Origin of the sequence: Clostridium sp. LS (assembly GCF_002760435.1) — a bacterium.
In the GTDB taxonomy this organism is placed as follows: Bacteria; Bacillota; Clostridia; order Clostridiales; family Clostridiaceae; genus Clostridium.
Genome location: NZ_AUUU01000066.1, coordinates 1 through 57671, shown reverse-complemented (window position 1 = coordinate 57671; position 57671 = coordinate 1). Strand labels below are relative to the sequence as shown.

General features: G+C 29.5%; 51 protein-coding genes and 1 pseudogene (1 of these 52 running past the window's edge). 7 read left to right on the top strand and 45 right to left on the bottom strand.

The annotated features are described in order from the left end of the window. The 13 genes and pseudogenes from COL3_RS15730 to nifH (COL3_RS15670) form a co-directional block, all read right to left on the bottom strand. A protein-coding gene (locus COL3_RS15730; protein ID WP_008426428.1) for an ABC transporter substrate-binding protein crosses the window boundary here: on the bottom strand, window positions 1–687 show its 5' portion. It extends 447 nt beyond the left edge of the window; only the first 687 of its 1134 coding nucleotides appear in the window; the start codon lies at window positions 685–687; its stop codon lies off the left edge, out of view. Window positions 688–784: 97 nt separating this feature from the next. After that, a complete protein-coding gene (locus COL3_RS15725) occupies window positions 785–1567 on the bottom strand; it encodes an isopropylmalate/homocitrate/citramalate synthase (RefSeq protein WP_008426425.1) in 783 nt (260 codons plus the stop codon). Window positions 1568–1616: 49 nt separating this feature from the next. Beyond that, window positions 1617–2531, bottom strand: a complete 915-nt coding sequence (locus tag COL3_RS15720; RefSeq protein ID WP_008426422.1) for a hypothetical protein — start codon at window positions 2529–2531, stop codon at window positions 1617–1619. A gap of 275 nt (window positions 2532–2806) precedes the next feature. After that, a pseudogene (gene nifB / locus COL3_RS15715) lies at window positions 2807–4039 on the bottom strand (nitrogenase cofactor biosynthesis protein NifB); the annotation flags it as partial. A 215-nt stretch (window positions 4040–4254) separates the two neighbouring features. Continuing rightward, window positions 4255–4638 carry a P-II family nitrogen regulator gene (locus COL3_RS15710; protein WP_008426418.1) on the bottom strand — a complete coding sequence of 128 codons (384 nt, stop codon included), beginning with the start codon at window positions 4636–4638 and terminating at the stop codon, window positions 4255–4257. Between the two features lie 20 nt (window positions 4639–4658). After that, window positions 4659–4985, bottom strand: coding sequence for a P-II family nitrogen regulator (locus COL3_RS15705; RefSeq protein ID WP_008426416.1), 327 nt, complete (start codon window positions 4983–4985; stop codon window positions 4659–4661). Window positions 4986–5140: 155 nt separating this feature from the next. After that, complete coding sequence (locus tag COL3_RS15700) at window positions 5141–6112, bottom strand: helix-turn-helix transcriptional regulator (protein WP_008426415.1); 972 nt, start codon at window positions 6110–6112, stop codon at window positions 5141–5143. Between the two features lie 159 nt (window positions 6113–6271). Then, entirely contained in the window at window positions 6272–7615 is a 1344-nt protein-coding gene (locus COL3_RS15695) for a nitrogenase component 1 (protein ID WP_008426414.1), read from the bottom strand. Continuing rightward, the gene (locus COL3_RS15690; protein ID WP_008426413.1) at window positions 7600–9135 is read right to left on the bottom strand and encodes a nitrogenase component 1; all 1536 of its coding nucleotides are present in this window, start codon (window positions 9133–9135) and stop codon (window positions 7600–7602) included. Before COL3_RS15690 ends, COL3_RS15695 begins: the two co-directional genes overlap by 16 nt. A 136-nt stretch (window positions 9136–9271) precedes the next feature. Further along, window positions 9272–10657: a nitrogenase component 1 gene (locus COL3_RS15685; RefSeq protein ID WP_008426412.1), complete on the bottom strand. Its 1386-nt coding sequence runs from the start codon at window positions 10655–10657 to the stop codon at window positions 9272–9274. A 51-nt stretch (window positions 10658–10708) separates the two neighbouring features. Beyond that, window positions 10709–11050: a Fe-only/vanadium nitrogenase subunit delta gene (locus COL3_RS15680; protein ID WP_008426411.1), complete on the bottom strand. Its 342-nt coding sequence runs from the start codon at window positions 11048–11050 to the stop codon at window positions 10709–10711. A 24-nt stretch (window positions 11051–11074) separates the two neighbouring features. Beyond that, window positions 11075–12490 carry a nitrogenase vanadium-iron protein, alpha chain gene (gene vnfD, locus COL3_RS15675; protein ID WP_008426410.1) on the bottom strand — a complete coding sequence of 472 codons (1416 nt, stop codon included), beginning with the start codon at window positions 12488–12490 and terminating at the stop codon, window positions 11075–11077. A gap of 22 nt (window positions 12491–12512) precedes the next feature. After that, entirely contained in the window at window positions 12513–13337 is an 825-nt protein-coding gene (nifH, locus tag COL3_RS15670) for a nitrogenase iron protein (RefSeq protein WP_008426409.1), read from the bottom strand. Window positions 13338–14202: 865 nt separating this feature from the next. Here nifH (COL3_RS15670) and anfO point away from each other — a divergent pair. Together anfO and COL3_RS15660 are read left to right on the top strand one after the other, a co-directional pair. Then, the gene (anfO, locus tag COL3_RS15665) at window positions 14203–14838 is read left to right on the top strand and encodes a Fe-only nitrogenase accessory protein AnfO (RefSeq protein ID WP_008426406.1); all 636 of its coding nucleotides are present in this window, start codon (window positions 14203–14205) and stop codon (window positions 14836–14838) included. 56 nt (window positions 14839–14894) lie between these two features. Beyond that, window positions 14895–15863, top strand: a complete 969-nt coding sequence (locus COL3_RS15660) for a hypothetical protein (protein ID WP_008426404.1) — start codon at window positions 14895–14897, stop codon at window positions 15861–15863. Between the two features lie 112 nt (window positions 15864–15975). Here COL3_RS15660 and COL3_RS15655 read toward each other — a convergent pair whose 3' ends face one another. Beyond that, window positions 15976–16974: a helix-turn-helix transcriptional regulator gene (locus COL3_RS15655; RefSeq protein WP_347474378.1), complete on the bottom strand. Its 999-nt coding sequence runs from the start codon at window positions 16972–16974 to the stop codon at window positions 15976–15978. Window positions 16975–17254: 280 nt separating this feature from the next. Here COL3_RS15655 and COL3_RS15650 point away from each other — a divergent pair, with 280 nt between their 5' ends. Beyond that, window positions 17255–18805: a hypothetical protein gene (locus COL3_RS15650; protein ID WP_008426400.1), complete on the top strand. Its 1551-nt coding sequence runs from the start codon at window positions 17255–17257 to the stop codon at window positions 18803–18805. A gap of 148 nt (window positions 18806–18953) precedes the next feature. Here the strand turns inward: COL3_RS15650 and COL3_RS15645 are convergent, their stop codons facing one another. The 26 genes from COL3_RS15645 to COL3_RS15520 all read right to left on the bottom strand — a co-directional run bounded on the left by COL3_RS15645 (window position 18954) and on the right by COL3_RS15520 (window position 49253). Further along, a complete protein-coding gene (locus COL3_RS15645) occupies window positions 18954–20021 on the bottom strand; it encodes an ABC transporter substrate-binding protein (RefSeq protein ID WP_008426398.1) in 1068 nt (355 codons plus the stop codon). Window positions 20022–20061: 40 nt separating this feature from the next. Beyond that, on the bottom strand, window positions 20062–21030 hold the full coding sequence (locus COL3_RS15640) for an iron ABC transporter permease (protein ID WP_347474377.1): 969 nt from the start codon (window positions 21028–21030) through the stop codon (window positions 20062–20064). Between the two features lie 158 nt (window positions 21031–21188). Next, window positions 21189–22298: an ABC transporter substrate-binding protein gene (locus COL3_RS15635; RefSeq protein ID WP_008426395.1), complete on the bottom strand. Its 1110-nt coding sequence runs from the start codon at window positions 22296–22298 to the stop codon at window positions 21189–21191. Window positions 22299–22421: 123 nt separating this feature from the next. Continuing rightward, on the bottom strand, window positions 22422–23510 hold the full coding sequence (locus COL3_RS15630) for an ABC transporter substrate-binding protein (protein WP_008426393.1): 1089 nt from the start codon (window positions 23508–23510) through the stop codon (window positions 22422–22424). A 169-nt stretch (window positions 23511–23679) separates the two neighbouring features. Next, entirely contained in the window at window positions 23680–24462 is a 783-nt protein-coding gene (locus COL3_RS15625; RefSeq protein ID WP_008426391.1) for an ABC transporter ATP-binding protein, read from the bottom strand. Next, complete coding sequence (locus COL3_RS15620; protein ID WP_008426389.1) at window positions 24459–25538, bottom strand: iron ABC transporter permease; 1080 nt, start codon at window positions 25536–25538, stop codon at window positions 24459–24461. Before COL3_RS15620 ends, COL3_RS15625 begins: the two co-directional genes overlap by 4 nt. Window positions 25539–26286: 748 nt before the next feature. After that, window positions 26287–27312 (bottom strand): radical SAM protein, encoded by a 1026-nt coding sequence (locus tag COL3_RS15615; protein WP_008426386.1) that lies wholly within the window; start codon window positions 27310–27312, stop codon window positions 26287–26289. After that, complete coding sequence (locus tag COL3_RS15610; RefSeq protein ID WP_008426383.1) at window positions 27309–27740, bottom strand: hypothetical protein; 432 nt, start codon at window positions 27738–27740, stop codon at window positions 27309–27311. The genes COL3_RS15615 and COL3_RS15610 overlap by 4 nt, the downstream gene beginning before the upstream one ends. A gap of 165 nt (window positions 27741–27905) precedes the next feature. Further along, window positions 27906–28964: an ABC transporter ATP-binding protein gene (locus tag COL3_RS15605; RefSeq protein ID WP_008426381.1), complete on the bottom strand. Its 1059-nt coding sequence runs from the start codon at window positions 28962–28964 to the stop codon at window positions 27906–27908. After that, window positions 28964–29665, bottom strand: coding sequence for an ABC transporter permease (locus COL3_RS15600; protein ID WP_008426379.1), 702 nt, complete (start codon window positions 29663–29665; stop codon window positions 28964–28966). Before COL3_RS15600 ends, COL3_RS15605 begins: the two co-directional genes overlap by 1 nt. 11 nt (window positions 29666–29676) lie before the next feature. Continuing rightward, window positions 29677–30558 carry a substrate-binding domain-containing protein gene (locus COL3_RS15595; protein ID WP_008426377.1) on the bottom strand — a complete coding sequence of 294 codons (882 nt, stop codon included), beginning with the start codon at window positions 30556–30558 and terminating at the stop codon, window positions 29677–29679. A 508-nt stretch (window positions 30559–31066) separates the two neighbouring features. Continuing rightward, entirely contained in the window at window positions 31067–32044 is a 978-nt protein-coding gene (locus tag COL3_RS15590; protein ID WP_008426375.1) for a helix-turn-helix transcriptional regulator, read from the bottom strand. Window positions 32045–32469: 425 nt separating this feature from the next. Continuing rightward, window positions 32470–33252 (bottom strand): isopropylmalate/homocitrate/citramalate synthase, encoded by a 783-nt coding sequence (locus COL3_RS15585; RefSeq protein WP_008426373.1) that lies wholly within the window; start codon window positions 33250–33252, stop codon window positions 32470–32472. A 21-nt stretch (window positions 33253–33273) separates the two neighbouring features. Then, window positions 33274–34188 (bottom strand): hypothetical protein, encoded by a 915-nt coding sequence (locus COL3_RS15580; RefSeq protein WP_008426370.1) that lies wholly within the window; start codon window positions 34186–34188, stop codon window positions 33274–33276. A 184-nt stretch (window positions 34189–34372) separates the two neighbouring features. Beyond that, entirely contained in the window at window positions 34373–37114 is a 2742-nt protein-coding gene (gene nifB, locus COL3_RS15575; protein WP_008426369.1) for a nitrogenase cofactor biosynthesis protein NifB, read from the bottom strand. Continuing rightward, window positions 37101–38465, bottom strand: coding sequence for a nitrogenase iron-molybdenum cofactor biosynthesis protein NifE (gene nifE / locus COL3_RS15570; RefSeq protein WP_008426367.1), 1365 nt, complete (start codon window positions 38463–38465; stop codon window positions 37101–37103). Before nifE ends, nifB (COL3_RS15575) begins: the two co-directional genes overlap by 14 nt. 370 nt (window positions 38466–38835) lie before the next feature. Beyond that, entirely contained in the window at window positions 38836–40200 is a 1365-nt protein-coding gene (gene nifK / locus COL3_RS15565; protein WP_008426366.1) for a nitrogenase molybdenum-iron protein subunit beta, read from the bottom strand. Beyond that, entirely contained in the window at window positions 40200–41786 is a 1587-nt protein-coding gene (locus COL3_RS15560) for a nitrogenase component I subunit alpha (protein ID WP_008426365.1), read from the bottom strand. The genes nifK and COL3_RS15560 overlap by 1 nt, the downstream gene beginning before the upstream one ends. 18 nt (window positions 41787–41804) lie before the next feature. Further along, complete coding sequence (locus COL3_RS15555; protein ID WP_008426364.1) at window positions 41805–42188, bottom strand: P-II family nitrogen regulator; 384 nt, start codon at window positions 42186–42188, stop codon at window positions 41805–41807. A 25-nt stretch (window positions 42189–42213) separates the two neighbouring features. Then, a complete protein-coding gene (locus tag COL3_RS15550) occupies window positions 42214–42540 on the bottom strand; it encodes a P-II family nitrogen regulator (protein WP_008426363.1) in 327 nt (108 codons plus the stop codon). Window positions 42541–42635: 95 nt separating this feature from the next. Then, window positions 42636–43457, bottom strand: coding sequence for a nitrogenase iron protein (gene nifH, locus COL3_RS15545; RefSeq protein WP_008426362.1), 822 nt, complete (start codon window positions 43455–43457; stop codon window positions 42636–42638). A gap of 482 nt (window positions 43458–43939) precedes the next feature. Continuing rightward, on the bottom strand, window positions 43940–44869 hold the full coding sequence (locus tag COL3_RS15540; protein ID WP_008426361.1) for a hypothetical protein: 930 nt from the start codon (window positions 44867–44869) through the stop codon (window positions 43940–43942). 17 nt (window positions 44870–44886) lie between these two features. Then, window positions 44887–45498, bottom strand: a complete 612-nt coding sequence (locus COL3_RS15535; RefSeq protein WP_008426360.1) for a Fe-only nitrogenase accessory AnfO family protein — start codon at window positions 45496–45498, stop codon at window positions 44887–44889. Window positions 45499–45604: 106 nt separating this feature from the next. Beyond that, window positions 45605–46570, bottom strand: coding sequence for a helix-turn-helix transcriptional regulator (locus tag COL3_RS15530; RefSeq protein WP_008426359.1), 966 nt, complete (start codon window positions 46568–46570; stop codon window positions 45605–45607). 99 nt (window positions 46571–46669) lie between these two features. Further along, window positions 46670–47623: an ABC transporter substrate-binding protein gene (locus COL3_RS15525; RefSeq protein WP_008426358.1), complete on the bottom strand. Its 954-nt coding sequence runs from the start codon at window positions 47621–47623 to the stop codon at window positions 46670–46672. A gap of 106 nt (window positions 47624–47729) precedes the next feature. Further along, window positions 47730–49253 (bottom strand): GTP-binding protein, encoded by a 1524-nt coding sequence (locus COL3_RS15520; RefSeq protein ID WP_008426357.1) that lies wholly within the window; start codon window positions 49251–49253, stop codon window positions 47730–47732. A gap of 432 nt (window positions 49254–49685) precedes the next feature. On the opposite strand from COL3_RS15520, the gene modA reads away from it, so the two are divergent. The 3 genes from modA (at window position 49686) to COL3_RS15505 (ending at window position 52392) form a co-directional block, all read left to right on the top strand. Then, a complete protein-coding gene (gene modA / locus COL3_RS15515) occupies window positions 49686–50498 on the top strand; it encodes a molybdate ABC transporter substrate-binding protein (protein WP_008426356.1) in 813 nt (270 codons plus the stop codon). A 164-nt stretch (window positions 50499–50662) separates the two neighbouring features. After that, on the top strand, window positions 50663–51346 hold the full coding sequence (modB, locus tag COL3_RS15510; protein WP_008426355.1) for a molybdate ABC transporter permease subunit: 684 nt from the start codon (window positions 50663–50665) through the stop codon (window positions 51344–51346). Beyond that, complete coding sequence (locus COL3_RS15505; RefSeq protein WP_008426354.1) at window positions 51346–52392, top strand: ATP-binding cassette domain-containing protein; 1047 nt, start codon at window positions 51346–51348, stop codon at window positions 52390–52392. The genes modB and COL3_RS15505 overlap by 1 nt, the downstream gene beginning before the upstream one ends. A 65-nt stretch (window positions 52393–52457) precedes the next feature. On the opposite strand, the gene COL3_RS15500 is transcribed toward COL3_RS15505, so the two are convergent. The 5 genes from COL3_RS15500 to COL3_RS15480 form a co-directional block, all read right to left on the bottom strand. After that, the gene (locus COL3_RS15500) at window positions 52458–52664 is read right to left on the bottom strand and encodes a TOBE domain-containing protein (RefSeq protein ID WP_008426352.1); all 207 of its coding nucleotides are present in this window, start codon (window positions 52662–52664) and stop codon (window positions 52458–52460) included. A 300-nt stretch (window positions 52665–52964) separates the two neighbouring features. Continuing rightward, window positions 52965–53843 carry a tyrosine-type recombinase/integrase gene (locus COL3_RS15495; RefSeq protein ID WP_008426350.1) on the bottom strand — a complete coding sequence of 293 codons (879 nt, stop codon included), beginning with the start codon at window positions 53841–53843 and terminating at the stop codon, window positions 52965–52967. 94 nt (window positions 53844–53937) lie between these two features. Next, on the bottom strand, window positions 53938–54570 hold the full coding sequence (spoIIM, locus tag COL3_RS15490; RefSeq protein WP_008426348.1) for a stage II sporulation protein M: 633 nt from the start codon (window positions 54568–54570) through the stop codon (window positions 53938–53940). Between the two features lie 309 nt (window positions 54571–54879). Continuing rightward, the gene (locus COL3_RS15485; RefSeq protein WP_008426346.1) at window positions 54880–55671 is read right to left on the bottom strand and encodes an SDR family oxidoreductase; all 792 of its coding nucleotides are present in this window, start codon (window positions 55669–55671) and stop codon (window positions 54880–54882) included. Window positions 55672–55760: 89 nt separating this feature from the next. Then, on the bottom strand, window positions 55761–56684 hold the full coding sequence (locus COL3_RS15480; RefSeq protein WP_008426345.1) for a 2-dehydropantoate 2-reductase: 924 nt from the start codon (window positions 56682–56684) through the stop codon (window positions 55761–55763). A 302-nt stretch (window positions 56685–56986) separates the two neighbouring features. Here COL3_RS15480 and COL3_RS15475 point away from each other — a divergent pair, with 302 nt between their 5' ends. Then, entirely contained in the window at window positions 56987–57493 is a 507-nt protein-coding gene (locus COL3_RS15475) for a flavin reductase (protein ID WP_008426343.1), read from the top strand. The last annotated feature ends 178 nt before the right edge of the window (window positions 57494–57671 follow it).

Sequence of the window (57671 nt, the reverse complement as noted above, 5' to 3'; positions counted from 1 at the left end):
TATTGCATCTTTACCATCCACAGTTAATGGTGAAAAGCTAGCAAGATGCAATATCTTAGGCTTCTGCTCAGTAGGAATTTGAGAAGTCACATTACTTATCATCTTCATTTTTTCATCTAGGTATGAAATATACTTTTCAGCATTTTCCTTAGCGTTCCCACCAACTATAGTTCCTGTTAATCTAACACATTCTTTTAAACTTTCAAAGTCTGTAAAATTTACTTGGACGACAGGTATTCCCAAATCGGTTATCTGTTTTGCAAGCTTGTTGTTTAAAGACATAAATACGATATCAGGCTTAGTTTTTATAAGCTCTTCTACATTAACTTCGCTTGCATCAATACTAAAAGTTGTAACTGCATTTTTAAGACTTGGATTAGCTTTATATAGCCATGGTCTTACCTCCGGAGTTAAAGTTGTAGCTACTATTTTATCTGCCGCCCCTATGGTGGCTAATATTTCATTATGAGCACCCCACGCATCAGCAATTCTATTAATTTTAGCTGGAATTTTAACTTGTGTTCCACTACTATCAGTTATTACAACAGTATTTTGTTCATTGGTTGCTGTCATCTTTGATTCATCATCTGTTATTTTATTTGAATCTTTGGCATTGCCGCATCCTCCTAATATTAGAATAATTATTGTTATACATAATGAAATACCTATAAATATTTTATTTTTCATATTAATGATCACATCCTAATTTGTTAATAATTTAATAAGGTATTAAATATTAAAGAAATTTTCTTTATACTTAATACCCGACAGTGAGTTTATATATTTAATTAAATATTTCCTTTGAGTTATTTCTTCCATAAAACGCATTTAATATATAAAGAAATTCATGCAGATCACAATTTCCTGCTCTTTCTCCTATTCCATCTAGTGTACAATCTACATATTTTGCGCCGCTTTTTACTGCTTCAAGAGAAATTGTAGTCGCCATTCCAAAATCATTATGAGCATGTATCTCGATTTCTATTTCAGTATTGTTCACTAATGTTTTAACAACATCTTCAACCATAGATGGTATTAAAATTCCAACAGTATCCGCATATCTAATTCTATCTACCCCAAAACCTTTAACTAAATCACATAATTTTATAAGGTAATTTACTCCAGCCCTTGAAGCATCTTCAAATCCAACGGTAACATTATACCCTCTATCTCTTGCAAGAAATATACATTCCTTAAGATTATCTTCAACCCATTTTTTATCTTTTCCTAAATTAGAGTATATTTGAATATCAGAAGTCGGAACACTAATATGAATTATATCCGGATTACATTCAAACGAATCTATTATATCTCTTTTATTCATTCTATTCCAAGTTGAAATTAATGAATTTTTTCTATTAGATAAAATTCTTTTAATACACTCTTTTTCTAAATCTCCCATTACTGGTATTCCAGCTTCAATTTGATATATATTGCTTTGATCCATGAATTTCGCTATTTCAACTTTTTCATCAATTGAAAATGCTCTACCTGGACTTTGCTCTCCATCTCTTAATGTTGTATCAACAATGCGAGCCCTTTGAAAAAAATTATTCTCTTTATTCATATTCATTCACCTCATTCTATTTTGAAAGTATGTTATTTAATTAGTAAAATCAGCATAAATTGCTGCATTTCATATATATTTCTTTTATTTCTTTATCCTCTAATCCTCTTTTCTTTTGAGTACTCATTTTTCTAACTTCTTCTAACATTTTGCTTAAATTGTTACATGCGTACTCAATGTGCAATTCTTTTAATTTTATTTCTAATGAACTAATACCTGAATGTTTCCCAATTATTATTTTGCGTTCTCTTCCAATTTTACTTGGATCATAAGGTTCATATGTGCTTGGATTTTTAGCTATTCCATTTACATGAATACCTGATTCAACATTAAAAATATCTTTTCCTATAAAAGGCATATTAGGCTTAATTTCATGCTCTGTTACTTCTTCAAATAGTTTTAGTACTTCCGGAAATAGCACATAATCTCCACGAATATCTATTTTTTCTAAAAACTTAATTGATCCTAAGATTCCTTCTAGGGGAGTAAATCCTCCTATTCCAGAAAAAGTTGTAACTATTTTTTCACCTCCAGCTCTAAACCATTCTAAACTCATTGCTGTAGAAGCTCCGTATTTATTCTTGATGCATATTTCCAAATTCCCGCCAAAACTTTCCTTTATATTTTTAAAAATCTCTTTATAGTCATAAAAAATAATATCATCTAATCCAACAATTCTAATATTCTTATACTTTAAAGTTAATTCTTTTGATATATTATTACATACATTATAATCTGAAATAATTTCTTCTGTTTCATTAGATAGTCTTATTTTAATTTCCTTGGGCAATGTAGGTAACTTTTCAGACAATTCCCCCGGAATTTCAATATAATCACTTCCTATTTTATATAGCAATTTAACTAATTCAAAAAGCTGGGGAATTCTTCTCAAAAGTCTCTTTCCATACATTTGGTTAAGTACAACTAATGTCTTATCAATAATTATCAATTTTCTTTCATTCATAATTCCAAACACATCCTTTTATTTTTTAATATAACAGCATAAAGGAGCCTATTTAAATATATCAAATAGGCTCCTTTGCCGACAAAAGCCTAAGAATAAATATATCCTTAGACTTCATTGCCCTTATTAAATCTCTTATTACTATATTATTAACGAAAAATATATAAATTATAACCAGTCATTTGTATAAAGACATATCTTAATATAATATTCACTAGAAATAATTTTCTACAAAAACTTAATAACCATATATTTTTTCAAGTCTTTTCTTTTCATTAAACTCGTAAAATATTTTCAACTTCTACTCCTTTTATAATTGATTCTGCAGCTTTTAAAACAGCACCTTCAACTTCCTCACAAGTCATAAAAACCTCTATGCCTTTACTTTTAAATTTATTTGTAGGACTACTTCCTATTCTTAATGATATAATTCCATTGCAATCCTCTAATACATTCATTGTTCTTTTAAACTTATCTACTTCATCATCGTAGCCTTCTTTACCATTACAATACTGATCTACGTCTCTTTTTTCTACAAATATTGGATTATTATCTTTATAATCATATATATAAAATTCAGTAGCATGTCCAAAATGTAAATCTACAACCTTGCCAGTTTTTGATGCTATTGCAAATCTCAACTTTTTTTCTTCTATATTATTTGCAAATTTTAATGACTGATCTTCATCCAAAGTTCCAATTGCATCCGCTCTACATTGTTTGCAATGGTACATTTGAGATATATGTACTTCACATTTTTTTCTTAAGTCCATTACTTCTTTATCACTAGATAATGGAATTTGTTCAAAAACACTGCCCTTAACTGGTATCATTTTTATTATATTAGTTACTGTAGCACCAAGTTCTTTAACTTTCCTTGCTATATCCTCAATATGATTATCATTAATCCCTTTTAACATAACTATATTGACTTTACATACTACGCCTCTATCAGCTAAATACTTAAGTCCAGATAACTGATTATTTAATAATATCTCTGCACCAGATTCACCACTATATCGAATACCTAAGTAATCTATATATTTATAAACTTTACCTGTTATCTTAGGATCTACGCCATTAATAGTTATTGTAACATGTGTAACTCCAAGATTTATTAATTCTTCGCAATAAAACGGAAGCATTAATCCATTTGTTGAAAGACAAAATGTTACTTCTGGATCATATTCCCTTATTAAGGTAATTGTTTCTTTTACCTCTTGAAAATTAGCTAAAGCGTCTCCAGGTCCTGCTATACCAACAACAGTTAAATTAGGTATTTTCTCTTTAACAATTTTATATTTTGTATAAGCATCCTTAGGTTGTAGCACCTCAGTAGTAACACCTGGTCTGCTTTCATTTGCACAGTCATATTTTCTTAAACAATAATTACAGCTAACATTGCATTTAGGTGCAATAGGTAAATGGATCCTTGCATATTTATGTGCAGAATCACAGCTGAAACAAGGATGTTTTTTAGTTTTTTCTTCAATATTACATAAGTTATCTTTTATGTCTATTGAGTTTATTATCTCCACAACAATTCGCCTCCTTTAAATATTATTTACTTCTCGTTCATTTATTATCAGAATGTAAGTCCTATAGAAAGGCTTTTCATATCTACGGGACTTACACCATCTATACATTTTCTTCTTAGTTTATACTTAATTTTAATATTTTGCTAATATACAGATTATTTTTTTATTATTTTACACACACACTATTATAATATTTCAGTTCCTGATTCTCTGTCTCTTACTCTATAGGCTTCTTTAACTGGCAATACAAATATCTTTCCATCTCCAGGAGAACCCGTAGAATTAACAGCAATTATAGTATCTACAACTGTCTTTACTTTATCATCACTTACCATCAATGTGATTAATCTCTTAGGAATTAATCTTCCCTTTTCAGAGACACTTTCATCATAAGATGCTGGAACCTTCTTTCCTGACTCTATAAAAGTCTCAGCTATGGCTTGATCTAGTGATTTTTTCCCTCTACCAAATACTTTTATAAATGTAACTGCTGGAAATCCAGCCTCATAAAGTGCTTCCTTAGTTTGGCTTACCTTATTTAGTCGGATAATACACATTATCTCTTTCATAATTATTTTCCTCCTTGCTTTTACAAGCCTTGTCTTCCACTACTAACTGTATAAACTTCTTCAACTTCAGTTACAAAAATCTTTCCATCTCCAAATGTTCCTTTATCACCTGTTCTGGCATTATCCATAATAATCTTAATTACTTCATCCTTTGCATCATTTCCTACAGTTATCATAAGCATTTCTTTAGGAAGTTCATCATATTCAACACTTCCAACTCTTATTCCCTTTTGTTTACCTCTCCCAAATACATCCATCTTGGTAATTTGAGGATAACCAGCTTCTAATAATGCTGCTAATACCGCATTTACCTTTTCCGGTCTGATAATTGATCGAATCATGTACATAATTTAACCACTCCTATCTTTTTAATATATTACTAAAGCAATATCCCATTATTATGAAACCTGCCTTGGTACTAAAATTAATGTATCCTTAACAAAAAAGGTCTAATTCATTAAATGAATTAGACCTCATTGTCATTAATTATATTAATATATTATTAAGTTTCACCAATTACTTCCCCTAATCGAGAAACATCATATCCACCCAAACTAGATACTTCCGCTTTAAATTCTTCTGATCTAATAATATCTAAAACAGCATTAACACCAGGTAAATTTAAATCCTCTTTTTTAATAATTAAATCATATTGTTCTTTTTGAAGTGGAACAAAATCAATATCTTTAACTTGATAAGATGCTTTTTCTGAACCTAATCCAAAATCTGCTTCACCTCTTGCAATAGCACTGGCAACAGCAATATGCGCAAGGCATTCTCTTTCATAGCCTATAATACTTCTAGAAGGAATTTTCATCTCCTGTATTCGTTCATCTAATAAAACTCTTGTTCCGCTGCCTTTTTCTCTATTTATTATTGTAATATCCTTTCTCCCTAAGTCATCCCAAGACAAAATGTTTTTAGGATTTCCTTTTGCAACATAATATCCTACATTTATGTATGCTAGATTAATTAAAATACAAGGTGTACCTGGAAGCATTTTTTCAACAAAAGGAGTATTATATAATCCAGTTTTCCTATCCCACATATGTGCTGTTGCTATTGTAGCTTTACCTTTATATAGTGAGTAAAGACTATTATAACTTCCCTGATAATATCTTAAATTATGAATACCACTAATACGCATTTCTAAATGACGTGATAATATGTCTAAAATTATGTCTTGACCACAGATAATAAATTGAGATGCCATATTATAATTAGTAGTATACGAATTATTAAGGCTTCCAATTAACTGAACAGTATCTCTCTCTTTAAAATTATTTTCCTCATTATTTAATACAGTCTTTGTTTTATTTTTATACTCTTCTACATCCTTTAAATCTATACGTAATTTCTTTCCAACTTTATATGAATTAATGGAATTTTTCTTAATTAGTTCATATACAGTACTCTTGGATATCTTTAACATGTCAGCAACTTCTTGGGGTGTTAGTGGGGTATTATTCTCCATAAAATGCATCCTTCTTTCCTAATGTAATTACGATACTTTTACTATAGCAATAAATACATGCCATTTCAATAACCTAGCAATAGGCCCCATTATGATAAATCCTCCGTCATGTTGCTTTAAATTTCTCAATAACTCCTCAATATTTTATCAGTCTAAGGTTTACTTAAAACTTTCTGCCCAATCAATCTCCTTTGATCGATAAGCCCTTTCCCAATCATTCCCTATTATCTCCAACATATTAAGCATTCCATCGTATCCCATATAAGCTCTATCAACATATACATCTCGGTTTGTAGGAGAAAAATTATCAAAAGCAAGTTTAATTCCAACTTCTTCTCCTATATATTTCTCCCATGAAGAACCTATAATAGAATCTACATAAACAGATTTTAAAGCTTCTTTTATCTGATAACCATCAACACCAAAAGCAACTTTCGGATTAATACACAGTTCTTTTAATTCCTTATCTAGAATTTTACTCATTTCACTATTACTTGATCTTAAAAGTATTAATTCAGGAATCATTTCTAATTCCTTAAATAACATTCTAACAAGGCCTATTCCCATGGTTGCATCGGCTGATATTGCTATCTTACAGTTACGATATCTTGGTATAATCATAAGCGCCCTTCTTCTAAGAATGCTAATCACAGAATCTTCACCTTGTTTAATTAACTTCTCTACTCTTTTTTCAACTTTAAAATATTTGCCTAATTCCCTTAACCATCTTGCTGTATTTTCTAAACCAATAGGTAGAGGAATATCATTAAGTATTAATGGAACATTAAATTCTTCCTCCATCTTTTTACAGAATTTATACCCTACATCTTGGCTCAGCAAAATGTTTGCAGATGCTTTACTAGCATCTTTTAAGTCTTCTAAAGAAATATCATATGGTATTATGGTTTGAACTCTTATTCCTAAAAAATCCAATGAGCTCTTTAACCAATTTAAATCTGCCCACCACGTTGGATTTATGCTGCCCTGAGGAGCAATTATATTTACAGTATTAGCAATTTTATCTTCACTTTTTTCAATAAAATTCAATAATTCCTTAAGACCTATATCTATCCCATCATAAGCATTTCCTCTAAAACCACCTGCAAATACTGGTATTAATTTAGATTTAATTTCACTTTGAAGCGAATCACACAATCCTTTTATATCTTCACCAATAATATCTGCTGCACATGTTCCTACTACAAACATTACCTTTGTATTAAACGTATTGTCAGCATCCTTTATAAGATTAGTAAGTTTTTCTGATGCACCTAAAATAATATCTGATTCAAATAATCTCGTACATCCTACCTTTCTCTTGGTAAAATCAACTTCATGACTATCAAACGCAGATGCTACCGTAGATGAACACCCTTGAGGAGAATGTATTACAATGCTTACATCTTTTATTCCAGCTATTACACTTGAAACTCCTTCTAAAGCACATCCAATTAATGGATCTTTACTATGATTACAATTGCTAAACTTTAACTCATCATACATTTTCCTCTTCTCCTTTCTCCATACATAGTACAATCCGGAAGGTCACTTCCAAGTTTAGACGTAAGTGAATTTGAAGTTAATCCTACACTTTCTTCTGGAAATACTATTTTTTTAAACATTGCACTCCTCTCTCTAAAAGAATACTGAAGTGCTGTGTTAATACACTTCGCCACCTTCAATGCACCTTTAAAGCCAAATCTAGGTCTATTTAAGATAGCATTTAAATCAACAACAGGAATCTTAGGAAAACTTAGGGAAGAACCAAAATAAACTGTAGTTTCTGGATTTAAATCACCAATAAAACTCATTAATTCTTCTTCAGTTTGTTTCATAGATTCATATTTTCCAAAAGCCAAGGTTCCTTTAGTAATTAATATTTTAGGATCCATACCTGTCTCCAACAAATAATCTATACTAGTTTGTCTTGCATCAGTGCTCCAAGGGTGAAAATTATATATTATTGGATCCATTCCAAAATCTCTTTCTAACATATGTGCAATGGATAAACATTTTACAGCATCATGTCCTTCTATTATTGCTGTTTTTCCTTTTAACTTTTCCTTAGCTTCTTCAAATTCTTGTTTTATTTCTTCAAATTCTTTCTTTATTAAAGCCTCCGCTTCAGCTTCCATGTGTAAGTATTTTGCCGCACCCTTAAGCCACTTTTTTGTAGCTTCGATACCATAAGGTAGTATTGTAGAATTTAATGGTGTATTAAACTCTTTTAGCATGGTATTTCCCATAGCATAGCCAATGTCTAAACATAAAGCACAATTTACTGCTACACTTGGTGCTCTCTTTAGTTCTTCCAAGGTACAGTTACCAGCTATAATAGAATTAACCTTTGCTCCCATTTCAGTTACAAGCCTTATTAATTCTTTAACATCTGTCTGAACCTCAGTTCTCTCAGCTCCCATCTTTCCACCAACAATATTTACTGAGTGTTTTAATTCTTCTTTTAATTCTTTACTTGGAGGATCCATAAGCTTTACCATCTGTTCAAAAACTAAGTCAAATCCGCTTCTGTATTCCCCTGCAAATCCTTCACAATGTATCGCCATAATTTCTGCATTTATTTCTTTGCTCTTTTTTTCAACAATTGCATCTATATTATCTCCTATAATGCCTGTAGCACAACTTGATGCTACAAAAATCACATCAGGATGATATTTTTCATCTACTTCTGAGATTGCTCCATCTAATTCTTTATCACCGCCATAAACCACCTTTTTTTCATCCATATTAGTACTTATGACAGGTTCATATATTGATCCACTATTTCGTGAATTTGTTAATTTATAAGTTTTTTTAACTCCATAAGCACAGCCACTAGGACCGTGTGTAATAATAACAGAATTATTTATTCCACTTAATATTTTGGTTGCTGTCCAAAATTTACAAGGACGTGTATGACTACCTTGAAGACTTGTTGGAATTTTTCCTTCCTTTGCTAACCTATACAGTTCACTTAATCTTCCTTGAAAAACTACACTACTGTCATTATCTGACTTTTTACTCATAACAATCGCCCTCCTTAAATATAAATTTTAAATAAATTATTTTAATAAGGAATATGTCCTAATACCTTAATTAGGACATATTCTCTATATTATAAAATTGTGAGATTTTATCAGTTTTTATAATAGGTATATTTTTTTACCAAACATTTAATACCCATTCTCTTTCATGCTTATATTCCATATGTGAGAATAATGCATTTGCCATAGTTTCAGCTAAATATATAGCACCATTATATCCTATAACTGGATTTCTATATATTCCGGCTCTATCGAAAGTAGGGAATCCTACTCTAACCATAGGAATTTCATTATCAATAGCAACATATCTACCTTTTGAATGTCCCATGATTAAATCTACTTCTACTTCTTTATTTTTTATTCTGCTTTCTAAATCCCAAAGATCAGCATTAGTAATGATTTGCATATCAAAATCAACTTTATTCTTCAATTCTTCAATTCTTGGATCTCTAGAATATCCTTTATTATCATCACCTAATAGTAATAATACAGGTTTCATTTCACATTCTAAGCAGAATTCTGCTAATGCTAAAACTAAATCCGGATCACCATAAATAGCAACTTTTTTATCAGCAAAGAACATGTGAGCAAGGTCAGCTATTGCATCAATCGCTTTACCACGTTCTATAGCTAAAGATTCTGGTACTTTTCTATCAGTCAATTTTGTTAAATTCATTAGGAATTTATCTGTATTTTTAATTCCTATTGGCATACTATCAATTATTGCTGGAACCTTAAACTTAGTTTCTAAAGTTTTAGCTGCTTTACCACCTTCATATTTACATAAAACTACTGAAGCTTTTGCATTAGCACTGTCTTCTAAATCTTCAACAGTAGTGCTGCCATATGCAAATGAATCCTTACCTGGCATAGTTGGAGCATCAAAACTCTCTGTATCCATCAAGAAATTACCTTCTATTTGCATTTCATTAAATATATGTTTAACTTCTTTTACATCACCTGGGTTTACCCATCCAGTAAATACATTGATTTTATTATTTTTCTTGCCTTCTTTAGCTACTTTTGTTACAATATCATTGATAGCAGTATCGTAACCAGTTATTTGGCTTCCAGTATAACTTGGTGTATGGACTGGTACTAATATTACTTCACGATCAGGGAATTCCTTTTTAATTCTCTTTTCTAATTTTAGTACTAGTCCGTCAATATCATCACCTATTGTTTCAGTTGAGCATGTTGTTATAATTGGGAGAATCCTTAAATGTGGATATCTTCCTATCATAGTCATTACTGCTTCTTCAGCTTGAGCTAGTCCTCCAAATACAGCAGTACTCTCATGAACTGATGATGAAGCAATATCAAAATTCTCGTTAAAATGTTGTGCAAATAATAGTCTTACGAACATACAACATCCTTGTCCACCATGTACTAGTGGTATGCAATCTTTAATTCCTATACCAACAAATTGAGCACCCGCAGGTTGACAAGTGAATATAGGATTTATTATTCCTTTTCTTTCTTTTTCCTGTAAAGAACAAGACATACTTTCACCTCTTCTCCTAAATTAATACTTTTGTGTTTATTAATATTACTGTTAATAGTACGAAACATTAAGTTCTCCATTTAATGAATTTGTAACGGTAACATCAATTAATTTCGCCTTAACTCTGTCTATTAATTCTGTAACACCTTTTTCATTTAAGCCTTCAATAAATTTCAAGTCTCTTTTTATATCATTGACAACAATTTTAGCTTCACTATAATAATGTTTATCTGTTAAACTGTCACCTAAAGAACACTTTCCTGTTATTAGTAGTTCTTTTGCTGCATCTAAAATACCATTAATATTGTTTTCTCTATCCCAATTTCTTGAATAGAATTGCCATAAATATTTTTTTTGAATATATTTATATAATTCATTTACATTATTCTCCACAATCTTCACCTCACTCAATAAGTATTAAACTGATTCACTTATTATTGCTTTTGATTGTGCTACAATATCATCAGCAGCTAATTTCATCATTGGGCTGTTTACAGCATTATATATATCTCTTGCCATATTTACTGCACCTTCAAATCCCATGTATGGCCCATTATGATAAGCATGTCCATTAACATATGGTAAATGAACTTTCTTTATCAAATCTCCTACTCTAGGTCCAGTGAAAACAACATCTGGATGTACCATTTCTAATACGTCAAAGAATTCTAGTTCATTAGCATCATCAATATATATAGCACCTTCATGACCTCTTGAAATAACTTTTTCAAAATCTTCTTGATGACCAAATTTTGAAGACATTGCAACAACTGTCATTCCTAAATCATCTTCTAAAGCTTTAGTCCAGTGCCACAATCTTGGTCCTCCTGTCCAAATAGCAACTTTTTTACCACTAAGACGTTCCTTGTACCAATCCATTTTAGCTTTATATTTTTCCATTTCTTCTTCAATAAGAGCTTCAACCTTATCTTCAATACCGAAGAATACTCCTACTTTTCTTAAAGCTTCAGCAGTATAACTGAATCCCCAAGTATCAACATCAAGTCTTGGAATTCCATATCTCTTATTAAGCTCATTTGCTAAATATCCTGCTGATCTTGCACAGTTAACAACACTTACTTGTGCTCTATGCATTGAACGACATTCATCATATGTTGCATTTCCAGTAAAGTCAGCAATTATTTGTATTCCTAATTTCTCCATATAACCATGCAATACATAAGCATCACCTTGAATATTATAGTCACCAATTAGGTTAACTGTATATTCACTTGTTATTTCTGGTTCAACTGTTCCAACTTTTTCATTAATCCAACCAATATTAAGAACGTGGTGACCTTTGGATTGGCTAACTCCTGCAAATCCTGGACATTCAACAACAAATATATCTACATCCCCTAATTCTTTCATTACTTGTTTTGCAACAGCCTTAGGGTCATCACCAATTAATGCAGTAGCGCATGTTGTATACACAAACATTCTCTTTATATCTGGCATTTGTTTAAAAGCTTCGATCATACTAGCTTTTAATTGTTTTTCTCCACCAAATACTACATTACTTTCTTTCATGTTTGTTGACCAAACATATTTTAATTGAAAGTTATCATTGTCACTTGGATATCTTTTTGTATGCCAAGTATCATAAGCGCATCCAACAGGACCATGTATCATTTGGATTGTATCTTTTAAAACTCCACCTATAACCAGCTTAGCTCCACAGAAAGCACATCCTCTTTCTGATAATGTCCCTGGAATAGTTTCTATATTTGAAAGTGGTAAAAATTCTGTAATATCTTCTCCTGGTGCTTTTATATAACAATGCTTTTTACGTTCTGGTATAAGCTCGTCACTTTTAAATAGCGTTAATGGCATTTGCTACACCTCCTATTATTTTTTATTCAGCTATTCCGTATTTAACAACCATAGCTTCTAATTCATCCATGCTTAATGGTGTTGGAATTACAAAGTTTTCATTATTTATAATCTTTCTTGCAAGTTCACCATACTCTTTAGCTTGATTACATTCTGGATCATATTCGATTACTGTTTTCTTATTAAATTCTGCAACTTGAACTACATTGTCTCTAGGTACAAAGTGTATCATTTGAGTTCCAAGTGCATCTGCAAATTCTTTCATAAGTTCTTTTTCTCTATCAACATTACGGCTGTTACAGATTAATCCACCTAATCTAACTCCACTTTGATTTGCATATTTAAGTAATCCACGGCAAATATTATTTGCTGCATATACTGCCATCATTTCACCTGATGTTACAATATAAACTTCTTGTGCTTTACCATCTCTAATTGGCATTGCAAATCCTCCGCAAACAACGTCACCTAATACATCGTAGAATACATAATCAAGATCTGGAGTATATGCTCCTAAATCTTCCATTAAGTTAATTGCTGTTATAACTCCTCTACCAGCACATCCAACTCCTGGCTCTGGACCGCCTGATTCAACACCTTTAATTCCTAAGAATCCGTCTTTAACAACTTTTTCAACTGTTATTGCATCTTCGCCTTCTTCTCTAAGCATGTCCATTAAAGTATCTTGTGGTTTTCCTCCTAGTATCATACGAGTTGAATCTGCTTTTGGATCGCAACCGTGAATAAATACCTTTTGATTGTAGAATTTAGCCATTGCTGAAGCAGTGTTTTGTTGTGTAGTAGATTTCCCTATTCCACCTTTTCCATAGAATGCGATTTTTTTCATAATAAAAACTCCCTTCGTGTTTTAATATAGTTTAATAATTTTAATATATATTTTAATCATTATAATTAAGAAGTAATACTATTGACTAAAAATATCATTTTTCAATAATATAAATCTTATTATTTAATGATGTAAAATCTAATAATTATAAAATATATGCGCCGTTGCACTTAACTTATATGAAGTTTTAATTTTTGTATCTTAATTACACAAATTTAAATATACGTCGTTGTATAAGGAAAATTTTTCGATTTGATTAAGAACAAATACTGTATGTTATAACTACTTAAGTTACTTAACTATACATCTTTGTATAATAGAAGTATTTAGAATTATACTTTTAAGATAATGCGTTATAACTATCTGAGATTGTAATTATACGCCTTTGTATAAGAAATTTTATTTTACTAAACAAAATATGATTAATTTGTTTATTTGTATGCTGTTCTACTATATCACATTTCATCACATTTTGTTTAGTTCTGTGTGGAAATCAATAGCAATTGTGCTATTTATTTATGATCTTGTAGTTATTTTACGTTCAATTTTATAGTTTGTCAATAGTTTTTTTATTTATTTTTTCCACTTAGTTTTGTTTCATATGTTTTGGTACAATTTGATGTCGTTTAATTTGACTTTGTAGTCATTTTACGTGTATTTTTTGTTAATGTCAACATATTTTTGATTAATTTTTCCCATAATAGTCAGTTTGTTTGAAGTTAAAATTAATTATATGTAGCAAAAACTAGTTGATTTTATGCATTATACCTTCTATAATTATAACAATACATCACGTTTAGACCAATTTCATACATTGCGTCTGAGTTAATTGTATATTTATATTATTTTTAGGAGAGTGATTTATATGAATTCAATTGCAGTTTTATTAAATGATTATAGTGAGACATGCTCTTGGCTAGACACTGGAGAAATTAAGCTTTATAAAAAAGAAAATGAAGAATGGATAGAATCTAAGAGTCTGCCATATTCTATTTCAACTAATAGCAGTATCGTTAATATAAGAAAAAACCTATCAAACTTAATAGAAAAACTAGATGACTGTAAAGTATTAGTTGCAAAAGAGGTTTCCGGACAGCTATTTAGTATTTTAGAAGCATATTGCTTCAATGTTTATGAACTTAACGGAACTCCAAGTGATTTCTTAGATTCTGTATTAATTTCTGAAACCAAACTTCAGAAAGAAGAAGCCCTCTTAGCATCTCAAGCCACAAACAAATTCTTCCCTGAAAAAATAGATAAGTTCGGAAATTACACTATAGATTTAAAAAAACTATTACAAGAAGACGGAACAGTTTCATCTAAGCAAATTTTAATCCTTTTTTTAAAAGAGGAGGAATTTGAAAGTTTAGAAGTCGTTTGTGATCATGTACCTAAATGGTTTGACAGAGAATTAGCTAATATGGGCTACAACTTTCATACTATTACTCGTAAAGACGGTAATATCAGTGTATCAATTTTCCCTACGCGCAACTCAAAATAAAAAATTAATTAGATTAGGCATTTTATTTAATTATATAATGTAGAGGAGGAATAATAATGGAGACTTTTGTAACTAATTATGGAGCAATTTCAGGAATATCTAGTTATAACCTATACGAAAATGGTAACTTAAAAGATTGTACTACTAAAAAACCTAATATTTTAAAAACAAAATACGGAGATTTAATTCCTCAATACGACTATATTGATATCAGACGCAAGTATATTAAATCAATTTCATTTTATTCAGATGGAGTAATTCAACGCATATCATTAAATGAACAAACACCAATCGAAACATCTATAGGTATCATAAACTCTGAATTAATCACATTTTACCCTAATGAAAATATCAATAGAATTTTTCCTTTAAACGGACAGCTTTCTGCTTATTGGGACGAGGATCAAGAATATAACTTAAGTAAAGAAATAAACTTAACCTTTCCTTTTGGAAGTTATAATTTAAGAACAACCGGAATATATTTTTATGAAAATGGTAATGTTAAAGGCCTGTCACTTTGGCCAAATGAAAGATTAGAAATAGATACACCTCTGGGCATACAATCAGTTCGACTTGGTATTTCAATTTATGAAAACGGAAATATAAAAGCTTTCGAACCAAGCTCTCCAATTTCTATTTCAACTCCAATAGGAAATATTTCAGCTTTTGATGCAAATAATTACACATTCTTTAAGGAGATAAAATCAGTTAATTTTTCTGAAGATGGTTATATTGAATCTCTTCTTTCATCAAAGAATAAGGTTACAGTAATTGATCCCAATAAGAAAGTTTATGAATTCGAGCCAAAATCTTACGATGATCTTGGCAATGGTGATTTTTATATTTATCCGTTAAAAATAAGCTTCTTCGATACTTCAGTTTCATTTAACGATGGTATTAAGTTTGAAATCGAAGAATGCACCTTTATAGTTGAAGAGCTTCAATTAGCCGATACTCCTAAATGCACAAGTGATTGTTCAACTTGCGGGGCTGCTTGTTCACCCGGCGGCATCTCAATAGTATAAAAAACTTTAACTTATTTTAATAAATTATATTGTAATAATAAAACTTTATAGATATCTATAACTAAGAAATCTATAAAGTTTTATTTTTAGATTAATTATTAAATTTAAGTTTTCAATCCTGCATAATAATCTTTCCTGTCTCACTGATATCGTATCCACCTATTCCTAGTAATTCTAACTGAAATTCTTTTGAATTAAGAATTTCCAATACAGCTTGAATTGGCGGAGTATCCAAATCTTCTTTTTTTATTATTAAATCATACCTTTCTTTTTGTAGTGGCATGAAATCAACATTACTAACCTGCAGAGAAGCTTTTTCATTTCCAACCCCAACATCTGCATCACCTCTTGCAACAGTGCTTGCTACAGCTAAATGCGATAATTCTTCATTTCTGTAACCATTAATTAACTTAGGCGATATTCCTAGTTTCTTAAGCTTTTCATCAATTAAAACTCGAACACCACATCCCTTCTCCCGATTTATCATCAATATATCCGGACGAGTTAAATCAGTCCAAGTGTGAATGTTCTTCGGATTGCCCTTCGCTACATAAAATCCCTGCATTCTGCAGACCAAATGAACAATGGCACATGGCGCACCAGGAAGCAGCCTTGGTATATAAGAAAGATTATACTCTTCAGTATTGCCATCCCATAAATGAGATGTAGCAACAGTTACATTACCCCTATACAATTCAACTAAACCATTATAACTACCTATGTAACACCTGAGCGCTTGAACCCCTTTGGGATGACGTTCTAAATGCCTTGTTAATACATCCAGCAAAATATCCTGACCACAAATTATAAAATCTTTTTTAGAATTTGTAACCGGAATAAACTGTTTCTGATTATAATTAGAAACCATCGGCTCCTCTCTCTGATTAGTTTTTACTTGAATATTTTGCTTTATATTAGTTCTACTTTTATTTTTATATTCTTCAATATCATTTTCATCAATGCGAACTTTTCGTCCAACTCTATATGAAGGAAGCTCTCCTCTTTTAATCAATTCATAAACCGTATTTTTCGAAATATTTAGTATTTCAGCAACTTCTTGAGTAGATAGACCTGCACTTGCTTTCACTTTAAACATCCACCTTTCAATCATCTAGTAATATACTTATTATCTGACAGATTTATATGTTTTTCAAGTATTCTGTCTTAATTATCAAACTTTTCATATATTCTCCAATAAATTATTAATTTCTTATTTATAAATTTTAAATAAAGTTATTGCAATACCAAAGCATACACTTTATAATATTTTTAATACCATTTCGTAATGTTTAATACAATTTTATATAGTTATGTAGCAAATAATTTTCAATCAAAGCATATGAGATATTAATATCATATTTTTTCCATTTCTTCAAGGGGGTGTTTTGCAAATGGAATCCATAATAAAAACAGTATATTCAGATAATCTAAATATTAAAAACTTTTCAAAAATGCTTGGAGAAGAATGGAATATATCCTCTTCAATTTTTAAAGATTATATTTTAGCTAATTTAAGCATTGCTATAACCAGAAACAAGGAACTTAATAAAAACATTAATAAAATATATCAATTAGATATTATCAAATATAATAATGCTGCTATAAGCTCAACTTGTATCAAACATGTTATCATGACTCAAGGCACACTCGAACAAGAAATTAACGGAAGAAAAGCATTAGGTATTCTATTAGTCGCTGAAACAGACTATATTTTAAGAGATACTATAATTAATTTATTAAGAAAATCTTACCCTATAATTTTTAACGCTGTTAAAAAGCATGATAAAAGAGATTTAGCAAAGAGATACCTTAAAATGGATGAAATCACTAGAAAAACAGAAGCTAGACTTGACGCATCAATATATTTTTATTTTTGTCTATATCGCTCAAAAGAAATTGTTGATCAAGGTTTCGTTCTTTCAATAGTTGAAGATATGAAATATTTTGAATTTTGTGATCCAATAACAAGAATAATTGATAAAGAGCTTGAACTTCATAAAAAAGAAATACAAGAAATCAAAAATTTATTAAAAAAAGAATTTGGTAAAATAAATAATTATAAGGATATTTTAAGAAGTGACCTAGAATCAATTAATGAATTTGGTGAAATGTTAGAAAACATCTTTATTATAAATAAATTTGATATTAATTATCTTTTTTCTAATTCGGATTTTCTAAATATTGATGAAATAATACTATCCTACATAAAAAGAAACACCGGAAATATAGATATAGATGTATTGCTTCAATCATTGATTAGCGGTATTTTTATTAAATCTTTAATTAATGAGTATAAAAATTCTAGAAATTTATATTTTAATAATAGTACTGAGACATCGCTATTTGAAATAAATTCTTTAGAAAAAAAACTAAAAAAATTAGAAGAAGAAAATAATAATTTAGTAACAAACATTAATGCTCTGAAAAAAGACAATGAATCACAAAATACAATTTTAAATAATATAACAAATGATTTAAATAAGAAACATAATTTTGAAACTTCAACTCTAAAAAGCAGAATAGAAGAACTTGAAAATCAATTATTATCAGAAAAGAAATATAGAAATGAATTAAATGAAGTTAGAGAATATTTATTTAAACTAAATAATTCTTACGTACCTGAATCTACTAAAAAAACCTTAGATTATTTTATTGCAAGAAATAATATTATTATTATTGGAGGCACTAAGGATTGGAGAAGAAAATTTAGAGAAAAATATCCTACTTTACGTACTCTAAATGGATTTAACGGAAGTTTTGATCCTAATATTTTAATAAATTACGATTACGTTTTCTTCTATACAGGATATATGGATCACGCTACCTATTATAGGGCTATGAATTTTATACGCTCTCATGATATAAAATTTGGATATATCGGAAAAACAAATATGGAATTAGTCGAATATGAACTTATTGATGAGCTTGAGAAATATAATTAAATTAAAGCTTATGACTTAAATACTATAGACTAAATCAATTTTAAAATCATTATTTAATTGAAAGAAGTTGTCCAGAATTATTATAATTTGGACAACTTCTTTTATTACAGTATTTCTTTAATTAGTATTCGTGGTATTTTAGCATTAATTATTGTTGTTGAGTGTAGATATTTTTTAAATCTTCATCAGAAAGTGTATAGTTATAATTTTTAATATAAAAATCTTTAACTTCTTTGTCTATATTTATATTTGAAAATAAATCTGGATGAAGAATCTTAGCCGCCCATAGAGGTTGAAGCGCTGCTTCTGCACTTCTTACACACCATAGGTACATACTCTTCGGATTAACATAGATCTTTCCGTTTTTTACTGCATCAATATTATTCCAATCTTGGTTTGAAAGAATAGAATCTTTAGTTTTTGCATCTCTTACAATTATCACATCAGGATTCCATTTTAATATACTTTCCAGTGTTACATCTTTAAACTTCCCTTCTACTCCTGCTTGTGCAGCAACATTTACTCCTCCAGCCTCTTGTATCCAAGAATCAACTATTGTGTTCTTACCTTCTGTATTGAGTTCATTATTAGCACAATAATATACTTTAACCTTATCCTTTTCCGAAAGCGTATTTGTTTTATCTTTAATAATTTTAATGTTATTATTGTAGTAATTACTAAATTCATCTGCTTTCTTTTCTTCTTCACTGCCTAAAGTTTGTCCAACAATTTTTATTGAATCTCTCATTTTTTCTGCACTTTGAAAACTTATTGTTACAACTGGTATATTAAGTGATGCGATTTGATCTCTTAGCGCATCATTGCTTTCCCCATCCATTATAACTACATCTGGATTTGTATTAATTAATGCTTCTGAATTGAGCTTTGTATCAAAAGGCGCTGGAATATTTATTGCATTAGGATAAATTTTAACTAAGAGTGGTATTGACTTAATATTAGTTTGTGTTGCAACTATTTTATTACCAGCTCCAAGCATATAAACCATTTGAGTAATACTATTTAGCGAAAGGGCAACTTTCTTAACTTCTTTTGGCAATTCAACCTTTCTTCCTTCAATATCTATAACTGTTCTTGTTTTCAATTCACTTTCTTTACTAGAACTATCTGCCTGCTTACTACATCCTGACAAAGTAGAACTAAACATCACAACTAATAAAGAAAATATAATTAACTTTTGTGCTTTTTTTACTAACATAATTAGCACCTCCTTAAGTTTTACAATTTAATCTACATATTTACTGAGTGAAATTACCTCTAGTTGATTTAAGCAGTAAATAGAAAAAGAATGGAGCCCCAATTAACGATGTTAAAATACCTAGCGGTACTTCTTTTATTAAAATACCTCTAGCAATATCATCAACCAAAAGTAAAAATATACTTCCAATTAACATAGAAACAGGTAATAACTTTTTATAATCAGACCCTACTACAAAACGCGATATATGAGGAATTATAAGACCAATCCAGCCTATTTCTCCGCATATTGAAATAGATGATGCAGTTAATAAAGTTGAGCATATAATTATTACTATTCTTGTTTCATTTGTATCAATCCCCATGGCTTGTGCTTCTTCTTCCCCAAAGGATAGAAGATTTAATCTCCATCTCATTAAAAACAGAGGAATCATTCCAAAAACAAATGGAAATATTAATATTATTAAATCTTTGTTTCGTATAGAAGAAAGACTCCCCATTAACCAAAATGTAATAGCTGGTAATTTAGTTTCAGGATCAGCCACATATTTAGCCACCGATATAAATGATGAAAACATTGCTGAAATTACCATACCTGTTAATATTAAAATTAAAACAGTACTGTTTCCTCTACCAAGAAATTTACCAATAAAATATGTTAAAGATACTGCTGCTAACCCAATTAAAAGCGAAGATAATTGTATACCTACAATATTCCAAGATAATAAAATTGCAATGGCAGCTCCAAATCCTGATCCAGCCGAAACCCCGAGAACATCAGGTGATACCATTGGATTTTTGAACAAACCTTGATATGCAGCTCCAGATGCAGCTAAAGCTGCACCAATTAAAACTGCTGTCAATATTCTTGGGATGCGAATATTAAATAGAGCCGTTTCTATAGTAACATCCCATGTAACTTGCAAATTAAGTATTTTACCTATAAAAATTTTTATTAATTCAGGTAGTGAAACAGAATAATTTCCTATTGTAAAAGATAATAAAAACAATATAATTAGTAAAATAATAAGACTACCAATAATTATATTATCTTTAAGATCCTTATTTAGATTATTTTTAAATAATCCCTTTCTAAGTCGGAGCCTGCATACCGGTTCTATATTTATCACTCCTTTATTGTGAAATTATTTATACAAAAATAAGACTTTTATTTGTTTATTATTGCATTATTCAATAAATATTTAACTTCATCATCAGTTAAATTATAATTATAGAAAGTTTTATAGAAATTCTTTATTTCAGTATTAATATCTAGTTTTACATAATCAGGATATAGTAAATTTCCTAGCCACTCTATTCCAATTATTCTTGCAGCTGAGGGTGGTCGGTCAAAAAAATTAAATGGTAATGCTGGAATCTTATATACCTTCTTATCTTTTACCGCTTTTATATTAGCCCACTTTTGATCACTATACACATTCTTAAAGAAATCTCCCTTAACTGCTGTAGCTCCTTCTAAAATAACATCTGGATTCCAAGATAAAACTTGCTCCATAGATACACTTGCCATAGATCCAACCTTTTCTTCAGCAATATCTGCAACGTTTTTGCCTTGCACTAAATCTAAAACTTCAGTGTGTACATTACCTGAAATATCAGTTTGAAGTCCTTCTCCACCTTCAGCGTAATATACTTTTACCTTTTTATCTTCAGGTATACTTTTTACAAGAGATTTTATATTATCAATAGTTTTCCTAGAATAATCTGCAAGCTCTTTTCCACGTTGCTGCTCGCCAAGGCATTCACCTAAAAATTTATACACTTTATCTGTAGATTCTAAATCTGTTGATACTTTTACAACTGGAATTTTTAACTGTTCTTGAATGTCATCTGCTGGATAAACCTCATCTTCATCTGAACAAACAATTAAATCAGGCTTTAATTTTAGTACGCTTTCATAATCAAGCTTTTTATCAGAGGTTGTCCCAAGCACAGGTAAATTAATAAATTTATCTCCTAAATATTTTTTAGCCTCTGCCTTTGGAGTAAAACTTAATCCTACTAATTTATCAGGATCTAAAGTATACAAATCAACAGTAGTATTGTTGCTAAGAGAAACTACCTTGTTAACTTTTGTTGGTATTGTTACTTTCCTTCCTGACATATCTGTAACTTCTTTAGTTAAAGCTTCCTTATTATCAGTTGTTTTTTCTTGCGCTGCTTTACTGCATCCTGCAAAAAGAAATAAGCATGTAATTGTACAAATTATTTTCATGGCAGCACTTTTAAAGTTAATGCACATAATATCTTTTTTCATAAATAAACACTTCCTTAAATTTTATTTTATATTACACTAAGAGTAATTCTTATTATCATTTATTTTGATTTAAAATATCTTCATTCACTGTCACCAAAACCATAATGATAATAAATTTTTAAATCATGGTTTCTCAACAGCCATATCTTCATCAGTTATCTGATCTGTATAATAAAATTTATTATACAATTCCTTAGCTTCTTTATTAATATCTAAATTAACCTGATCGGGATAAAGCTTATTAGCTGTCCACATCAAATTCAATGGAGCTACAAAATGATCCATTGATGCATATTGCAAAGTTGTATAAACACGTTTATTAATAACTGCACTAATATCTTTCCATTGAGAATTTGATAAAATTTCATCTGTTGTTTTCTTTGAACCTGTTATAATAACATCTGGATTCCATTTAATAATATCTTCAATTGAAGTTGTTACGCTTTCTGTTTGTTCAAAACTATCTTTAGCAATTGGATTTGCATCATAATAATTAATACCTCCTGCACTACGTATAATTGATGCCTGAATAGTCTTAGGACCAACTGTATTTAAAGCCACCGAAGAAGTATAATAAACTTTTAACTTTTTATCATCTGGAATCTTTGAAGTTATATCAGTTATTTTATTTATTGTCTTTCCCCAATAATCTGCAAGATCATCAGCTTCCTTCTCATTTCCAACTAATTTGCCAATGAACCTTATAGATTCTTCAATATCCGAAAGGCTATTTTTTGAAATACCAATTACCGGCACTCCAAATCTTTCCTGTTCACTATCAATGCCAGGATCTCTGCTTAAAGTCAATATAATATCTGGTTTAGCAGCTATAATTTCTTCTGTATTAATATTTGTCATATAGCTTCCTGTCATTGGTAGATTTTGAATCTTTTCAATGCTAAAAGGCGGCATAAATTTTTCCGGAAAAAGTATATTAGGAGTACCTTGAGTAAACACAACAGAATTATTTACTAATCGATCAGGAGCTAATCTCCATACTATATACTCCGGATTCCCGTGAAGAACTGCAATTTTTTTCAAACTTGCCGGCTTAGAAATCTTTTTTCCATTAGCATCACTTATTGTTTGATCATCTATGTAATTTTTTTCCTTGTTCACAGTGTTAGCTGACTTTGCAGTATTACTACATGCTGTAAAAGAAAAAAAGACTGTTATAATTACTGTCAGAAATAAAAATTTTTCTTTTTTCATTAATATTCCCCCTTATGTCCTTAGATAATTGGAAATCATATTAAATTAGATAGGAGAAAATATTTAATATGATTCCTAATTAATGTGTGTAATTTATATTCATTTGAAACTATTAATCTGTTAGGATATCCATAGTTTCTATTGAAATATCATCACTTCTTTCAAGCACCTAGCTTAACAAAGGCACACAAGTACTTATTTCTTCACCATCGTTTCCTCTGGTTTTAACAATACTTACATTTACACCATAGGCTTCTCTTAGATTTTTTTCAGTTACAATTTCATCAACTGTTCCTACTTTAAATTTATTATTTCTTTGTAAAAGGGCAACCTTAGATGAACATAGAAACGCATGATCCGGCGAATGAGTTGTCATTATAATAGCTAATCCCTTTCTAGCTAATTCATTTACTTGCTGCAATAGTCTCACTTGATTACCATAGTCTAAATTTGATGTTGGTTCATCCATAATTAGAATCTTTGGTTGCTGCGTCAAGGCTCTTGCTAATAGAACCATTTGCCTTTCTCCACCACTTATCTCTGTATATATCCTGTCTTTTAAATAAGTAATACCTAAGGATTTTAAAGATTCCTCTGCAATTTCAATATCTTTTTTAGAAGGAAATGACATTGCACCGATATATGCTGCACGCCCCATAACAACAACATCTAAAACATTAAACTCAAAGGATGAATTATGAGCTTGAGGCACGTATCCAACTGCTTTTGCTAATTTTTTTCTTGGCCAATTACTTATTTCTTCACCATCTATCATTACTTTTCCGCTTTTTATTTTTAAAAACCCTAAAAGGCTTTTAAAAAGTGTTGTTTTTCCAACTCCGTTTGGTCCAAGTAAGCATAGTATTTCTCCAGATTCAATAGTTATTGAAATACCATTAACTATCTTTTTATCTTTATAACCACACACTATGTCTTTTATCTCCATTTTCATTCTTTTTCCCTCCTTTCTTTAAACAATAAATATAAGAAAAATGGCGCTCCAATTATTGAAGTTAAAATTCCTATAGGAATTTCTACACTAAATAAACAGCGAGCAATATCATCTACAATTAATAAAAACGTACCTCCAATAAGTGCTGAAGCAGGTAACAGAACTTTATAATTAGGACCAACTATTAATCTCGCAATATGAGGTATAATTAATCCAATCCAACCTATCATCCCTCCAATTGACACTGCTGAAGCTGTAAGAAGCGTAGAACAAAATATTGTTAATATTCTTATCTTACTTGTGTCTATTCCCATACCTTGTGCTTCTTCTTCACCAAAAGATAGAACATTTAATTTCCACCTAATTAAAATTAACGGAACAATACCTAATATAAACGGAAATGAAATTATTAATAAATCTTTTAAACTTACAGATGAAAGTCCACCCATTAACCAAAACGTAATAGCTGGTAATTTATCATTTGTATCTGCCAAATATTTTGTAATTGATATAAATGATGAAAATAACGTATTAACTACCATTCCGGTTAATACTAATGCTAAAATATTATTATTTGATTTCCCAACACATTTACTAATCGTAATAGTTACTATTACTGCAAGCAGTCCAAAAAGAAATGATGATATCTGAACTCCAGCAGAATTAAAAGAAAACAAAATTGCAATTGCTGCACCATACCCAGCACCTGATGATGCTCCTAATATATCCGGTGAAACCATAGGATTTTTAAATAATCCTTGATATACAACTCCTGCACTAGCTAATGCTGCACCTATAATAACTGCTACAACAATTCTTGGTATTCTTACCTTAAACAATACAGTTTCAACTGATTGAGCCCAACTTACTGTTCCACCAAAAATTTTATAACTAAGTATTTCAGAAAGCTGATTTAATGTAACCGCATACCTTCCAATAGTAAACGAAAAAAAGATTGATATTATAAGTATTGATATAAGAATTACTAAAACTGAACCTCTACCTTTTACAAGTTTAAGTAGATCTAATATTATTGATTTCTTTTCACTCCTATTTATACTTGCTTCATTAATCATTAACAATAACCTCCTTATAGTTAAAATTAGTTAAAAATAGCTATAAAAAAACATTGGGCAAAAATATTATCTAAATACTTTTACTTTTCCAACGTTCGCCTTTGAATATAATATAATTTTCAATACTGTTATAGATTAATAATAAAATTTGATATAGTTCGAAATGTCAGCTTAAAATAAAAATACATTGAATTCTTAATATTCATTTTTCTTTTCCTCCTTGACTGTTTTAATTATCTGCCCTCACCTTTTTTATAAAAAAGCACTATTTAAAAGAAAATTATCTCTTTTAAATAGTGCTCACCTTTGAGGATATAATCAATAATTATAAAACCATTTATAATTATATTAGTAGTTATTAGTTTTTGTTTGTTTTTGTTTGTTTTTATTAAGTTAATCATACATTTTATATGTCAATTTGTCAAGTATTTCTATTTAATATTCCTAAATTAATCATTAATAATTCTTTTGTTTAATTTCAAATCAATGAAAACAATATTAACAATGCAAAAATAAAGTTCAAACATTCAAAATTAATATAATAAAGAATGCAGAACTTTATCTCTTTAGCCAAGATTATAATATAATTCAACTTAAAGCTATAATAATAACTCCTATTGTTATTAAAACTATTCCGGCGATTATCTCTTTATTTACCTCTTCACCTAAAATAATTATTGAAATAATGCAAAAATTAACCATAAATAATTCATAAAAATATCTTCCTTTATATTAATTCTCAAATGATTTACTTATAACAAAAAGCAATAGAATCGTAATAGGCACATTTTCCCCTACAAGCCTCTTTACTTTTACATTCATTCTTGCAATTGTTTCTCATGATGTCATTTCGATATTCATCATATTCATTCATCCAAATATCCTGGAACCTATACTGTTTAAGATTATAACTAAACCTATCATCGTTTGCAAAGGAACACGGCTTTACATTTAAATTTTCATCTATGTATACTGAAAAAAAGCCACACTCACACGAATCTATATAATCAACATCAATGTCTGTATATTTCATTAATAATGGTACAAAACAAGCATCAAAGCCGATTCTTATATTCGCATTATTTTTATCAATCAAACTAATAAATTTATCTAGTTTGTCATCCATCTTTAAGCATTTATCCAAACCTGCTCTACCCCTAGGTTTATAAGTGAGAAAAATCACTCCATTAACATTACTTAATGACTCATCATATTTTCCCTCTAAAATATCTATTGCATCAGTAATTGATTCATTATCTAGGACAAAATGAATATTAGTCTTTATACCTTCATCAGTAAGTATTTTTATTTTATCTTTATTTATTTCCTTAGCTTTACTAACAGAAACAGCAACTGCACCGACTTTATCCTTCATTTTTGATGCAATTTCCTTATTAATATGAATCCCATTTGTAGTAAAATTAGCAACAATGCCTTTTGAAAGTGTTATATCTAATATCTCAATAAAATTAGGATGTTCAAGAGGTTCTCCCCCTCCTAAAGCTACTTGAAATACATTACCCCATTGCTCATTTTGTAAAGATGATAACACATATTCATACTCCTCTAATGACATAAATTCTCCATTATCAGAGCTATCTTTATAACAGAATTCACATCCCTTTGTGCAATGATTACTAATTGAAATATCTGCTAATTCAGGCCACGGTGCAAACAAAGGATCGTTCTTTACATTTGTTCCCCAGCGCATTGTAACCCCGGTATTTGTATCTCCAAAGAAATTATATCCATCTAAATGTCTTCTTATATTCATTTTTCTTCCCTTGGTAATGGAATTACTCCAGAATCCTTTATAACTTGTATAGAACTAAACCCCTTTAATTCAGCAGATAATCTTCCATTTACAAAGTACTCTCCATATATATAAGCCCATAAATCATCATCACTTAATGTTAAAAAATCAACATCATCAATTGATTTTTCAAATGAATCATCATATTTGCAATCTCGTTTTTTAAGCAGTGCATATCTTTTTGAGTAAACTTGTCTATCTAATAAATCTACTTTTTCACCATTATTTATCAAGTCTTCTCGAATAGCATTATATATTCTCGTTTTTTTCTCATTGTTAGTATAAAATTCAGGTTTTTTTCCTCTCATAAATTCTACAAAATCTACATTCATAGACACTATGTAGCTTACCGAACTACTATTTGTTACAAAGTCGGTTCTAATTTTCATAATAATCAACTCCTTAAAATAAATAATTGTATTAAATTAATATATATCAAAGCTCTCAAGAGCTGAGATCTTTATCCAACATTTTCTATTTTTCTATACTTTATGATAAATAGCCACATTTACAACTATTTAACTGAGGATATTTAAATTATAAAATACTATTAATTAAATAAGATGAACATCCTCTGCAGAGAAAACTAATTTGACTAATTTATTCTCTTTTATGTTATTACAAAATATACTCTCTTTAGAAATTCTTATATTCATTATCTGTTCTTTACATTGAACAATAGCATAGTAAGTGCCAATATCAGGGTATATTTTCTTAATTATCCCAGTCATAACTATCTTATTATTATCATTTGCCAAATAATCACTTTCACCAATAGTTATACATTCACCAGGTATGCAACATTTACTTACAGACTTCTTTATGTTAAATGGATATGAAAATGTAATTCCATTAGTTAGATTAATAACATCTCCGATGTCTATCTTACATGGAATAATATTATCTATTCCTACCAATCTAGCAGTTCTCTCATTTACAGGCTTTCTCATAAGAACTTCTGGTAAATCATCCTGAACAAATCTACCATCAAACATTACTACAGTCCTATGCGCAAAGTGCAAAACATCTGAAAAATTATGACTTATTAAAATTACAGCTATCCCTCTTTCTTCTGCCACTTCTTTTATTTGCCAAATAATTTCATTCCTCATTTGAGCATCTAAAGAAGCAGAAGGTTCATCCAAAAGCAGGAGTTCTGGCTCCGTTACCATAGCTCGTGCAATACAAACACGTTGCGCTTCTCCACCTGAAAGTTCACGTGAAGATCTATTGGCAAGATGCTCACATTTAAAATCCTTAAGAACCTTATTAACTTTTTCACTAATTTGACTTTTTGAGAACCCTCTAAACTGCAAGGATTTTGCTACATTATTAAAGACAGTATCCTTTAGGAGTAATATATCCTGAAAAACATAAGAACATCGTCTTCGAAGTTTAGTTTTATTACCTTTATTAACACTTTCTCCAAATAATTTCAACTCACCAGCAAAAGGGATTAATAAATTTATTACTTGAAAGAAAGTACTTTTCCCAGCTCCATTTGGTCCAACTACTGCAACAATTTCTCCAGCTTTCATTGAAAAATTTTTGATATTAAGCGCATTTTTTCTGTTTACTGTCACATTTTTCATACTTAAAATATTTTCTTCCATCACAAATTACTCCTTTCATTATGTTGAAGAAACGTTAATATAATAACTACTATATAGGTAATTAATAATAAAATAATAGCAATTGCTATAGCAATGTCATAATTCCCCTTATCAACTTCCAGTACAATTGCTGTAGTTAATATTCTAGTTTTACCTCTTACATTACCTCCGACCATCATCGATGCCCCTACTTCTGAAATTACACGACCAAATCCAGCAATAACTGCTGCCATCAATCCTAATTTTGCCTCTTTAATTAAAATTAAGCATACTTGAAAAGGTTCTGCACCAAGAGATAACAATTGAAATTTCAGTTTTGGATTAACATTTAAAATTGCTGCAAAGCTTAACCCTGTTATTATTGGCATGGCAACTAAACTTTGTGCAATAATCATAGCTGGGATTGTATACATAAGATTCATATTTCCTAAAGGTCCATACCGCCATAAAATCAAAGTTACTAATAATCCAGCAACTACTGGTGGTAATCCCATGCCAAAATTGACTAAACTACTCAGTATATTCTTTCCTCTAAAATCTTTTAATGCCATTAAAGTACCTAGAGGTATCCCTACAACTACACTTATCAATGTAGCTATACCCGAAACCTGTAAAGTAAGAAAAATAATATTCAGTATATCTTTATCGCCTTGTACTAAAAGTTTAACAGCATGAATTAGTCCATCAATAATCATATTCATAATTAAATTTCCTATAGTCCATAGTCTTTGTCGAATTTTCCTCCATCTGCAGTAAACAGATATTGTCCAACTTGTTCTTTTCCATGTTTCGCTATTAATTCTTGCCCCTTCTCTGATAATACAAAGTCTGTAAATGCCTTAGCCCCTTCTGAATTTACTCTAGAAAATTTTTCTTTATTAACTTCTGATACTGAATATAGATTTATTAATTTGGGGTCACTTTCAGATAATACTTGCAACGACAACACTTTCTTGTTAAATAAATATGTAGCTCTGTCTGTGATTGTATAAGCATTTTTTTCATTAGCTATTTTTAAAGTTTGTGACATTCCAGCTCCAGCTTCAACATACCAAGATAAACCTTTTGGTGTAACACTAGTTTGTTTCCACAAGCTCATTTCTAATTTATTAGTACCAGAATCATCAGCTCTTGATATAAATTGAGATTGAGTATTTGCAATAGTCGTAAGTGCTTGCAAAACATCTTTTGTTCCTTTTATTTTTGCCTCATCGCTTTCTGGCCCCACAATTACAAAATCATTGTGCATTGCTAATCTTCGATTAATAATATAACCTTCCTCTAATGCCTGCTTTTCTGCTGGTGGCGAATTTACAAAAATTGCATCGACTTCACCCTTTTGAGCCAAAGCTAATGCTTGTCCCGTGCCAACCGAAACTGTTTTTGTTTTATATCCAGTTTCTTCTTCGAAAGCTGGAATTATTACATCTAATAGACCTGCATCTTCTATACCGGTAGTCATACCTAATATTACCTCTTTATTTTCCTGAACCTTTGAGCTACTGTTATTTTCACTAGTAACTTTATTACTGCCGCATCCTAATACCCCTCCCCCTAAGCTAATTAATAGAACAATAGCAAATAATTTTTTCATAAGTTAATCTCCTCCTCCTTTTAAAACAAAAAAAGAACATTAGCTTTTAGCCAATGTTCCTCTTTGAACCTATTTAATTATTTATGTAATAATAATATAACACACCCAAATAAATGTCAATAAGTTTCATTGGTTTTTATCTGTTTTTGTTTGGTTTTATCATACATAGTTTGATATTGTTAATATCACAAAATTTTTATCATAACCTTACTAAGGATAAAATGCTTTTTCACTCCTCCTATAAATCTATATTCTCTGCTCAACCAAGTAGGAGGCGGACAATTATTTTGCCTACCGACCTCTCACACCACCAGTACGTACCGTTCAGAATACGGCGGCACATTAGGATTTAATGTATCATTTGATTTCTATATAACTCAAAACAAATAATAAAACTGCATCTTATTAATTTTATTTAAAAAAGATCTATATATAATTTTGGTTAAATTATATATAGATCCTACTAATCTTTAACTTTATATATTGGGATAATTTTATTAACTCTATTTTATGTTTCTCCAACAATTTCCCCTGAATCCGATAAATCGTATCCTCTTTGATCACCAAATTCCTCCCTAAAATTTTCAGATTTCAGTATATTAATAATATCATTAATAAGAAATTGAGAAATATTGTCTTTTTTTAAAACTAGATCATATCTTTCTTTTTGTATTGGAACAAAATCAAGTTCCTTGGAGTGTAAAAAAGTACGTTCTGTTCCTATTCCTAAATCAGCATTTCCTCTAGCCACTGCACTTGCAATAGCAGTTGGCGAAAAAGTCTCTTTATCATATCCATTTATTTCACTTCCACTTATTCCAAGTTGTTTCAAATGTTGATCCAGTAAAATCCTGCTTCCGCTGCCTGGCTCTCTATTGATAATCGTAATATCATCTCTGCTCAAATCTTCCCACCCTTTAATTTGTTTAGGGTTATTTTTAGTTACATAAAAACCTTGGATTCTGTAACATAAATTTATAACAACGGTTGATATTCCCGGAAGCATTCTTTTAACAAACGGAACATTATATTCACCAGTCTCACCATCCCAAATATGTGAAGCTACTGCCTGAACTTCATTTCTATATAGAGCACTTAATCCACTATAGCTGGCCTCATAAGCCCTCAAAACATTTATTCCTTTTGCATTATGCTTTAGATTTTTTGATAAAATATCTAAAATATTATCTTGCCCACAAATAATAAAATTGGTTATTGTTGATTTTTTTTCTTCAATATAATTATATCTATTATTCTGTTGTGGACTTTGTTCTATAATTGTTTCGTTTTTATTTTTTATTACTTTTTTTTCTTTAAGACTTTTGTTTTTAAGTTTATATTCTTCCACATCATCAATATCTACTCTAAGTTTATTACCAACTTTATATCCATTTAATTCTCTTCTTTTTATTAGCTCATATACTGTACACTTAGATATTTTTAGCATATCAGCAACTTCTTGTGGCGTTAAAGTTTCATTTGCCATCTTACAGTCCTCCATTCCCTCTCTTGTATATTTATGATTAAAATATACATGGTAACATAAGTTTAACATTATTTATAAAAAGTTTCTATGCTTTTAATTATTTCAATATGAATTCCTTAGGGTTCGTTATCTTATGTTTGTTAATATTAGTTTGTATAACAAATATTCGTTACATTTATTATAAATACTTTTAATTAAATATAGCAACATTTTTTATTCATTTTTTTAATTTCCATTTCATATTTTAATATCTATATCACAAATTTATCTTATACAACACAATTAACCAAACCCCATTTTATATAATTTAAGCATAAAACTTTAATAGCAATTATATAAAAAGGTGTTTGGTTTTTATTTAATATTGGAAATTACACAAATTATTAACAATATATGTAATACTTAAACTTTTAATGTTAACATAATTAATTTATCATTCTTTTTGATGATAATGCTTCAAAATATTTCCCAGAAACTTTAATAAATTCCTGCAAATTACAATTTCCTGCTCTCTCTCCAATTCCGTCTAATGTACAATCAACATATTTTGCACCATTTTTTACAGCTTCAAGGGATATAGGGATTGCCATTCCAAAATCATTATGTGCATGAATTTCTATTTCAATTCCGGTATTATTAATTAAAGTTCTAACTGCATCTTTTACTAAGGATGGCATTAATATTCCAACTGTATCTGCATATCTTACTCTTTTTACACCCATTTCTCTAACTATATCACATAGATTAATAAGATAATTAATATCAGCTCTTGATGCATCTTCAAAACCAATAGTAACATCATAACCTTTATCTCTTGCAAAGAAAACACATTCCTTTAGATTTTCATTTACCCATTTTTTGTCTCTGCCCAAATTTGAATATATTTGTATATCAGATGTAGGAACACTTATATGAATTATATCAGGCTTACAATCAAATGAATTTAATATATCGTCTTTATTCATGCGATTCCATGTAGAAACAAGAGAATTTTCTCTAATATCTAAAATCCTTCTTATGCATTCCTTTTCCAAATCACCCATTGCAGGTATTCCTGCCTCTATTTGATATATATAGCTCTCATCCATATATCTTGCAATTTCAACTTTTTCATCAATTGAAAATGCCCTTCCAGCGCTTTGCTCTCCATCTCTTAAGGTAGTATCAACAATATATATATCATTTAAATTGTTGTTTTGTAAACTCAATATATTCACCTCCAATTAATCCTATACACAACACTTGTAATATATTTCTTTAATTTCATCATTATTTAATCCCCTGCGTTTTTGAGTACTAAATCTTCTCACATTTTCTAGCATTACCTTTAGATTATTATGGTTATACTTTATATTTAATTCCTTAAGTTTTATCTCTAGAGCATTTACTCCTGAATGCTTACCTATAATAATATTTCTTTCTCTTCCTATTTCTTTTGGATCATATGGTTCATAAGTACTTGGATTCTTTGCAATTCCATTTACATGAATTCCAGATTCAACATTAAAGATATCTTCCCCTATAAACGGCATATTTCCTTGAAGTTTCTCTTCTATAATTTCTTCAAAAAGATTAAGCACTTGTGGAAATAGTTTATGATCTCCACGAATTTTGATTTTTTCCAAAAAAGAAATTGAACCTAAGATTTCTTCAAGTGGAGCATATCCACCAATTCCTGCAAATGATGTTACTACCTTTTTCCCTCCAAGTTTAATCCATTCTAATGTCATTGCAGTAGCAGAATTATAATCATTTTTAATGCACATTTCAATATTATCTCCAAAATTACTTCTTATTTGAGAAAATATTTTTTCATAATCATAAAATATCACATCATCTAATCCAACAAACCTAATGTTTCTATAGGCATTTAAGTTTAATTCTTTTTTAAAAATTTCATAAGGATCATAATTATTTTTCATTTCGATTATTTTATTGCTACATATAACAAAGTTAACACCCTCTGGTAATGGTGATAATGCCTTGTAAAGCTCTTGAGTAATTTCTATATAACCACTTCCTATTTTATATAGTAATTTTATTAATTCTTTTATTTGCGAAGCTTTAGATTTAATCTTATCACCATACAACACATTTAAAACAACAATAGTTCTATCAATAATTTCAATTCTTTTTTCCTCCATTACTCAATCACCACCATATTATAATATTCTTTATTGAAGACTTAGTTTAGTTTTAGGGCTCCATATTCATTAATATTTAGCTGCTAATAATTATATAGCATAAGTGGAATTCTGATTAAGGAGCCCAGCATTACATAAAATCACACTTCTTTTTCAAACTGCTAACTGTTACCTGTTAACTGGTTTAAGCTCTTAATATTTCCTTAACCTCTGTTCCTTTTAAAATCACTTCCGCTGCTTTTTCAACCGCTGTTTCAATAGTATCACATGTCATAAACACATCTATACCCATGTCTTTAAACTTATTCTTTGGTCCGTCACCAATTCTAAGACATAATACTCCATTACAATCAGAAACAACTTTAGATAATTTAGCAAATTTATCTTCTTCCTCTTCGCACTCTTCTTGCCCATTACAGTATTTATCTACATCTCTTTTTTCTACATATCTTACATCTCCATTTTTATATTCATAGATATAAAACTCTGAAGCGTGTCCAAAATGCATATCAACTCCTATGCCGCTTTTTGAAGCCACAGCAAACTTTAATGATTTTTCTTCGCTTTCAGCAATACTTATAGAAGGTTTGCTAAATTTTTGAGATTGATCGTCTCCAAGTAATCCAATTGCATCAGCTCTACATTGTTTGCAATGATACATTTGTTTTATATTTACTTCACATTTTTTTCTTAAGTCCATTATTTCTTTATTAGTTGTAAGAGGCATATTTTCAAATACACTACCTTTTACTGGTATCATTTGCATTATATTAGTTATTCCAGCTCCAAGCTCTTTAACTTTTTTTGTTATGTCTTCAATATGATGATCATTAATTCCCTTTAGCATTACAATATTAACTTTAACCATAATTCCTCTATCAGCTAGATATTTAAGACCTGATAGTTGATTATTTAAAAGAATTTGAGCACCTTCTTCACCAGTATAAGTAACTCCAAGATAATCTACATATTTATATACCTTTGCTGTTATTTTAGGATCTATAGCATTCATAGTTATTGTTACGTGGCTTACTCCTAAGTTTATTAATTCTTGAGCATAGAATGGCAGCATTAAACCATTAGTCGATAAACAAAATGTAACTTCCGGATCATGTTCTCTTATAAGTTCAAGAGTTTTCTTTACATTATCAAAGTTAGCTAAAGCATCTCCAGGACCTGCTATTCCAACTACTTTTAAATTATCCATTTGAGATTTTACATATTTATATTTTGCAAAAGCTTCTTCAGGAGATAATACCTCTGTTGTAACTCCAGGTCTGCTTTCATTAACACAATCAAATTTTCTCAAACAATAATTGCAGCTTATATTACACTTTGGTGCTATAGGAAGGTGCATTCTTGCGTATTTATGAGCTGAATCACAGCTAAAACAAGGATGAGTTTTTGTTTTTTCCTCTACTTCTTCTTTACTTATAACTTTTAATTCCATATTTTTTTCCTCCTTTATTACTGTGCCTTCATTTATTAATATTTCTTTATTTATTACTAATTCTTCATCTTTTACTATGGTTTCTTCTATTTTTTCTTCTTTATAAAATTCATTGTAAATATTCTCTCTAAAAGTCATTTCTGTTTTTGCTAACATTACATTTGTAATTTGATCCCCTAAATTAAGAGAACCCTCATATCCTATAGATAAAATTCTTTGTCCGCCAATTCTATCGTGAATTGGAAATGCAGCTCTAATTAGTGGAATTTTATGTTTTTCCTCTATTCTTCTGCCATCTGAACTTCCAAGCATTACATTTACATTTAAATCAAGTGCAAGTTTTTCTATAGTTTTAAAATCTGCTTCATCAATTATTACACACTTTTCAGCAAATAATTGCTTAGATAATTCATCGACTTCTTCTCTTAAGCTTGGTTCTAACTCCTTGCAGACATCTCCTGTTGCAATAATCATAGGAACTACGCCATTTTCTATTGCCATTCTTGCTGATGTATACACAAAATCAGGTTCGCCAAATATCGCTATTCTTGCTTCGGCATTATATTTATGAGAATCTATCATAGCATCTAAGTATCTGCCTCTTTGTTTTTTGTACTTTTCAGGGATAGGATTTCCAGACACTTCCGATAAAACTTTTAGAAATTTATCTGTATCTCTTAAACCTCTTGGTATATTAATTCTGTAATTCTTAACACCAAAAGCCCCTTCCAAATAACTACCAACAGAATATTCTTCCTTTATAAATGTAGTTAATTCAACTGTAGCCTTAGCTCCACCCATAAATTTAATTTCTTCAACACTTGTACCATTGCATGGAAGTCTATTATACTTTTTACTGTGTCCTCCATCTAAATTTTCTGATAGATCTGGAAGTAAAATATAATCAATGTTGAAATCTTCTAATATCTCTTTTAATTCTCTGGTATCCGCACTACTTATAGGGCCAGTCACAATATTTACCTTATCGTTCTTTGCACTATCCATTTCAACATTTTCCACTACAGATCTAAGTGCTGTAAAATATCCTCCATATTGTGTTCCACCATATCCTGGAGATTTAATTGGTATCAATTTAACCTTACTTTCAGGATGTTTTTCATAAAATATTTTTGAAAGTCTAACTATATCTTCGCCAATAGTTTCAGCTAGACAAGTAGTAGCAATTCCAATAACCTCTGGATTATATAATTTGATTAAGTTCTCTAAACCTTTAATCAAATTATTTTCCCCACCGTAAACAGTTCCTTCTTCAGTAAGTGAAGATGAAGCAATATCAACTGGCTCGTTATAATGAGTTGCCATATGTCTTCTAATATATGTACTGCATCCTTGGGATCCATGCAAAATTGTCATACAATTTTTAATTCCATATAACGCATTACAAACTCCCATTGGCATACACATTTTGCATGGATTAACAGTTAAGTTTACATAACTTTCTTTAGCTGTCTTCATTCTCTTCACTCTCCCTTACATATTTCCATACAGGACTATTAATTGATAAATTTATTTCTTTAGCAAAGTTAACTGCTCCTATAAAGCCTCCAAGAGGATGCTTTCTTTCATGATTATGATCACAAAAGGCAACTCCTAATTTATACGCAAGAGGTCTTTCTTTAACTCCGCCTACTAATATATCTACATCTTGCTCTAACATAAATTTTTCTAACTCAGCTGGATTTGCATCATCTAAAATTACTGTTCCATCATTAACTAAACTACCTATAACTTCATAATCATCTTTCTTTCCTGTTTGGGTTCCAACCATAACAGTATCAATGCCAAGCTCATTAAATTGTTTAATTAGAGAAATTGCTTTAAATCCTCCACCAACATAAATAGCAGCTTTTTTACCTTTTAAATTTTCTTTGTAAGAATTTAATATTGGTAATATTTTTTCTTCTTCCTCTTTGACTAGAGCCTTAGCTTTAGCTAATATTTGTTCATCATTAAATAAGCTTGCAATTCTAAGAAGCGAATTTTTAGTATCCTCAAGTCCAACAAAACTGATTTTAACAAAAGGTATATCCATTTCAGCTTCCATCCTTTTTGCTAAATATGTCATAGATCCTGCACATTGAACAACATTAAAACTTGCACTGCTTGCTTTAATTAAATTATCATAGCTGGCATCACCTGTAATTGACGAAATTACATTAATTCCGATTTTCTTTAAATAATCTTTTACAATCCATAGTTCTCCTGCGAGATTGAAATCACCAAGCATATTAATTCCATTTGTTTTTGGTAAAATATTTCTTGAAAATAAGTTCATAAGTGCATTACATGCCAATTTGTAACCTTTAGATTTATTTCCTGAAAACCCTGGTGACATTACTGGTATAACAGGAACATTATATTTTTGTTCAGCCATTTTACATACAGCCTTTACATCATCTCCAATAACACCAACAATACAAGTTGCATAAACAAAAATTAATTTTGGATTATGCTTTTCCATTATTCCTTCAATAGCAGCTGTTAACTTCTTTTCACCACCAAATATTACATCTTGTTCACTTAAATCTGTTGAAAAACTATTTCTATATAAATTTTCACCACTTGATAAACTTCCTCTTATATCCCAAGTATAGCTTGCACATCCAATTGGACCATGCACTATATGATAAGCATCAGTTATTGGATTTAAAACTACTCTGGCTCCACAATAAACACAAGCTCTTTGGCTAACCGATCCAGATACACTGTCTCCATCACATTTCATAGATTTTTTATTTTTACCTTCTTTAAAACATACGAAATCTTCTCTTTCTTCAAGTAATGAATTCGATAATTTCTTTTCCATAAGGTCCACACCACCTTTTTAAAATTTTCTTAATTATATGAATTGGAAATTGAGAATAAAGGATGAAAATCCATGCTTCTTTGAGAATTATCTAAAATATATTTTTTTCAACCTTGTTAAAAAAATTAATTATCATTCTTCATTCTCAATTCTCAATTTTAATGAATTGAGCAATTGCCATGATTTATACATGTTCAATTGCTCAACCATTGAAATTATTAAATTATAGTTATTTTTATACTTATCTTTTTATAAGATCTTGATTGCAGCATAGCTGCTTTTTTTATCCAAGATCTTAATTGCAGCATAGCTGTTTTTTTTATATGTGCATATCTTTTGGGGTTTATACTATTTCACACAAATCTTAGTATTACATTACTAATTCAAAATCTTCTTCCTTAGCATCTCTATCTTGTCTATCCATTAATGCACCAAGCATTAATTCTAACAATCTCATAGCGCCTTTATATCCAACATTTGGCATGTATGAATGAACATATCTATCTATTACTGGGAATCCAATTCTAACTAGTGGGATATCTTCAGCTCTTGCTATGTATTTACCATGAGTTCCACCCATTAGTAAATCCACTGGTTCATTCTTGATTAATTGATGTAATTCAAAAAGGTCAGTATCTTGTTTTGCAATACATCCTTCAACACCAAATTCTTCAAATAATGCTTTCATTTCTTTATCAAATGCTGAAGATGGTGTTCCTGTAATTACATACTTAGGAATCATCCCAAGTTCTAATAAGAATTTAGATAAAGCAATTAGCACATCTGGGTCACCATATAAAGCTACTTTCTTTCCATCATAATATGGATGAGAATCTATCATTATATCAACTAATTGTCCTCTTTCTTCTTCAATTTCATATGGAACTTCTTGTTTACTGAATTTGCTTAATTCCATAATTAATTCATCAGTAGCTCCAATACCTATTGGCATTTTTAAAGTTGTATAAGGAACTTTGTGTAATTTTTCAAGTGCAGATGCACCTGCTTCAGAAGCTAAACTTCCTAATGCTAAAGTTTTTTCGCAGTCACCTAATTCAACGATATCTTGAATCTTTGTACCACCTTTTGGATACATTTCATATTTCCCAGTCATTGGAGCATCTAAAACTCCAGTTGTATCTGGAAGCATTGTAAAATCTATACCCATAAGTTTTAATAATCTCTTCACTTCACGCATATCACCAGGATTAACAAATCCAGGAATTACGCACATTTTTCCATTCTTTACTCCTGTTGATTTAGATAAACTAGTAATAAAGCTTTTAACCATATTTGAAAATCCAGTAATATGTGATCCAACATAACTTGGAGTATTAGTATACATTACACGCTTTCCATCTGGAATTTCTATATCTTCAATAAATGCATTTAAGTCATCACCGATAGTTTCTGAAAGACAAGTAGTGTGAACAGCTATTATTTCCGGATCATATATATCAAATATATTTTTTACAGCAGCTTTAATATTACTACCTCCACCAAATACGCAAGCACCTTCACTAAATGATGAACTTGTTGCTATAGCTGGTTCCTTAAAATGTCTTGATAAAACTGTTCTATGGTATGAACAACATCCTTGAGAGCCATGGCTGTGTGGCATACATCCATGTACTCCAAGAGCTGCATACATAGCGCCTACTGGTTGACATGTTTTACTAGGATTTATAGTAATAGCTTCTCTTTTTTTAATTTCTTTTGGTGTTAAATCTAACATTATACTTCACCTCCAAATGTTCCTTCTAGTACAGATTCTGTCTTCCATGGAGCTACAGTGAATTTCCATGCTGGAGTATATAAACTCATAGTTACGTCTCTACCAAAGTTTACAGCACCATTAAATCCTGCATAAGGTCCACTATAATCATAAGAGTGTAATTGTCTAGATAATACTCCACCTTTTTGAATTCCGTACTTATCCTTAATACCTGAGAAGAACATATCAAGATTAAATTGCTTAATGAATTCTTCAGTTTCGAAGTGATTTAAATCATCAACTACAACTGAACCTGGTTTCATATCCTTCATCATACCTGGATAATATTCTAAATTTACAATTTCTTTCTTTAATTCTTCTAATTCTTCATCTGTTTTTACTGGTCTATATTTATCTACGATTTTTTCTACTTCTAAAGTTTCGATATTTTTTAAGTCTGCATCTTCAACAATTGTTGGTATTACTTCTCTTCCTTCATAATCGTCTCTATGTGCAAATTCGAATCCAGCAACTAATGTTTCAACACCTAAATCATTTAATAGCATTTGATAATGGTGAGATCTTGAGCCTCCAACATATAGACCAGCTTTTTTACCAGTCAGCTTGCTTCTATAATATTCCATACTATCCTTAATATCTGCAAGTTCTTCAGCTATAACGGCTTCTGTTCTTTCTGTAAACTCTGGATCATTGAAGAATTTCGCAATGTCTCTTAAAGTTCTAACTGTACAATCAACACCTATGAAATCCACCTTAATCCATGCAGTTCCATATTGAATTTTCATCATTTCTGCGATATAATTGATTGAACGGTGGCATTGGACTAGATTTAAATCAGCAGTGTGGGCTTTACGTAGATCATCAATACTACAGTCACCAGTCATGATAGATACTACTTCATAGCCTATTTTCTTAAGAATTCTTTCTATTTCCCAAGCGTCACCACCTATGTTATATTCACCAAGAATATTAACTGAGTGAGTCTTAGGTGTATAGTCTGTAGTTCCAATTACAGATTTAATTAATTTGTTGTTTGCAATATGGTGACCAGCTGATTGTGATACACCTTTATATCCTTCACAAGGGAATGATATACATTCAATTCCATATAATTCTTTCATTTCAGTTGCAACAGCTGGAAGGTCATCACCAATTAATCCAACTGGACATGTTGCAGCAATGAATACTGCTTTTGGATGGAAAATATCAACAATTTCAGCAATTGCTTGTTTTAATTTCTTTTCTCCACCGAACACTATATCAGTTTCACCTAAGTTTGTAGAGAAACAATATTGAATGAAGTTTCCATCACCGTTTTGTGGTATAGCCTTATTTCTTCTTGTTCCCCATGAATAATATCCACATCCTATTGGTCCATGAGTTAATAATACTATATCCTTTAATGGTCCAAGAACAACCCCTTTACAACCTGCATAACAGCATCCTCTATGAGTCATAATTCCTGGTATAGTTCTTCTATTTGCATCAATTTCTTGAGTTTCTTGTTCAAGTTCTAACATATGTTTTTTTCTATTTTTGTAGACTTTAGCACTATATTTGTCTAAAACACTATCTACTTTACTCATACACTTCACCTCCGCGTTTTATATTGCATCTTCTCCGGCTTGTCCATCTCTAACTCTATATACTTCTTCTACTGGCAATACAAATATTTTCCCATCTCCTGGTGTTCCAGTTGAATTTACTCCTAATACTACATCTACAACTGCTTTTACTTCTTCATCTTTTACTACAAGAGTAACAAGTCTCTTTGGAATTAATCTTCCTCTTTCAGATAAGTTTTCACCAAATGGTGATGGTGGTACTTCTCCAGTCTCCATATAAGCTTCGATTAAAGCCTTATCGATTGATTTTTTACCTCTTCCAAGTACTTTTCTGCAAGTAATAGATGGGAAACCAGCTTCTGCAAGTGCTTCTTTTGTTTTATTTACTTTATTCAAACGAATAATACACATAACTTCTTTCATAAAGCTATTCCTCCTAAATTAAATTTTATAACCCAGATTTTCCACTACTTACAGTGTATACTTCTTCAACTGGTGCAACAAATATTTTACCATCTCCGAAAGCACCTTTTTCCCCTGTTCTTGAACTTCTCATTATAATTTTTATTACATCTTCTTTATCTCCATCTTTTACAGCGATTAATAACATTTCTTTTGGTAATTCATCATAATGAATATCTCCAACTTTTATTCCTTTTTGTTTTCCTCTTCCGTAAACTGCCATTTTAGTTACTTCTGGAAATCCAGCATCAAGTAATTCAGAAAGAACAGTGCTAACTTTCTCAGGTCTAATTATTGCACGAATCATATACATATCTCTCTATCTCCCTTTTTATAATATATTTTGTAATTAGATATTAATTTTACATATTTAAAGTACCATAATCTTTTATAACATGTTTTTATATCTTAGATATCCATTAAACCATATTCCATTAAGATTTCTTCTAATCTTTCTTGTTTCATTGGAGTTGGGATAACAAACAATTTATTTTCATTTATGTTCTTAGCTAATGTTCTGTATTCATCAGCTTGATCAGCTTTTGGATCAAATTCTATAACTGTTTGCTTGTGTATTTCAGCTCTTTGAACCATGTTATCTCTTGGTACAAAGTGAATTAATTGGCTTCCTAATTCTTTAGCGAAAGCTGTTAAAAGATCTAATTCTCTATCAACTTTTCTACTGTTACAGATGATTCCACCTAATCTAACTCCACCAGTCTTAGCATATTTTTGGATACCTTTTGAAATGTTGTTAGCTGCATATAATGCCATCATTTCTCCAGATGCAACGATGTATATTTCTTGTGCTTTACCTTCTCTGATTGGCATTGCGAAACCACCACAAACAACGTCTCCTAATACATCGTAGAATACATAATCTAAATCGTCTGTATAAGCTCCTAGTTGTTCAAGCATTCCTATCGAAGTAATGATACCTCTACCTGCACATCCAACTCCTGGTTCTGGTCCACCTGATTCAACGCATCTGATATTTCCATATCCAGTTTTCATGATTGCATCTAATTCAATGTCGTCTCCTTCTTCTCTTAAGGTATCTAGAACTGTTTTTTGTGCTAAACCTCCAAGAACTAATCTTGTTGAATCTGCCTTAGGGTCACATCCTACGATCATTATATTCTTTCCCATTTCAGCTAAAGCTGAAGTTAAATTTTGTGTAGTAGTAGATTTACCTATACCACCTTTACCATAAATAGCTACTTGTCTCATATTGATTTCCTCCTCTATTTTAAAAAAGTATTTATATAAGTCCTTGTTGGGACGTTATAACTAATTTGGATTAATATAACTGTAAAATTGATTAAAAAAAATGAATCTATTTTATTTAACTAGCTAAAGTTATATAAATTAGACTCCTTTGTCTTTTTTGTAATAAAAAAATCTAAGAAATTTAACTTCATCTTTGAGTTAAATACTTAGACTTCATTGCCTTATTGACAGGTATTTACGTTTTATTTATTTGTTGTAATAACTATATCATATAAAATCGATTTTGTAAATACTTTTTTCAATTTTTATGATTTTTGTCATTTCTTGTACTTGTTTTAAGTTGTTTTAGTTATTGAAATTATAATATCACAAATAATTAATTTTGCAAACACTTTTTTATATTTCTATAACTTTTTTAATGATAACGATATATTTTTAACAATTCATCAATATCGTTCGTGTTCTCATGATTATTTTGAAAATTACTTATTTAAATCTCCGCTTAGGGTAAATTGCTTTTCTCCAAAATGTTTTATTTCAAAGTTATTTTCTGAAATGATATATTCATATTTATCATCAATAATAACTTTATTATCTATAAATTCTAGCTTTAAAGTAATTGTATCCAGAACTTCACTGTTAGAATACAATCTAATCTTTTTAGGAGAATGAAAAATTGTATCACCATCAGAGGTACTTACGGCTATTGTATTAGTCGAGGTAATAAGAGACTTGATACTACCATCTTCATAAAAGCTTAAAGAATTAGAATCTCCATGAATACCTACTGCATTAATATCATAAGCTTCAATTTTACCTATCGGTGTATTTATATTTAGCGGCCTGAAGGGCTCACAAGATTTAATTTTTCCACTTTCATATAAAGATACTCCAATACGTCCAGTAAAATTATAATTTTCTAAATTAATTTTAATTCTTTCTTTAGGCCATAGAGTAATACTTTGCAACTCGCCACTTTTGTAAAAATGAAGAGACATTGGTTTTCCTTCAAAAGATGCAAATTCAAAATCTATTTTATATACTTTCGCTAAATTATATTCATCATCTTCTGTCCAATATCCAGATAATTTTCCATCTAACAAAAATAATCTATTAATTTGACCTTCTTCATAAAATGATATTTTTTCAGCTTCAAAAGCGCCTAAAGATGTTTGTATTGTGGTCAATTCATTTAATGAAATACTTTTTATATTTCCGCTTTTGAATACTTTTATCGGCGGAAATTCTTTTCTCCTTTCATCAACAAAACCATATAAAGGTACCAGCTTGTACCCTAGAACATCTAATTCACTTTCTTCTTCTACGCTATATGATTCTGGTTCTCCACTTGGATAATAACCGGCTATCTTAGCATCATTTAAAATACCATATTTAGTTTTAATAGTTCCCATAATATTTCCTCCATTTCTTAATTATTATTCTTTTCTATAATGACTTTATAATCATTTCTTTTTATTTCTATAATATCTAATTTTATATTATACTTGTCCTTTCTTTCAACAATCCAAGGCGGTACATGACAGCAAAGTACTTCTATTTTCTTAACTTCTTCTTTTTCTAAATAAGGAATTATTGCATTTTTAGAAGAAATTTCTGGATTTGTGAGCTCTAATTCTTGTAAATCCACTAGGTAGTATCCATCCTTTATTTTCTTAGCCAGTTCCACTGGTTTATTTGCGTTTTCTTCTTCCTCCAATTCTTTTGCGACTATTTCATCCAGAAAATCATAAGGATTTCCTTCTAATTCCCAGATACTGAAATCCTCCATATAAAATACACTATATGGAATTCCAAAAGCTTTAGTTACAACAAGAATTTTACAATCATCCATTTCTGGGAGTATGTTTTGATATTCCTTTCTAATTTCATTAATTCCTTTCTTGCCGCTTGTCCTATTAATTAAAATAACTTTCTTGACTTTCCAGACAAACTTATCCTTTGTAAATATTTTAACATATTTTGCTTCTTCAAAGGAACTTATAATATCTTTTTCCTCAAGAAATACAGCTATTTCGTTCATAATATCACTCCTCTTTATTATTTTTATATAACAAAAAAAGACACAGTATTAGGTACTGCATCTTTGCACTTAAATTTGTTATATTTATTTTATACTATAACATTCTTTAAGTTTTAGCAAGTATTTTGCCGATATCTTTTAAATCATATCCGCCCAAACTTTCAATTTCTCTTTTAAAATCTTCACTTTGTATAGTATTTATTATTAATTTATAGATAGGATACTTTAAATCTGACTCTCTAATCACCAAATCATATCTTTCTTCCTGAAGTTGTATAAAATCAATTCCTTCTATTTGTTTTGCTACTTTTTCACTTCCTATTCCAACATCACCTTCTCCTCTTGCAATGCTTCTTGCTACAGCAGAATGAGATTGCTTTTCTATATCATAGCCTTTTATATGTTCTCTGTTTATATTATTAACTCTTAATTTTTCATCTAATAAAATTCTTATACCAGAACCTTTTTCTCTATTTATCATTGATATATTAGATTTAGTTAAATCCACCCATGTATTAATTTTATGCGGATTCCCCTTCGCTACATAAAAGCCAACATTTCTATAAGCAAGATTTATAATTAAGCAAGATATTCCAGGAAGCATTTTCCTAACAAAGGCAGTATTATATTCATTAGTATCCCCATCCCACAAGTGAGATGTTGAAATAGATATTTTATCATTATATAAATCATACAAACTTGCATAACTTCCAACGTTCGATCTGAGAATTCTTATATCACTAACTTTTTCTCTAATATTTTCTGCTAATACATCAAGAATTACATCTTGACCCGATATTATAATATCGTTTGGATTCTCTAGTTTTTTCATATTGTTTAATGACTCATTATTTAATGGTTCATTTTTTACTAAGGCAAATTTATTAGTGTTACTTTGGGTTGATTTTTGATTATTAATATAATTCTCAACATCATCTTTATCTATTCTAAGTTTTTTACCAACCTTATATCCCGGTAATTCTCCTCTTTTTACTAACTCATAAACAGTGTTTTTAGTAATCTTTAACAACTCAGCTACTTCAATTGCCGTTAGGGATTTCTCACTATCCACAGAATTTCCCTCCTTCTATATAATATCTAATTTATTCTAACATCTAGAAGTAAGGATTTCTAGCAATTAGATAATTTATTTAAGAAAAATAATTCTTGATTAAAAATAAGTATTTAATTCCAGCAATAACTTATTTATATCATTATTCTTTATAAAATCCCATCCAATCCAATTTAACTTATAATTGTTTTCACTTAAATATTTTAGATAATCATCTGGATGTGGCAATGAAGCCTTCTTACATATATTACGTACTTCTTCACTAGTAAAATAATTAACAACACTTTCTAAGTTATTTGAAATTTCACTTTGAACCAATAACGTAACAGGACTAACAATTGCACCTTCCTCTGGCCATACTATTTGAACATTCTTATTGTTTTTAAGTAGATTAGCATAAAAATATGGGACAAGACTTACTGTAGGAGAATTTTCAATTCCTTTTCCTGCATTTTTAACTATTTCCGCTGGATGCCCTCCATACCCGATAAGTTCTTTCAATTTCATAATTCCTTCAATTCCATAATCCTTATATATGGCGAGAAGCGTTGTTTCACAATACTTACCTTTTTTCCCCCTAATAGCAACTTCCTTTTTAAACGGTCCATCTAAAAGTTCTCCTAAGGATTTGGGAATATTTCTATTATTTAATTTTGTTAGATCTACTATCATAACTAAATAATTAAGTGCCATTATATAATAATTCCCATCATCATCGCTTAAATCATTTTTATTTGTACCCTCTTTCTCAACTTCTTTGAAATACTTTTCTTCTATAGCTTTAGCTCTAAAATCTTTTCTATAAAAACTATTTACACCAGCGCTTATTATTATTTTAGGCAATTCTTCTTTTTGAGGCACATGTGAAGATTCATCCATCCACATAACATCATAATTAGCATTGCCTTCTAATAGATATTTAAAATCACATTTACTCCCTAGCTCATCAATCATATCATCAAAACCAATTTCCAATGGAACTTTAACAGCACATGGCAATAATCCAAGTACATCATATTCTGATTTATCAATAATATTTTTTGTTTTACTCATACTTTAAACCCCAATCATATTGCTTTTTATCAAAATTATCTTTAATTATTATAATTTTAAGTTGTATTCTATTATTAATCAAGGCATATTTTGTCATCAAATTTTATTATTTAGAATAAAAATATTCTTCCATATCCCAATCTATGATTTTTCCATTTCTTAAGGCGTTTCTAAGCTCTAGCATTTTGCTATCAATTTGCTTCATTATTTTCAAGTTATCTCTTTCCTTAATATTAGTTGCAATTATTTTATCTATGGCACCATTCTTTATTACTATTCTCTTATCTCCAAGCAAAGCAAGTATCGGATCATGAGTTGATACAAGTACTATTTTTCCTTCATTAACTAACAGTTCTAAAGCCTTACTTCTATCAACACCTGCATTTTCTATTTCATCTATTAAAACTATTGGAGAACTACTTAAAAATGCTGTATCAGCAATCATTAAAGCTCTAGATTGTCCCCCGCTTAATGATGTTATAGGAGTATCCCCAGAAAATTTTTCACCTGCAAGTTCATTAGCACACTTAATTATCTTATCTGTTATTTTTTTTATTTCTACAACATTTCTGCTTTTAGCATGCATTCGAATAAAATTCTCAACAGATACATCCATAACAAAGTTCATATTTTGAGAAAGCTCTGCAACTAACTTATTTGAGCCTAAATTTCTACTATTTATTTTTATTATTCTGCCTGTTGGTGTATCTCCATTGGCAACACACTCAATATCCTCAAGCAACCTGCTTTTACCAGCTCCTGTTGGTCCAACTATGCAAATTATTTCTCCTATATTAATGGTTAACTCTATCTCTTCTTTATTTCCATCCTTATCATGTCCTCCAAAAATTGTTATAGAATTAATAACTGTATTTTGATCTTCAATTATATCACTATTAATATCCAATAAATAACTCATTTTATTTCTTTTACTGCTTTTTACTTCTTGAAAATCAATTTTTTTAGAGTTCCCTGTTTGATAATCTTCTCCAATTATAGTTTCTCCAAGGCAATATGAGCATAACGCTGATGGCATTGTAAATCTAAGTTTTTCTCCTTCTAGACTTTTTATGGATCTTGCAGCTTTAATTTTTGTGCTTAATTCATAAGCTCCTTGTCCTGTCAAACCATTAACATAAATAATCTGTGCTTTTGTATTAGCTTCTCTCACCATAAAAGTAAAAACTTCTCTTTCAGCTTGAGAAACAATATCTCCTTTTGTTATAACAATAATATCTGCATATTTTAACATAGGCCCTATCTTTTTAGGAGTATTAATTCCAGAAAGGCTGTCAATTACACATACGGCCAGAACCTCTTTTATATGAGGAGAACACCTATTACATAATCCGGCACTTTCACTAATAAAAATATCAAAACCCTTTTCTACTCCCAATTTAACACAATCATCAATATTACTAATATAAAAATGATCTGGACAAAGATTTCCTGATAAACCCACCATTACATCAATTCCAACTTCTTTATATAAAAGATCATCATATGTTGTAAGACAATCAAATTTTATTACTCCAATTTTTTTTTCTTCAGGTTTTAAACATTCAATTACCTTTAATATAACTGACGTTTTTCCAGAAGACGGTGGTCCTGAAAATGTAATAAACTTCAATAACCTTTCCCCCTTTCATATGTGTAATTCTATTATATAATTTCAAATTAAATAAAAAAAGAATCTCAAAGAAGTTTATACACTTTTGCATTCTCTTCTTTGAGATTCATATTAAAATCACTTTAACAAAACATAACAAAACATAACATATCTATACTTTATATATAACAATATTCATATATACTTTGTCAATAGTTTTATAATTAATTTTACTAAACTTTAACTAAATCAAAATTTACTAGTAATATTATTGCTAATCTAATAATACTAAGCATAATACACTAATTTTAACAAAAACTTGGACTTTATTTTTAATATTCTATTGTTTTTTTTGTTATTTAATGCTAATATAAAAAAAATCATTAAATAAAACATAACTAAACATTATAAAACATAACTATTGATTAAAATAATGATTGTGAGGTTTTATTTATGAAAAAGAAAATTATATTATCAAGTCTATTAGCATTGCTTTTATCTTTATTAATTATTGGATGCGGCGCTCAAAAAGATCCTGCTTCTACTCCTAAGGATAGTTCTACTAAATCTGCTGAACCTTCTGTAGAATTAAACATTTCTGCTGCAGCAAGTTTAAAAGAAGCTATGGGCGATATTCAAAATGAATATAAGAAGGTTAAGCCAAATGTTACGCTAACTGTTAATTTTGGTGCATCAGGCTCTCTTCAACAACAAATTGAACAAGGAGCACCTTGTGACATATTTATTTCAGCAGGTCAAAGCCAAATGAAAGCATTAGATGACAAATCACTAATTCTTGAAAATACTAAAAAAGATCTCGTTAAAAATGATTTAGTTTTGGTTGGTCCAAAGGATACTACACTAACAGGTCTTTCAGATTTAAATACTGATAAAGTTAGGAAGATAGCTGTTGGTGAACCCTCAAGCGTTCCAGCTGGAAAATATGCTGATGAAGTTTTCACAAAACTTGGTATTAAAGATGCTGTATCATCAAAGCTTGTTTTTGCGAAAGATGTAAAAGAAGTTCTTGCTTGGTCAACTTCTGGAAATGCTGAAGTTGGATTTGTTTATAAAAGTGATGCTTTAAGCAGTGATAGTGCTAAAATTATCGAAACAGTACCTGATGATAAACATTCACCAATAACATATCCGATAGGAATAATTAAAGCTAGCAAAAATCCAGATGATGCAAAAGCATTTGAGGAATTTTTATTTAGTGATACATGTAAGAAAATCTTTGAAAAATATGGTTACGGAATAGCTTAATTATTTTAGTAGTCACAATATTAACTATTGATTGAAATACCAATGCATAATAAATTCGACTAAATATAAAAGGATTTTAGCACTTTCCTTCTTATATTTTCCTCTACATAAAAATTTTGCATTGGTATTTTATATTTATAAATTTTCTTTAAAGGGTGATTATTATGACATTTGATTTTGCGCCATTTTGGATTTCAATAAAGACAGCCATTGTCTCAACAATTATAACCTTCTTTTTGGGTATAGCAGTATCTTATTGGATGGCAAACTATAAATCAAAAGCAAAAGGGATAATTGATGGACTTTTTAACTTACCTTTAATTTTACCACCAACTGTTGTAGGGTTCTTTTTATTATTAATTTTCGGTAAAAACGGACCAATTGGAAAGTTCCTGGAACTATTTAATACTTCTATAATCTTTAGTTGGACCGCAACTGTAATTGCTGCTATTGTAGTTTCATTTCCTATGATGTATAGAACTACACGCTCTGCTTTTGAACAGATAGATATAAATATCCTTTCTGCCGCTAGAACTCTTGGTTTAAGTGAATTTAAAATATTTTACAAAATAGCAGTTCCTTTAGCTATGCCTGGCATAATAGGTGGATTAGTTTTGTCCTTTGCAAGAGCTATTGGTGAATTTGGAGCAACCTTAATGCTCGCAGGTAATATTCCAGGTAAAACTCAAACTATGCCTCTAGCTATATTCTTTGCTGCAGAAGGTGGAGATATGCAGAAAGCAGTATTATGGGTTATTATAATAGTTTCTTTTTCATTCTTGTTGATTTTAATTCTAAATTATTACTCAGAAATTCAATTAAAACTTTTAGGAAGGAGGATGAAATAATGTCTTTATATATAGATATAGAAAATAACCTACCCTCCTTTGATTTAAAAGTCAATTTTGAACATAAAAATGGTATTTTAGGTTTCTTAGGTGCATCCGGTTCAGGAAAAAGCATGACCCTTAAATGTCTCTCAGGATTAGTAACTCCATCTAAGGGAAAAATCATCTTAAATAACTTAGTCTTATTCGATTCTGAAAAAAAAATTAATTTAAGTCCTCAAAAAAGAAAGGTTGGATACCTATTTCAAAATTACGCTTTATTCCCTAATATGAATATAATTCAAAACATAGAAATAGGTATCTCACATTTTAATTATGATAAAAAGAAATCTTTATGTAAAGAATACATAGAAAGATTAGGATTGACTGGTCTAGAAAAACATTATCCATGGCAGCTATCTGGTGGACAGCAACAAAGAGTAGCTTTAGCTAGAGCTCTTATAACTTCTCCAGATATTTTACTTTTGGACGAACCTTTTTCTGCATTAGATCAGCATTTAAGAAACAATTTAGAAAAAGAATTAACGTCTATATTAAAGGATTATAGCGGAAATGTTATTTTTGTTACTCATGATATTGCTGAAGCTTATAGAATGTGTTCAGAAATAATTGTCTATGATAAGGGAATATCCTTAGAAAAAAGAGAGAAAAATGATTTGTTCAAACGCCCCAAAAACCTATCTGAGGCAACCTTAACAGGATGCAAAAACATTTCTAAAGCAAGAAAGACAGGAGAACATACTATCTATGCAGAAAATTGGGGACATGAATATACTATAGTTGATAAAATTCCAAATGATGTTCAATATATTTGCATAAGAGCACATAATATTGAAATAGCTCAAGATAATAAGAAAGAAAACACTTTTCCTTATAAAATAGGGAAAATTATTGAAAATCCCTTTGAATTTACTGTATATATGAAAAATAGTACTAGCTCTGAAGCTACTCTAATAGAATATAAAGTAGAAAAAAAGAATATGAATTTTACTATAAACGAAACAGTATACTTAACTTTTTCAAATGAACACTTATTTTATTTTTAATAATATAATTTCTCAAAAAAAGAATGACTTAATTAATTTAAGTCATTCCTTTATTCTTCAAAAATTTAAGCCATTAACATTACTGAAGTAGCTTTAATTACAGCTGTAGCTTCTGATCCAACTGTTAATCCTAATTCTTTAACAGCATCAACAGAAATAGTAGAAGAAATAACTATATCTTTAGCAATTTCAATCTTTACTACTGCATTTACTGCTCCTTCCTTAATTTCTACAATCTTTCCTGGTAATTGATTTCTAGCGCTTAATTTCATATTATTTTCCTCCTAATACAATAATTATATTTATTATGTACAAATTAATTATACTATGTAAAAAATATTAAGTAAATCAATTTTTTATCTTTTTATACATTATATTTATATTATGGAATAATATGAAAAATATTTTTCTTATTCTCTGTAATTCATCAAAATTTGAAAAAATATTTTCATAACATAATAATATTATATCTCTATTATTTGAAATTATGAATTTTATTTCATGTTAAAAAAGATAGAATACTTAAAAAGCATCTATCTTTTCTTTAAAATTTAGTATTAACTTAAGGCTAACTAAGCTCTTGGATGTGTATGCATGTATATATAATTAATTTTATCGTTGTTTATTATTTCATAATATGTGTCCATGTATGTGAGTACCTGATTGCCGAGTAACTTTTGTACAGCTCTAACATTAGCCCCATTTTGAAGCAGATGAACTGCAAATGAATGTCTAAAAGTATTTAAATTAACATCCTTGTCTATGCCTGCTTTTCTAGAATATTCTTTTACTATCCTCCATATTCCTTGTCTTGTTAGTTTATTTCCATTTAAATTAACAAAAAGATTTGATACTCCGCATTGAGCTATCTTATATCGGATACTTAAATATTCTGCTAACGCCTTACACGCGCTTCTTCCAATAGGGATAAGCCTTTCATAATGCTTATTATCTGTACACCTTACAAAATTCAAATCTAAGTTTACATCCTCAACATTTAATGCTATGAGCTCAGAAACCTTCATTCCAGTTGCATACATTAATTCTAGTAAAGCATTATCACGAATTCCCTTAGAACAATCTTTTTCAACTATCCTAATTATTTTGTCTACTTCTTCAATGGTCAAAATTTGTGGCAATTTCCTATTATTTTTGGAACTCTTATATTCTATTTTAGGTATTTCTTTTATTAAGGTTTCACTTTTCAAGTAGGAATAGAAATTCCTAAGACTAATTACAATTCTATTTATAGATCTTTCCGATTTACCTTGATTAATAAGGTTTTGTATATACGACATAACCGTTAATTTATCACTCTTATATAAATCTATCTTCTTTTTGGTTAAAAATTTAAGATAAAGACTGACATCAGTTACGTAAGCATATATAGTATTTTCACTTTTTCCGCTCTCTAACAAATAATTCTTATAATTATTTATACTATTTATCATTACTATCTCCTATACCATTGATTATGATTAGTATTCGACAAAATTGTCAATTATCCTTCTTGAATTTAATTATCATAAGTATGCATAACTTTTCTTATAAATAGAATTTTTGAGCCACAAATTTTATTAGGGATGGTGATATATAAGTCTCTATTACTATTCCAATTATAAATAATACTATGATTACGATTAACTTATTTAATACACCATCCAAAAATGGATCTTTACTTTTTATTTGTTTAAAAAATTTCCCTTTGAATCTTTCTGTAGACATGGATAAACTAATAACACTTAATGCTATAAAGCATGGAATATATATTATATTTTGAGGAATAACAGATACTAAAGCTAGTCCAATTCCTTTCCCTTCAAAAGTAGTCACCATAAAAGAAAAAGTATACCCCAAAGTAAAACCTTTTAATAAATCTAGGATTAATATTATTGGAGCTCCAAAAAAAGTTAAACCTAATAATAATATAGGTATAATTATTAATATATTTTTCTTAATTACTTCGAATAATAGAGTTCCATAATTTATGGGTTGACTGCCAATAGAGTTCGTAAAACTTGAAAAATAACTCAAAAGATCTTTTCTATCCGATGCCCCCATGTACTTCACAGTATAAAGACCAAAAGATATTCCCAAACAAAACATTATTAGTACAATGAAAAAATAGGTTTTTTTATCCCTAAAAGTTGCATTTAGTTTACTAAGTAAAAAATTCATCTCTTATTCCTCCTTTAGTTACTCTACTTTATACTATGTTTTATATTTGAAGTTTATTCCAGCACTTAACTATAAATATGTAAAATAATTAAAGGTAAATATCCGTTATTAAGACTGCATAAATGAACTCAGATTATATAAAAACATATTATATACTGTACTTATCTGTCTAAAATACCAATTAATATTATAAATTAATAATTAAACTACTAAATTCAGATAATTTATTTAATAAAAAAATATCTTATGTATATCAATAAATAATAATATACACAAGATATGTATCTTTTAATATTACATAAAAATTTTTTAACTTTCTACTTCCCTATCATACTTCCATCCATAATCATCATTATATATCATTAGTTTAGTCATACCACCATCTATGTTTATATTTTCGCCGTTAATAAAACTATTGTCTTCATCGCATAAAAACATTGCTGCCCTTGCGATATCTTTAGGATTACCAATTCTGCCTGAAGGGTGTTGTAACATATCATTTATATTATAACTCGGAACATAATTTTCATCATAATAAGTACCCGTATCAATCCATCCTGGACTAATAGAATTAACCCGTACTTTATTCGAAAGACTTACTGATAAGGCATGGGTAAGTGCTAAGATTCCACCCTTTGCTGCTGTATAACTTTCCGTATCAGCTTGAGACATCTGTGCTCTCGTTGAACAAATATTTACAATAGCTCCATTATTATTAAAGTAATTCAAAAATAATTGCGCTAACATATACGGTGCCGTAACACCTACTTTAAAAACATAGTTAAAATCGTCATAGGAACATTTAGATAGAATTCCCTTTTTACTTAAGCACGCATTATTAATTAAATAGTCTATATGTAAATATTTCTTTATTACTGTATTAGTAAAATCATTCAATACGCTTTCCTCTGAAATATCTCCTTGAAAAAAATAAACATCTCCACCTTTAGACTTAATGTATTGTTGATTTTCTTCTCCTGCCTCTTTATTACTATCAATAAAAATGACCTTTGCTCCAGCAAATGCAAATTCCCTTGTTAAACATCTTCCAATTCCTAGTGCTCCGCCTGTAATCACACATACTTTATCATTAAAATTCATATATTAAATTTAGTGAGAGAAATTTAATTTTTGTAAATAATAAGCTCACACTAAGTGTTCACCTCCATTATTAATTATAACAGATTTTTTTACATAGGTTGTAATATTTTAAGCTTATCATAAGCTTTTTGAGTATATGGGGTTGGCACTCCAAGATCTTTTCCCATACGGCATAATTCACCACAGAATAATTCTAGTTCGAATTTTTTACCTAATACTACGTCTCTATGCATAGAGCTTATACTTTTTTTTGAAACCTTCTTTAAAATATTAATTGTAGTTTCATAAATATTATCAGGAAGATTTACTCCCTTAGTTCTTCCAACTTCCTCACACTCTCTTGCTACATTGCAGAAAGTTTCAAATTTCATTTTATCTTCTAGTATACCTTTAACTTTCACATCATAATAGGAATCTGTCACATTAAAGGCACAATTAAATACATACTTTTTCCACGCTTCAACTTCTGCATTATCATTAATTTCACATATAATTTCTGACTTATTTAAGAGACCATAAATTATTTCTAGGCTTCCCATACAAGACGGTCTCTTTTTATTAGAAGATATTATTATCTTAGTTTTTTTACTATTATATCTAATAATTCCAGTGCCCTCAACTTTAGAATTAATATACATTACCGTATCTATTATTTTCCCTTTTCCTAAATAAGAATATACTTTATTTCCAACATCTACTCCATTAATAATTGGAACAACTATTGTATGCTCACCTACCATAGGCAAAATTGCTTTAGATGCAGCCTTTAATGAATATCCTTTTACACATATAAAAACAATGTCCATTATGCCTATATCACATACATCTTCTGTCACAAGAGTTGGATATGCTACAAAACTTTCACCTAATTCACTTTTTAAAGTAATTCCATTGTTTTTTATGTCTTCTAAAGCTTTACCACTTGTTAAAACATAAACATCTTCTCTACTTTTACTAAGCATTGCACTAATATATCCACCAATAGCACCAATTCCTATTATTCCAATTTTCATACCATATCTTCCTTTCTTATTATATTGCCTTACGCTAAGGCCATCCACCTGTTACTTAATATTTTATCTTCTTTATTGGCATAATGAAAATATATATTAGTTATAAATTATATAACTTTGAGTTATGTTATTGAAATATATTTGATAATAGAATCTTATTATATTGTTTATAGATCAAAATCTTAGATATTATATTTATTATATTTATTATATTAAGTACAGTTAGAATATTAATATAATTGAACTTTTACTATAATAAGTTTAAAATAAAAATAAATTATATTTTCAAAGGAGAAAAATGTATGGCATTTAAAGAAATTCAAATTAATCAATTAAATTTTAATCCTTTTACACTAATCGGTAACGAATGGTTATTAATCACTTCTGGAACGGAAGGTAAATTTAACACTATGACTGCTAGCTGGGGAGGATTAGGTGTTTTCTGGGGAAAGAATTCAGCTACAATTTATATAAGACCTGGACGCTATACTAAACAATTTGTGGATTCTAATGATACATTTACATTATCATTTTTTAAAGAAGATTATAGAAAATCTTTAAATATTTGCGGAAGCCTTTCTGGTAGAAATGTGGATAAGGTAAAAGAAGCAAATTTATCTCCTGTTTTCGATAATGATACTACTTATTTTAACGAAGCAAAAATGGTAATTGTATGCAAGAAAATGTATCATACAGAAATTATTCCAGAAAACTTTGATAATCCAGAATTTGACGAAAAAATTTACCCTCAAAAAGATTATCACACTATTTATATAGGTGAAATATTAAAAATACTAATTAACGAGTAATACTTTTAAAGCTTATCTTAAAATAAACATTTATTTTAAGATAAGCTCTTTTATTTGCATTTTAAAATTATATAAATTTAAATCATAGAAAAACAAAAAGGTAGTCATATAAACTACCTTTTATCTTACCTCGCAACGTCCTACTCTGCCACACAGTCTCCCATGCAGTACCATCGGC

What these genes read in the sequence shown, in the direction of transcription:
- modA (WP_008426356.1), top strand. Translation starts at nt 49,686, where the DNA reads ATGAAAAAGAAAATTATATTATCAAGTCTATTAGCATTGCTTTTATCT.
- COL3_RS15540 (WP_008426361.1), bottom strand. Translation starts at nt 44,869, where the DNA reads ATGGGAACTATTAAAACTAAATATGGTATTTTAAATGATGCTAAGATA.
- COL3_RS15635 (WP_008426395.1), bottom strand. Translation starts at nt 22,298, where the DNA reads ATGAAAAAAGATATTATGTGCATTAACTTTAAAAGTGCTGCCATGAAA.
- COL3_RS15560 (WP_008426365.1), bottom strand. Translation starts at nt 41,786, where the DNA reads ATGAGTAAAGTAGATAGTGTTTTAGACAAATATAGTGCTAAAGTCTAC.
- COL3_RS15555 (WP_008426364.1), bottom strand. Translation starts at nt 42,188, where the DNA reads ATGAAAGAAGTTATGTGTATTATTCGTTTGAATAAAGTAAATAAAACA.
- COL3_RS15650 (WP_008426400.1), top strand. Translation starts at nt 17,255, where the DNA reads ATGGAATCCATAATAAAAACAGTATATTCAGATAATCTAAATATTAAA.
- nifE (WP_008426367.1), bottom strand. Translation starts at nt 38,465, where the DNA reads ATGGAAAAGAAATTATCGAATTCATTACTTGAAGAAAGAGAAGATTTC.
- COL3_RS15525 (WP_008426358.1), bottom strand. Translation starts at nt 47,623, where the DNA reads ATGAGTAAAACAAAAAATATTATTGATAAATCAGAATATGATGTACTT.
- COL3_RS15720 (WP_008426422.1), bottom strand. Translation starts at nt 2,531, where the DNA reads ATGAATGAAAGAAAATTGATAATTATTGATAAGACATTAGTTGTACTT.
- COL3_RS15495 (WP_008426350.1), bottom strand. Translation starts at nt 53,843, where the DNA reads ATGATAAATAGTATAAATAATTATAAGAATTATTTGTTAGAGAGCGGA.
- COL3_RS15685 (WP_008426412.1), bottom strand. Translation starts at nt 10,657, where the DNA reads ATGTCTTGTTCTTTACAGGAAAAAGAAAGAAAAGGAATAATAAATCCT.
- COL3_RS15660 (WP_008426404.1), top strand. Translation starts at nt 14,895, where the DNA reads ATGGAGACTTTTGTAACTAATTATGGAGCAATTTCAGGAATATCTAGT.
- nifB (WP_008426369.1), bottom strand. Translation starts at nt 37,114, where the DNA reads ATGAAGACAGCTAAAGAAAGTTATGTAAACTTAACTGTTAATCCATGC.
- COL3_RS15595 (WP_008426377.1), bottom strand. Translation starts at nt 30,558, where the DNA reads ATGAAAAAATTATTTGCTATTGTTCTATTAATTAGCTTAGGGGGAGGG.
- COL3_RS15610 (WP_008426383.1), bottom strand. Translation starts at nt 27,740, where the DNA reads ATGAAAATTAGAACCGACTTTGTAACAAATAGTAGTTCGGTAAGCTAC.
- vnfD (WP_008426410.1), bottom strand. Translation starts at nt 12,490, where the DNA reads ATGCCATTAACGCTATTTAAAAGTGACGAGCTTATACCAGAACGTAAA.
- COL3_RS15500 (WP_008426352.1), bottom strand. Translation starts at nt 52,664, where the DNA reads ATGAAATTAAGCGCTAGAAATCAATTACCAGGAAAGATTGTAGAAATT.
- COL3_RS15705 (WP_008426416.1), bottom strand. Translation starts at nt 4,985, where the DNA reads ATGTACATGATTCGATCAATTATCAGACCGGAAAAGGTAAATGCGGTA.
- COL3_RS15485 (WP_008426346.1), bottom strand. Translation starts at nt 55,671, where the DNA reads ATGAATTTTAATGATAAAGTATGTGTGATTACAGGCGGAGCACTAGGA.
- nifK (WP_008426366.1), bottom strand. Translation starts at nt 40,200, where the DNA reads ATGTTAGATTTAACACCAAAAGAAATTAAAAAAAGAGAAGCTATTACT.
- COL3_RS15700 (WP_008426415.1), bottom strand. Translation starts at nt 6,112, where the DNA reads ATGGAGAATAATACCCCACTAACACCCCAAGAAGTTGCTGACATGTTA.
- COL3_RS15690 (WP_008426413.1), bottom strand. Translation starts at nt 9,135, where the DNA reads ATGAGTAAAAAGTCAGATAATGACAGTAGTGTAGTTTTTCAAGGAAGA.
- nifH (WP_008426362.1), bottom strand. Translation starts at nt 43,457, where the DNA reads ATGAGACAAGTAGCTATTTATGGTAAAGGTGGTATAGGTAAATCTACT.
- COL3_RS15600 (WP_008426379.1), bottom strand. Translation starts at nt 29,665, where the DNA reads ATGAATATGATTATTGATGGACTAATTCATGCTGTTAAACTTTTAGTA.
- COL3_RS15695 (WP_008426414.1), bottom strand. Translation starts at nt 7,615, where the DNA reads ATGTATGATGAGTTAAAGTTTAGCAATTGTAATCATAGTAAAGATCCA.
- COL3_RS15630 (WP_008426393.1), bottom strand. Translation starts at nt 23,510, where the DNA reads ATGAAAAAAGAAAAATTTTTATTTCTGACAGTAATTATAACAGTCTTT.
- COL3_RS15615 (WP_008426386.1), bottom strand. Translation starts at nt 27,312, where the DNA reads ATGAATATAAGAAGACATTTAGATGGATATAATTTCTTTGGAGATACA.
- COL3_RS15645 (WP_008426398.1), bottom strand. Translation starts at nt 20,021, where the DNA reads ATGTTAGTAAAAAAAGCACAAAAGTTAATTATATTTTCTTTATTAGTT.
- COL3_RS15535 (WP_008426360.1), bottom strand. Translation starts at nt 45,498, where the DNA reads ATGAACGAAATAGCTGTATTTCTTGAGGAAAAAGATATTATAAGTTCC.
- COL3_RS15505 (WP_008426354.1), top strand. Translation starts at nt 51,346, where the DNA reads ATGTCTTTATATATAGATATAGAAAATAACCTACCCTCCTTTGATTTA.
- COL3_RS15475 (WP_008426343.1), top strand. Translation starts at nt 56,987, where the DNA reads ATGGCATTTAAAGAAATTCAAATTAATCAATTAAATTTTAATCCTTTT.
- COL3_RS15725 (WP_008426425.1), bottom strand. Translation starts at nt 1,567, where the DNA reads ATGAATAAAGAGAATAATTTTTTTCAAAGGGCTCGCATTGTTGATACA.
- COL3_RS15580 (WP_008426370.1), bottom strand. Translation starts at nt 34,188, where the DNA reads ATGGAGGAAAAAAGAATTGAAATTATTGATAGAACTATTGTTGTTTTA.
- anfO (WP_008426406.1), top strand. Translation starts at nt 14,203, where the DNA reads ATGAATTCAATTGCAGTTTTATTAAATGATTATAGTGAGACATGCTCT.
- nifH (WP_008426409.1), bottom strand. Translation starts at nt 13,337, where the DNA reads ATGAAAAAAATCGCATTCTATGGAAAAGGTGGAATAGGGAAATCTACT.
- spoIIM (WP_008426348.1), bottom strand. Translation starts at nt 54,570, where the DNA reads ATGAATTTTTTACTTAGTAAACTAAATGCAACTTTTAGGGATAAAAAA.
- COL3_RS15480 (WP_008426345.1), bottom strand. Translation starts at nt 56,684, where the DNA reads ATGAAAATTGGAATAATAGGAATTGGTGCTATTGGTGGATATATTAGT.
- COL3_RS15590 (WP_008426375.1), bottom strand. Translation starts at nt 32,044, where the DNA reads ATGGCAAATGAAACTTTAACGCCACAAGAAGTTGCTGATATGCTAAAA.
- COL3_RS15710 (WP_008426418.1), bottom strand. Translation starts at nt 4,638, where the DNA reads ATGAAAGAGATAATGTGTATTATCCGACTAAATAAGGTAAGCCAAACT.
- COL3_RS15620 (WP_008426389.1), bottom strand. Translation starts at nt 25,538, where the DNA reads ATGATTAATGAAGCAAGTATAAATAGGAGTGAAAAGAAATCAATAATA.
- COL3_RS15625 (WP_008426391.1), bottom strand. Translation starts at nt 24,462, where the DNA reads ATGAAAATGGAGATAAAAGACATAGTGTGTGGTTATAAAGATAAAAAG.
- modB (WP_008426355.1), top strand. Translation starts at nt 50,663, where the DNA reads ATGACATTTGATTTTGCGCCATTTTGGATTTCAATAAAGACAGCCATT.
- COL3_RS15550 (WP_008426363.1), bottom strand. Translation starts at nt 42,540, where the DNA reads ATGTATATGATTCGTGCAATAATTAGACCTGAGAAAGTTAGCACTGTT.
- COL3_RS15605 (WP_008426381.1), bottom strand. Translation starts at nt 28,964, where the DNA reads ATGGAAGAAAATATTTTAAGTATGAAAAATGTGACAGTAAACAGAAAA.
- COL3_RS15655 (WP_347474378.1), bottom strand. Translation starts at nt 16,974, where the DNA reads ATGATTGAAAGGTGGATGTTTAAAGTGAAAGCAAGTGCAGGTCTATCT.